Origin of the sequence: Desulfovibrio fairfieldensis (genome assembly GCF_001553605.1) — a bacterium.
GTDB lineage: Bacteria > Desulfobacterota > Desulfovibrionia > Desulfovibrionales > Desulfovibrionaceae > Desulfovibrio > Desulfovibrio fairfieldensis.
Genome location: NZ_CP014229.1, coordinates 334745 through 392415, shown reverse-complemented (window position 1 = coordinate 392415; position 57671 = coordinate 334745). Strand labels below are relative to the sequence as shown.

General features: G+C 60.6%; 48 protein-coding genes (1 of these 48 cut by a window edge). 32 read left to right on the top strand and 16 right to left on the bottom strand.

Annotation, left to right across the window (positions count from 1 at the left end; genetic code table 11):
- Nucleotides 1-318 precede the first annotated feature (318 nt).
- From AXF13_RS17360 to AXF13_RS01660, 3 genes are all read left to right on the top strand, one after another.
- Nucleotides 319-441: a hypothetical protein gene (locus tag AXF13_RS17360; RefSeq protein WP_257721765.1), complete on the top strand. Its 123-nt coding sequence runs from the start codon at nucleotides 319-321 to the stop codon at nucleotides 439-441.
- 159 nt (nucleotides 442-600) lie between these two features.
- Nucleotides 601-2340 carry a methyl-accepting chemotaxis protein gene (locus AXF13_RS01665; RefSeq protein WP_062251403.1) on the top strand — a complete coding sequence of 580 codons (1740 nt, stop codon included), beginning with the start codon at nucleotides 601-603 and terminating at the stop codon, nucleotides 2338-2340.
- A 585-nt stretch (nucleotides 2341-2925) separates the two neighbouring features.
- Entirely contained in the window at nucleotides 2926-4665 is a 1740-nt protein-coding gene (locus tag AXF13_RS01660; protein ID WP_062251402.1) for a methyl-accepting chemotaxis protein, read from the top strand.
- Nucleotides 4666-4896: 231 nt separating this feature from the next.
- On the opposite strand, the gene tnpA is transcribed toward AXF13_RS01660, so the two are convergent.
- The 8 genes from tnpA to AXF13_RS01620 form a co-directional block, all read right to left on the bottom strand.
- Entirely contained in the window at nucleotides 4897-5355 is a 459-nt protein-coding gene (gene tnpA, locus AXF13_RS01655) for an IS200/IS605 family transposase (RefSeq protein WP_062251401.1), read from the bottom strand.
- Nucleotides 5356-5543: 188 nt separating this feature from the next.
- The gene (gene ilvC / locus AXF13_RS01650; RefSeq protein WP_062251400.1) at nucleotides 5544-6545 is read right to left on the bottom strand and encodes a ketol-acid reductoisomerase; all 1002 of its coding nucleotides are present in this window, start codon (nucleotides 6543-6545) and stop codon (nucleotides 5544-5546) included.
- Nucleotides 6546-6716: 171 nt separating this feature from the next.
- Nucleotides 6717-7205 carry an acetolactate synthase small subunit gene (gene ilvN, locus AXF13_RS01645; protein WP_008685309.1) on the bottom strand — a complete coding sequence of 163 codons (489 nt, stop codon included), beginning with the start codon at nucleotides 7203-7205 and terminating at the stop codon, nucleotides 6717-6719.
- Nucleotides 7206-7336: 131 nt separating this feature from the next.
- Complete coding sequence (gene ilvB, locus AXF13_RS01640) at nucleotides 7337-9028, bottom strand: biosynthetic-type acetolactate synthase large subunit (protein ID WP_008685307.1); 1692 nt, start codon at nucleotides 9026-9028, stop codon at nucleotides 7337-7339.
- A gap of 18 nt (nucleotides 9029-9046) precedes the next feature.
- On the bottom strand, nucleotides 9047-9277 hold the full coding sequence (locus AXF13_RS01635; protein WP_008685306.1) for a DUF465 domain-containing protein: 231 nt from the start codon (nucleotides 9275-9277) through the stop codon (nucleotides 9047-9049).
- Nucleotides 9278-9470: 193 nt separating this feature from the next.
- Nucleotides 9471-9773 (bottom strand): YggT family protein, encoded by a 303-nt coding sequence (locus tag AXF13_RS01630; RefSeq protein WP_062251399.1) that lies wholly within the window; start codon nucleotides 9771-9773, stop codon nucleotides 9471-9473.
- Nucleotides 9774-9811: 38 nt separating this feature from the next.
- The gene (locus AXF13_RS01625) at nucleotides 9812-10468 is read right to left on the bottom strand and encodes an HAD family hydrolase (protein WP_062251398.1); all 657 of its coding nucleotides are present in this window, start codon (nucleotides 10466-10468) and stop codon (nucleotides 9812-9814) included.
- A complete protein-coding gene (locus AXF13_RS01620) occupies nucleotides 10465-11364 on the bottom strand; it encodes a hypothetical protein (RefSeq protein WP_062251397.1) in 900 nt (299 codons plus the stop codon). Before AXF13_RS01620 ends, AXF13_RS01625 begins: the two co-directional genes overlap by 4 nt.
- A 243-nt stretch (nucleotides 11365-11607) precedes the next feature.
- Between AXF13_RS01620 and pdxS the strand changes: the two genes are divergently transcribed.
- From pdxS to AXF13_RS01600, 4 genes are all read left to right on the top strand, one after another.
- The gene (pdxS, locus tag AXF13_RS01615) at nucleotides 11608-12489 is read left to right on the top strand and encodes a pyridoxal 5'-phosphate synthase lyase subunit PdxS (protein WP_008685302.1); all 882 of its coding nucleotides are present in this window, start codon (nucleotides 11608-11610) and stop codon (nucleotides 12487-12489) included.
- Nucleotide 12490: 1 nt separating this feature from the next.
- On the top strand, nucleotides 12491-13069 hold the full coding sequence (gene pdxT / locus AXF13_RS01610) for a pyridoxal 5'-phosphate synthase glutaminase subunit PdxT (protein ID WP_062251396.1): 579 nt from the start codon (nucleotides 12491-12493) through the stop codon (nucleotides 13067-13069).
- Between the two features lie 136 nt (nucleotides 13070-13205).
- Nucleotides 13206-13643, top strand: coding sequence for an Rrf2 family transcriptional regulator (locus tag AXF13_RS01605; RefSeq protein WP_062251395.1), 438 nt, complete (start codon nucleotides 13206-13208; stop codon nucleotides 13641-13643).
- 114 nt (nucleotides 13644-13757) lie between these two features.
- Nucleotides 13758-14828 carry an oxidoreductase gene (locus tag AXF13_RS01600; RefSeq protein ID WP_062251394.1) on the top strand — a complete coding sequence of 357 codons (1071 nt, stop codon included), beginning with the start codon at nucleotides 13758-13760 and terminating at the stop codon, nucleotides 14826-14828.
- On the opposite strand, the gene AXF13_RS17415 is transcribed toward AXF13_RS01600, so the two are convergent.
- Both AXF13_RS17415 and AXF13_RS01595 read right to left on the bottom strand, forming a co-directional pair.
- Nucleotides 14812-15333 (bottom strand): transposase, encoded by a 522-nt coding sequence (locus AXF13_RS17415; protein WP_083521914.1) that lies wholly within the window; start codon nucleotides 15331-15333, stop codon nucleotides 14812-14814. The genes AXF13_RS01600 and AXF13_RS17415 overlap by 17 nt on opposite strands.
- Nucleotides 15240-15590, bottom strand: a complete 351-nt coding sequence (locus tag AXF13_RS01595) for a hypothetical protein (protein WP_062251393.1) — start codon at nucleotides 15588-15590, stop codon at nucleotides 15240-15242. The genes AXF13_RS17415 and AXF13_RS01595 overlap by 94 nt, the downstream gene beginning before the upstream one ends.
- A gap of 616 nt (nucleotides 15591-16206) precedes the next feature.
- On the opposite strand from AXF13_RS01595, the gene AXF13_RS01590 reads away from it, so the two are divergent.
- Nucleotides 16207-16596 (top strand): TraR/DksA C4-type zinc finger protein, encoded by a 390-nt coding sequence (locus AXF13_RS01590; protein WP_062251392.1) that lies wholly within the window; start codon nucleotides 16207-16209, stop codon nucleotides 16594-16596.
- A 43-nt stretch (nucleotides 16597-16639) separates the two neighbouring features.
- Nucleotides 16640-18394 carry a lysophospholipid acyltransferase family protein gene (locus AXF13_RS01585; protein WP_062251391.1) on the top strand — a complete coding sequence of 585 codons (1755 nt, stop codon included), beginning with the start codon at nucleotides 16640-16642 and terminating at the stop codon, nucleotides 18392-18394.
- 125 nt (nucleotides 18395-18519) lie between these two features.
- Here the strand turns inward: AXF13_RS01585 and AXF13_RS01580 are convergent, their stop codons facing one another.
- Together AXF13_RS01580 and AXF13_RS01575 are read right to left on the bottom strand one after the other, a co-directional pair.
- Complete coding sequence (locus AXF13_RS01580) at nucleotides 18520-19440, bottom strand: SPL family radical SAM protein (RefSeq protein WP_062251390.1); 921 nt, start codon at nucleotides 19438-19440, stop codon at nucleotides 18520-18522.
- Between the two features lie 258 nt (nucleotides 19441-19698).
- Nucleotides 19699-21375: a bacteriohemerythrin gene (locus tag AXF13_RS01575; protein WP_062251389.1), complete on the bottom strand. Its 1677-nt coding sequence runs from the start codon at nucleotides 21373-21375 to the stop codon at nucleotides 19699-19701.
- 107 nt (nucleotides 21376-21482) lie between these two features.
- On the opposite strand from AXF13_RS01575, the gene yedF reads away from it, so the two are divergent.
- Nucleotides 21483-22091, top strand: coding sequence for a sulfurtransferase-like selenium metabolism protein YedF (yedF, locus tag AXF13_RS01570; RefSeq protein ID WP_223299953.1), 609 nt, complete (start codon nucleotides 21483-21485; stop codon nucleotides 22089-22091).
- Between the two features lie 100 nt (nucleotides 22092-22191).
- On the opposite strand, the gene AXF13_RS01565 is transcribed toward yedF, so the two are convergent.
- From AXF13_RS01565 to hydG (AXF13_RS01555), 3 genes are all read right to left on the bottom strand, one after another.
- Nucleotides 22192-23391, bottom strand: coding sequence for an iron-containing alcohol dehydrogenase (locus AXF13_RS01565; RefSeq protein ID WP_008685294.1), 1200 nt, complete (start codon nucleotides 23389-23391; stop codon nucleotides 22192-22194).
- 316 nt (nucleotides 23392-23707) lie between these two features.
- Entirely contained in the window at nucleotides 23708-26713 is a 3006-nt protein-coding gene (locus AXF13_RS01560; RefSeq protein WP_062251387.1) for a hypothetical protein, read from the bottom strand.
- A gap of 1295 nt (nucleotides 26714-28008) precedes the next feature.
- Entirely contained in the window at nucleotides 28009-29400 is a 1392-nt protein-coding gene (hydG, locus tag AXF13_RS01555) for a [FeFe] hydrogenase H-cluster radical SAM maturase HydG (protein WP_008685292.1), read from the bottom strand.
- A gap of 259 nt (nucleotides 29401-29659) precedes the next feature.
- On the opposite strand from hydG (AXF13_RS01555), the gene AXF13_RS01550 reads away from it, so the two are divergent.
- The 12 genes from AXF13_RS01550 to AXF13_RS16980 all read left to right on the top strand — a co-directional run bounded on the left by AXF13_RS01550 (nucleotide 29660) and on the right by AXF13_RS16980 (nucleotide 44486).
- Nucleotides 29660-30754: a BMP family lipoprotein gene (locus AXF13_RS01550; RefSeq protein WP_062251386.1), complete on the top strand. Its 1095-nt coding sequence runs from the start codon at nucleotides 29660-29662 to the stop codon at nucleotides 30752-30754.
- Nucleotides 30755-31482: 728 nt separating this feature from the next.
- Nucleotides 31483-32859 carry a taurine--pyruvate aminotransferase gene (gene tpa / locus AXF13_RS01545; protein ID WP_008685288.1) on the top strand — a complete coding sequence of 459 codons (1377 nt, stop codon included), beginning with the start codon at nucleotides 31483-31485 and terminating at the stop codon, nucleotides 32857-32859.
- A 289-nt stretch (nucleotides 32860-33148) separates the two neighbouring features.
- Entirely contained in the window at nucleotides 33149-34318 is a 1170-nt protein-coding gene (locus AXF13_RS01540) for an NAD(P) transhydrogenase subunit alpha (RefSeq protein ID WP_062251385.1), read from the top strand.
- A gap of 94 nt (nucleotides 34319-34412) precedes the next feature.
- On the top strand, nucleotides 34413-34688 hold the full coding sequence (locus tag AXF13_RS01535) for an NAD(P) transhydrogenase subunit alpha part 2 (protein WP_020990346.1): 276 nt from the start codon (nucleotides 34413-34415) through the stop codon (nucleotides 34686-34688).
- A 58-nt stretch (nucleotides 34689-34746) separates the two neighbouring features.
- Entirely contained in the window at nucleotides 34747-37833 is a 3087-nt protein-coding gene (locus tag AXF13_RS01530) for an NAD(P)(+) transhydrogenase (Re/Si-specific) subunit beta (RefSeq protein ID WP_062251384.1), read from the top strand.
- Nucleotides 37834-38202: 369 nt separating this feature from the next.
- A complete protein-coding gene (locus AXF13_RS01525) occupies nucleotides 38203-38958 on the top strand; it encodes an ABC transporter ATP-binding protein (RefSeq protein WP_008685278.1) in 756 nt (251 codons plus the stop codon).
- 40 nt (nucleotides 38959-38998) lie between these two features.
- Nucleotides 38999-39793 carry an ABC transporter permease gene (locus AXF13_RS01520; RefSeq protein WP_008685277.1) on the top strand — a complete coding sequence of 265 codons (795 nt, stop codon included), beginning with the start codon at nucleotides 38999-39001 and terminating at the stop codon, nucleotides 39791-39793.
- Between the two features lie 3 nt (nucleotides 39794-39796).
- Nucleotides 39797-40642 (top strand): ABC transporter permease, encoded by an 846-nt coding sequence (locus AXF13_RS01515; protein ID WP_008685276.1) that lies wholly within the window; start codon nucleotides 39797-39799, stop codon nucleotides 40640-40642.
- A 19-nt stretch (nucleotides 40643-40661) separates the two neighbouring features.
- Complete coding sequence (locus tag AXF13_RS01510; protein WP_062251383.1) at nucleotides 40662-41447, top strand: ABC transporter ATP-binding protein; 786 nt, start codon at nucleotides 40662-40664, stop codon at nucleotides 41445-41447.
- A 10-nt stretch (nucleotides 41448-41457) separates the two neighbouring features.
- Nucleotides 41458-41988 (top strand): hypothetical protein, encoded by a 531-nt coding sequence (locus AXF13_RS01505; protein WP_062251382.1) that lies wholly within the window; start codon nucleotides 41458-41460, stop codon nucleotides 41986-41988.
- An 87-nt stretch (nucleotides 41989-42075) separates the two neighbouring features.
- Nucleotides 42076-43155, top strand: coding sequence for an ABC transporter substrate-binding protein (locus AXF13_RS01500; RefSeq protein ID WP_008685273.1), 1080 nt, complete (start codon nucleotides 42076-42078; stop codon nucleotides 43153-43155).
- Between the two features lie 878 nt (nucleotides 43156-44033).
- Entirely contained in the window at nucleotides 44034-44486 is a 453-nt protein-coding gene (locus AXF13_RS16980) for an ATPase (protein ID WP_190276365.1), read from the top strand.
- 87 nt (nucleotides 44487-44573) lie between these two features.
- Here AXF13_RS16980 and AXF13_RS01490 read toward each other — a convergent pair whose 3' ends face one another.
- Entirely contained in the window at nucleotides 44574-45614 is a 1041-nt protein-coding gene (locus AXF13_RS01490) for a bifunctional methionine sulfoxide reductase B/A protein (RefSeq protein WP_223299952.1), read from the bottom strand.
- Nucleotides 45615-45679: 65 nt separating this feature from the next.
- Here AXF13_RS01490 and AXF13_RS16370 point away from each other — a divergent pair, with 65 nt between their 5' ends.
- The 10 genes from AXF13_RS16370 to hydG (AXF13_RS01445) form a co-directional block, all read left to right on the top strand.
- Nucleotides 45680-45919 (top strand): hypothetical protein, encoded by a 240-nt coding sequence (locus tag AXF13_RS16370; RefSeq protein WP_150116049.1) that lies wholly within the window; start codon nucleotides 45680-45682, stop codon nucleotides 45917-45919.
- Nucleotides 45920-46243: 324 nt separating this feature from the next.
- A complete protein-coding gene (locus AXF13_RS01485; protein WP_009303533.1) occupies nucleotides 46244-47359 on the top strand; it encodes a TRAP transporter substrate-binding protein in 1116 nt (371 codons plus the stop codon).
- 124 nt (nucleotides 47360-47483) lie between these two features.
- Complete coding sequence (locus tag AXF13_RS01480) at nucleotides 47484-48068, top strand: TRAP transporter small permease subunit (protein WP_062251381.1); 585 nt, start codon at nucleotides 47484-47486, stop codon at nucleotides 48066-48068.
- A 34-nt stretch (nucleotides 48069-48102) separates the two neighbouring features.
- Nucleotides 48103-49425, top strand: a complete 1323-nt coding sequence (locus tag AXF13_RS01475; RefSeq protein ID WP_009303531.1) for a TRAP transporter large permease — start codon at nucleotides 48103-48105, stop codon at nucleotides 49423-49425.
- A gap of 59 nt (nucleotides 49426-49484) precedes the next feature.
- Nucleotides 49485-50201 (top strand): hypothetical protein, encoded by a 717-nt coding sequence (locus AXF13_RS01470; protein ID WP_062251380.1) that lies wholly within the window; start codon nucleotides 49485-49487, stop codon nucleotides 50199-50201.
- A gap of 264 nt (nucleotides 50202-50465) precedes the next feature.
- Nucleotides 50466-51617: an iron-containing alcohol dehydrogenase gene (locus AXF13_RS01465; RefSeq protein WP_062251379.1), complete on the top strand. Its 1152-nt coding sequence runs from the start codon at nucleotides 50466-50468 to the stop codon at nucleotides 51615-51617.
- 69 nt (nucleotides 51618-51686) lie between these two features.
- On the top strand, nucleotides 51687-53219 hold the full coding sequence (locus AXF13_RS01460; protein ID WP_062251378.1) for an aldehyde dehydrogenase family protein: 1533 nt from the start codon (nucleotides 51687-51689) through the stop codon (nucleotides 53217-53219).
- A 232-nt stretch (nucleotides 53220-53451) separates the two neighbouring features.
- Nucleotides 53452-54153, top strand: coding sequence for a Crp/Fnr family transcriptional regulator (locus AXF13_RS01455; protein ID WP_062251377.1), 702 nt, complete (start codon nucleotides 53452-53454; stop codon nucleotides 54151-54153).
- 512 nt (nucleotides 54154-54665) lie between these two features.
- Nucleotides 54666-56738, top strand: coding sequence for a methyl-accepting chemotaxis protein (locus AXF13_RS01450; RefSeq protein WP_062251376.1), 2073 nt, complete (start codon nucleotides 54666-54668; stop codon nucleotides 56736-56738).
- 508 nt (nucleotides 56739-57246) lie between these two features.
- Nucleotides 57247-57671 carry the beginning of a [FeFe] hydrogenase H-cluster radical SAM maturase HydG gene (gene hydG / locus AXF13_RS01445; protein WP_062251375.1) on the top strand. It continues 985 nt past the right edge of the window, so the window shows 425 of its 1410 coding nt (coding positions 1-425); it begins with the start codon at nucleotides 57247-57249; its stop codon lies beyond the right edge, outside the window.

The window sequence follows — 57671 nt, the reverse complement described above, 5'->3', positions numbered from 1 at the left end:
CTTATTCTAATTTTAATAAAATAAACCTTATTATTTCATGTATCGTATACAACTCGAAATCATGCATAATATAATAACAATATATAGTAATTATTTATCTCCATAAACATTTATGATAAATCATGAATTCCCCCTAAAGACATCTTCTTTTATCACGATACATGTATTATATACATGATTCATTTTCTCCTGCACGCCGGATTCAAATGCCGATAGAGAAGCTGAGAGGATATTTTGTGAACTCTCAACAAACCATGCTTTGGCCTGGGCAACTGAGCGGCGGGACATGCCTTTTTTTCGTATGAAGGAATGTTGTTCATGAGGCACACCAACGGACGCCCCCTGCTCTTGAACTGCTCGGCACTGTTCCATGCAGAGAGAGAGAGAGAGAGAGAGAGAGAGAGAGAGAGAGAGAGAGAGAGAGAGAGACTGAACCGCTGAGCGAAGCGGATCTTTTTTCGTATATTTTTTTAAAGGATTGCATTCCTTCTGAGATGAGGAATGCAACCCTTTTTGTATTTACGGGTACAGGGGCGTCCAATCGGACGTAGCGGATCAGCGGCGGGGCCCGCACATACTTCAACAGAGAGGAGATTCGGCATGAAACTGTCCACGAAAATTGCTTCCAGTATGGGCTTCCTGGCTGTGTTAATAGGGATACTGGGCCTGTACCTGCTTATGCAGATGACAAAAATCAATGATACAGCCACCCTCATAGCCGATGACCGCTTACCGCTTGTGGCGCATCTCGGGGTGATCAGTAACGCCTCATCGGAATTCCGCCTGGCCGAAGTCCTGCATGTTTACGCCGCTTCCGCCGCTGACAAACAGAAATATGAAGAGCGCATGGACAAATGGATAAAATCTGTCGGTGATAACGCGGAGCAGGCGGCAAAACTGATCCGCAACCCTGACACAAAACGGGCCTTCAACACCTATCTGGAAGCCAGAGCGAAATATCGCGCCGAGATGCAGAAAGTTCTCAAACTTTCCCGCGACAACAATGCCGGAGAGGCCGCGGTGCTGCTGATGGGTGAATCGCGTGAGCAATATCAGCATCTGAGCGACGCTCTGGACGTCGCCATTAAGGCGGTTATGCAAGATACCGACAAGGCCAACGCGGAGGCCGACGTGATGTACGGCAATTCACGCGCCACCGGCATAGTCCTTGTGATTCTCGCGGTCGGCGTCGCTGTGCTCCTGACCCTGCTGCTGGTACGCAATGTTCTGCGACAGCTGGGCAAGGACCCCGGCGAACTGAACGCCATCGCCCACCGCGTGGTGGACGGCGACTACGACATCGACGACGGCAGCAAAAAGATGGGGGTGTACGGGGCCACTGTGGAAATGGTCAATGCCCTGAAGCAACATATTGAAAACGCCCGGCGTGAGTCGGAAAACGCCAGAGAGCAGTCCCGCAAAGCCCAGGAGGCCATGGAACAGGCCGAAGCGGCGGGCACGGAAGCGCAAAGCAAGACCGAGGCCATGCTGGCGGCCGCCGACAAGCTGGAACAGGTGGGCAGCGTGGTCTCCTCCGCCTCCACCCAGCTTTCCGCCCAGATCGAGCAGTCCGACCGGGGCGCGGCCGAGTCAGCACAGCGTCTCTCCGAAGCGGCCACGGCCATGAACGAAATGAACGCCACAGTCCAGGAAGTGGCCAAGAATGCGGGTTCCGCTTCGGCCGCCTCCGCTGAAACCAAACAGAAGGCCGAAGCCGGAGCCGAAGTGGTGGCAAAGGCCGTGCAGAGCATTGAGCAGGTCCATCAGATGTCTCTGGAACTCAAGGGGGATATGGTCCAGCTCAACGAGCACGCCCAGGACATCACCCGGATCATGAATGTGATCTCGGACATCGCGGACCAGACCAACCTCCTGGCCCTCAACGCGGCCATTGAGGCCGCCCGCGCGGGCGAGGCCGGACGCGGCTTTGCCGTGGTGGCCGACGAGGTGCGCAAACTGGCCGAAAAGACCATGGCCTCCACCAACGACGTGGGCAACGCCATCAAGTCCATTCAGGAAAGCACGGCAAAGAGCATGACCGGCGTGGATAACGCCGTGGAGCGCATCGGCGAGGCCAATGAACTGGCTAGCCGCTCCGGCGCGGCCCTGGAGGAAATCGTGGCCACCGTGGAGGCCACCGGCGACCAGGTCAACGCCATTGCCACGGCCAGCGAGGAGCAGTCCGCCGCTTCCGAAGAAATCAACCAGTCCATCGTCCAGGTCAACGACATGTCCCGCCAGACCGCCGAAGCCATGGGCGAGGCCGCCAAGGCCGTATCCGACCTGGCCGCACAGGCCCAGACGCTCACGGAGCTGATCCGGGAGCTGAAAGAGGCCTAAGCGTGGGATTGCGGCCGGGGAGGCATGTCCCCGGCGCGCGCGAACTTCTTTGACGGCGATCATATACCAGGCGCGCCCCGTCCTAATGGCGGGGTGCGTTTTTATTTTATTTCGGTGTTTATAACTAATTATAGTAAAAAAATGTATTTTTTATTATATTTAGAAAAATAAATATAATTATTTTGTATATCATATATAATTTTGCAATCAATCATACAATAATAAAATTATATCGTAATTATGTGTCTTGATAAATTTTTATGATAAATTCTTGCATGCTGCATAAAGATATGTTCATTTATCCCGATATATAGATCATACACGAATCAACTCTCTCCTGATGCCCGATTCAGGTATCTATGGAGAACGTGAAAGGCAATTTTGTGTTTTTTCAACCAAACATACTCTGGCCCGGGCAACTGGAGCGGCGGCATACACCGTTTTTCGTGTGAAGGAGGATGTCATGAGTCAAACGCCTGCCGTGGGGAGGGTTCCATGTCCACGAAGCCAATGCCGGAAGTCTCTCCGCCATTGGCTTCGCAAGGAACCGCATCGGCAATTTACAAACGCAAAAGGAGTGAGGAGATGAAGCTGTCCAGTAAAATTTCTTTGGGCATGGGGGTGCTGACGATACTGGCGGGCATCCTGGCCTGTTACCTTCTGGTGCAGATGGACGAGATCAATGAAAACGTCACGGAACTGGCTGACCAAAAGATGCCCATTCTCGACCTGATAGGCAAACTCAACGGCGACGTGCCCCAGCAACGCATTGTGGAAATCCGTCATATTTACAGCACGGACAATGCCGTAATGGCTGCGGAGGAAAAAACCCTCGAAAAATGGCGGGAAACGGTCAACGATGAAATGGAAGAACTCGACAAGGCCATCTATGTGCCAAACGCCCGCGCAATTTTCAACCGCCTGAAAGCCGCGCGTGGAGCCTATCGTGAAGTCTCCGCACGCCTGCTTGACCTTTCGCGTCAAAACCATACCGAACAGGCCGTGGTCCTGCTCAATGACGAGTCACGCCAAAAATTTGATGCCTTCAGCGCGATTCTCAAGGAACTGTCGGACGTCACCCTGGCCAATGCACGGCAGACCAGCAAGGACGGCGACGAGAAGTACGAGAGATCCCGGGCCATCGGCATCATCCTGACCCTGGCCGCCATATTTATCGCCCTTGCGCTGACCTGGCTGATCGTGCGCAACACCGTGCGCCAACTCGGCAAGGACCCCGGCGAGCTGAACGCCATCGCCCACCGCGTGGTGGACGGCGACTACAACGTGGACGACGGCGGCAAAAAGATGGGCGTCTATGGTTCCATTGTGGAAATGGTCAACGCCCTGAAAACCAACATTGAAAACGCCCAACGCGAGTCGGAAAACGCCAAAGAACAGTCCCGCAAAGCCCAGGAGGCCATGCAGCAGGCCGAAGCGGCGAGCAGGGAAGCGCAAAGCAAGACCGAGGCCATGCTGGTGGCCGCCGACAAGCTGGAACAGGTGGGCAGTGTGGTCTCCTCCGCCTCCACCGAACTTTCCGCCCAGATCGAGCAGTCCGACCGGGGCGCGGCCGAGTCCGCCCAGCGCCTCTCCGAGGCGGCCACGGCCATGAATGAAATGAACGCCACGGTCCAGGAAGTGGCCAGGAACGCCGGTTCCGCCTCCACCGCCTCCGCCGAAACCAGGGAAAAGGCCGAAGCCGGGGCCCAGGTGGTGGCAAAGGCTGTGCGCAGCATTGATCAGGTCCACCAGATGTCCCTGGAGCTCAAGGACGACATGACCCAGCTCAACGAGCACGCCCAGGACATCACCCGGATCATGGGCGTGATCTCGGACATCGCGGACCAGACCAACCTCCTGGCCCTCAACGCCGCCATTGAGGCCGCCCGCGCGGGCGAGGCCGGGCGGGGCTTTGCCGTGGTGGCCGACGAGGTGCGCAAACTGGCTGAAAAAACCATGGCCTCCACCAATGACGTGGGCAACGCCATCAAGGCCATCCAGGAAAGCACGGCCAAGAGCATGACCGGCGTGGACAATGCCGTGGAGCGCATCGGCGAAGCCACGGAACTGGCCAACCAGTCCGGTCAGGCTTTGCAGGAAATCGTGGCCACTGTGGAAGCCACCGGCGACCAGGTCAACGCCATCGCCACGGCCAGCGAGGAACAGTCCGCCGCCAGCGAGGAGATCAACCAGTCCATCGTCCAGGTCAACGACATGTCCCGCCAGACCGCCGAGGCCATGGCAGAGGCCGCCAAGGCCGTGTCCGACCTGGCCGCCCAGGCCCAAGGGCTCACCAATCTGATCCAGGAATTGAAAGAAGCGTAACAGCAAGTTGCGGCCGGGGACAGCGCATCTCCTCCCCGGTCGCACGCGGGCGCGTTTTGGACAGTACGCGCCCGTCCGGGGAACCGGGGGCATGCCTCTGGTTCCCCCCTCATTTTGAGCATGAAAAAGGAACCCCCCGGCATAGCCGGGGGTTCTTCATATGCGCCTGTAAGGCTTTCTTACCAGCTGCGCCCTAGCAGGCGCTCTTGCGATCTGACATTTGCATTTCTGTTACTTGCGGCCCGTAAACGGGCTCCTTGGGTAGGGTAGGCTCAACTGATCGCCAAGTTTATCCGACTCCAGCTGATGCTTGATGTAATCCTGAATCTTGGCCTTATTCTTGCCCACTGTATCGACGTAATACCCACGGCACCAAAATTCTCGATTGCGGTATTTGAACTTCAAATCCCCAAATTGTTCATAGATCATGAGACTACTCTTACCCTTTAGATAGCCCATAAAACTCGACACACTCATTTTGGGGGGAATCTCAAGCAGCATGTGGATGTGGTCTGGGCAACATTCTGCCTCCACTATTTTTACATCCTTCCATTCGCACAACTTGCGCAGAATTTCGCCAATGGCGCGCTTCTTTTCACCATAGAACACCTGGCGGCGATATTTAGGCGCAAAAACAATGTGATATTTGCAGTTCCACCTTGTGTGGGCTAAACTTTTGGCGTCACCCATCGTGACCTCCTTTTGATTTGTTGACTCGCAGTTGCCAGACCGCGAGACTTTTTAACAAATCAAAAGGAGTTTTACTGACATGGGCAAAGCTGTAAGCTTTTTAGAACCCCCCGCCTAGCGGGGGGTTTTCTCCATACAAAAAAGGGAGCGCCAGAGGCGCTCCCTGAAAAAAGCCACGGGCCGTCCGCTTAGTCTTTTTTGTCCTTCTTGAGCCAGGACATCATGCCGCGCAGGTTTTTGCCCACCTGCTCGATCTGATGTTCGGACTCGTTGCGGCGGGTGGTCAGGAACATGGGGTACTTGGCACGGGCCTCAAGGATGAAGTCGCGGGCGAATTTGCCGCTCTGGATATCCTTGAGCACGCCCTTCATTTCCTTCTTCACGTTCTCATTGATCAGGCGCGGGCCGGAGACATAGTCGCCGTATTCCGCCGTATTGCTGATGGAATAGCGCATGCGCGAAAGGCCGCCCTCGTACATCAGGTCCACGATCAGCTTCATCTCGTGCATGCATTCGAAATAGGCCATTTCCGGCTGGTACCCGGCTTCCACCAGGGTTTCGAAACCTGCCTTGATCAGCGCGGAAACGCCGCCGCAAAGCACGGCCTGTTCGCCGAAGAGGTCGGTTTCCGTCTCTTCGCGGAAGGTGGTTTCAATGACGCCGGAGCGGGTGCCGCCGATGCCCTTGGCATAGGCCAGGGCCACCTTGAGGGCCTCGCCCGTGGCGTCCTGCTCGATAGCCACCAGGCAGGGCACGCCGCCGCCCTCGGTGAAGGTGCGGCGCACCAGATGGCCGGGGCCCTTGGGCGCGATGAGGAAGACATCCACATCCTTGGGCGGCTGGATCTGGCTGAAGTGGATGTTGAAGCCGTGGGCGAACAGCAGAGCCTTGCCCTTGGTCAAATGGGGCTTGATGTCGTTTTCATAGACCGCCGCCTGCACTTCGTCGGGCAGCAGAATCATGATCAGATCGGCCTGCTCGGCCGCTTCGGCGGCGGACACGGGCGTGAAGCCGTGCTCCTTGGCCAGCTCGTAGTTGGCGCCGCCGGGGCGCTGGCCCACGACCACCTTGACCCCGGAATCCCGCAGGTTCTGGGCATGGGCATGGCCCTGGCTGCCGTAGCCGATGATGGCGACGGTCTTATTTTTCAAAACATTGAGATCGGCATCCTGATCATAATACACTTTCATCTGAACATCCTCTGTAATCGCTCACGGTTAAACAAAATACATCCCTGGCCGCACACGCGGCGGGGAAATGAGGGACAAAGGCAACGGGCCCGCGGACGAAACCGCCTCGGCCCATTCCGCCGGGGAACGGAACCGCTTACCGGCTACCCATGCTCCTTTGCGGGCGGCGCGTCAATCCACCTTCTTGGAGCGGCGCATGGCCACCGAGCCGGTGCGCGCCAGTTCCTTGATGCCGAAACGTTGCAGCAGGCTGATGATGGCCTCCAGCTTGCCATGGTCGCCCGTGGCCTCGATGGTCATCTCATTGGTGCTGACATCCACCACCTTGCAGCGGAAGATCTCCACGGTGCGCAGGATTTCGCCGCGCATGGGGCCTTCGGCCTGAACCTTGACGAACATCATTTCCCGCTCCACAGCGGCGATGTCCGCAAAATCCATCACCTTGATGACGGACACGATTTTGTGCAGCTGTTTCATGATCTGCTCCAAAATCATACTGTCGCCATAGGTCGTGATGGTCATGTGCGAGACGCCTTCCTCAAGGGCAGGAGCCACGTTGAGCGAATCAATGTTGAAGCCGCGCCCGCTGAACAGGCCCACCACGCGGGAAAGCACGCCGGGTTCGTTTTCCACCAGCACGGAAAGCACGTGTCGTTGCATAGCCAACTCTCCATAGAGCAATTAACGCTTCAAACAGCCGCTGTACGGCGGGCAACGCCCGCCCGCGCCTGTTTGGGCGGCAAGGATTTGTCCGCAAATCCTTGCGGGCATTTCATGTCGTATGAAATGCCCTACACCAGCAGCATTTCATCCAGCGCCGCGCCGGCGGGCACAATGGGATAGACGTTTTCCTCGCGCTCCACCACCACGTCGATAAAAGCGGGGTTAGGCGAGGCCAGGGCCTTTTCCAGCTCGGGCAGAAGGTCCTCGGGCTTTTCAATGCGGTAGCCCTCGGCGCCGTAGGCTTCGGCCAGCTTCACAAAGTCGGGTTGGGCCTCCATGTTGGTGGAGCTGTAGTTATGGTTGTAAAAAAGCTCCTGCCACTGGCGAACCATGCCGAGATGGCGGTTGTTCAGAATGACCACCTTGACCGGCAGCTTGTAGGCCACGGCCGTGGCCAGCTCCTGAATATTCATCTGCAGCGAGCCGTCGCCGGCCACGGCGATGACCAGCTTGTCCGGAAAAGCGAACTGCGCGCCGATGGCCGCCGGAAAACCGAAGCCCATGGTGCCCAGGCCGCCGCTGGTCAGCAGGGTGCGCGGCTTGGTGAAAGAATAGAATTGGGCGGCCCACATCTGGTGCTGCCCCACTTCCGTGGCGATGATGGCGTCCCCGCGGGTGAGGTGACGCAGGGCTTCCACCACCTGCTGGGGCTTGATGTTGCCGTTTTGCTGGTAGGAAAGGGGCTTGCTTTCCTTCCACTCGGACACGGCGCGAATCCACTCGGCATGCTCGCCGGCCCAGTCCTTGTCCGCCAGCTTGGCCTCACAGATTTCCATGATGCCGGACAGAGCCTGTCGGCAATCGCCCACCACCGGCACGTCCACTTCCACGTTTTTACGGATGGAGGTGGGGTCGATGTCGATATGCACGATGCGCGCCTTGGAGGCGAAGGCCGTCAGCTTGCCGGTCACGCGGTCGTCGAAGCGCGCGCCCACGCAGACCAGCAGATCCGCGTTGTTGATGGCCAGGTTGGCGGCGTAGGTGCCGTGCATGCCCACCATGCCCAGCGACAGCGGGTCCGTGGCCGGAAAGCCGCCCAGGCCCATGAGCGTGCAGGCCACGGGGATTTGCAGCTTGTGCGCCAGCGCGGTCAGTTCTTCGGCGGCATCGGCCATGATCACGCCGCCGCCCGCCAGGAGCACCGGCCGCCTGGCCTGGGCCAGCTCCTCCACCGTGCGCCGCAACTGGTTGAGATTGGGCTTGTAGGTGGGGTTGTAGCTGCGCATGTAGATGTCTTCCGGCCAGACGAATTCCGCCCTGGCCTGGACCACGTCCTTGGGCAGGTCCACCAGCACCGGGCCGGGGCGGCCCGAGCGGGCCAGATAAAAGGCCTGGCGGATGGTCAGGGCCAGCTTGCTCACATCCTTGACCAGGAAGTTGTGCTTGGTGCACGAGCGGGTAATGCCCACAATATCCACTTCCTGAAAGGCGTCGTTGCCGATCAGCTTGGTGGGCACCTGGCCCGTGATCACCACCAGAGGAATGGAATCGCTGTTGGCTGTGGCTATGCCCGTCACCGTGTTGGTGGCGCCCGGTCCGGAAGTCACCAGGCAGGCGCCCACCTTGCCGGAGGCGCGGGCATAGCCGTCAGCCGCGTGCACAGCTCCCTGCTCATGGCGGACCAGCACATGGCGGATCTCGGGATGTCGCGGCAGTTCGTCATAAATATCGATTACCGCGCCGCCCGGATAGCCGAACAGCACGTCCACGCCTTCACGCTTCAGGGATTCAAGGAGAATCTGCGCACCTGTGCATTCCATGACCGGCACCTCAACCGCTTATTTGCTTTCTTTTTTCAGACGATCCAGGATGTCCATCATTTTGGTCTTGCCCTCCAGCTTCTGCTTCTTGAGCTGCTTGAGGGTCTGCTCTTCGGTAGGCGTACGGAAGGCCTTGCCTTCCAGCTTTCCCACCTGTTTTTCGTAGAGCACGTGGTCTTCCCAAAGGGATTTCAGCTCCGGATCAGTGGGCGCATACTTTTCCAGCAGGTCAATTTCATGCTGATCCATAAGAAATCTCCAGTGTTAGATGTTTCAGCGCGGACAATCCGCGCAAAAAGCCCGTATCGGGGCGTCCCGGCCTTGAAACATGGGAGTTTCAACGCCGCTCGGCCCGTGGGCTGTTTCCGGATTGAAAAATTCCGGCTTTCCGGCAAAAAACGCGTCAAGACGGCCGGAAGCCAAAAGGACCAACAGAAACAGCCTAATGCAGGGCAAGGGCGTACTGGGCCAACGAGGCGATCACAATGCGGTTGATCAGCTCGATAGCCAGCAACACCACCACCGGTGAGAAATCCAGGCCGCTCGTATAGGTGAAGGGCAGCCATTTGCGCACCCGGTAAAAAACCGGCTCGGTGAGGAGCCGCAGGGTCCGCACGATGGGATTGTAAGGATCGGGCCGCACCCAGGTCAGCACGGCGGCGATGACCACAATCCAGAAATAGATGTTCAGGAGCGAACCCAGCACCAGGGCTATGGCGCTCAATGTATTGGCAAGCACAATCATGCGTTCTCCGAGATACCCTTAATAGAAACGTGAATGTATCAACGCGCTGCCAGGGCCGGAGCCAGCGCGTCGCGCAACACGGCGAAATCAGGCGCGGTGATCCGGCCCCGCAGGCCGCCGCCGTTGAAAGCCGCGAATGTCACGCCGGCCGCCTCGGCGGCTTCCTTGTCATGGACGCTGTCGCCCACAAAAAGGGCATTCCGGGGCTCCATTCCCCAGGCCGAACAAATGCGCAATGCGCCTTCGGGCGACGGCTTGGGCGCGGCATTGCTCGCCGTCACCACAGGATCAAAATAGGAGGGCAAGGAGAAAAAGTCCAGAACCCTTTGGACGCCCTGGTCCGTGCGGTTGGTGGCGATGGCCATGCGCACGCCCTTGTCGTGCAGTTCGTCCGCGAACTCGCGGAAACCGGGCATGAGGCGCAACAGGGGCAGGATGTCGCGCTGGTAATTGATCTCGTCCCTGGTCACGCGGTCGATCTCGCCGTGCAGACGCTTCGGCAGGATGTGCCGCAGGGCCTGGCCCGCCGTCGCCATGAAGGAATAGGCTTCCTGCTCCGGCGTCATGGGCGGCAGGCCGAAATAGGCCAGCACACGATTGTAGAATTCGTCATTGGCCGCGCGGGAGTTGATCATCACGCCGTCGCAATCGAAAATCACGCCGCCCAGACCGTGGGAGAAAAGCGCGCCGCTCATGCCCGCCCCCAGGTCAGCCAGAGGCGTTCCTCAACCAGCGGGCCGTCCGCCCTGGCCGGGCGCGAATGCCCCAGCGCGCGCCAGAGCGGCGCGCGGGCTTCCACAATCTCCCCGGCCCGTTCCGCGGGACAGCCCAGCAGCTCCGCCCGCCGGGGCGCGGGGCTGAACTCAAGCCGCTCCAGCAGGTCTTCGCGCATGGGGCCTTCCACGGCCAGGGCCGCGTCCTCGGGCAGAAAATATGCGGCATTGGCCGCCGCCAGCCGCCAGGGCGGCACCAGGGCCGGGTCCAGAGCGATGGGAGCGCCGAGAAAAGGCAGGCCGCGCGGGCCTTCGTCCTCTTCCACGCCCAGAGCGGCGGTCAGGCTGCCCGCATTTGTCGCGTAGCGCCGGGCCAGCTCATCCAGTTCGGCCAGCCGTTCTTCCTGCAGCCAGAGCCAGAGCAGGGTCTTCTGGGCCTGTTCACGCTCCAGCCGCTCCCGGCGGGCGGCTTCCGCCGCCTGAAGGGCCGCCCTCTTCGCGGCATCCGGGCTGTCCGTTCCGGCAAGCCCGCCCAGGCCCTCCACCACGGCCATTTCGGCCATCCAGCGCGCGGCGCGGGCGTTGTCCGCGGCAGCCGCGCCCACAGGCAGGCCGGAAAGGGCAGCCACATCCATCCGGCGCAGATCCGCCAGACAGGCCACGGCCTCGCGCTCATTGAAAGGATAGTTCGCGGGGCGGTACCAGCCAGCGGCCGGGAAACCGGGATCGTCCGGCAGGCCGGGCCAGAGGCGCAGGGCCCCCGGCCAGAGCGGCGCATCGGCAGTATCAATACCGTCCGGACCGGAAGCGCTCCGGTCCAGCCCACGGGGCAGCGGCCCACGCAGAAACGGCAATCTGAGGCACAAGGTCACATTCATACTTTTTTCCTTCGAAGTTTATCAGCATAGCCGTTGCCGGGCCCGAGCGCAAGCGGGAACGCGCTCTCCGGCACGGCCCGCGAAAGCCCGCCAATGCTTGGCGGCCCGGCGCGGCGGCGCTTCCGGCATCTATTGTCAGCTGGAGGAATATCGCATATATACACGCCAGCACCGCCGCGGGCACGCGCGGCGCCAGCCAAATCACCAGCCGGGTCCCACGCCCGGCATAGAAGGAGTACAGCTATGGAACAGGGCACCATCCGCCTCAAGACCGGCCTTGCCGAAATGCTCAAGGGCGGCGTCATCATGGACGTCACCACCCCGGAACAGGCGAAAATCGCCGAGGAAGCGGGCGCCTGCGCCGTCATGGCCCTGGAACGCGTGCCGGCCGACATCCGCGCCGCCGGCGGCGTGGCCCGCATGGCCGACCCCACTATCGTCAAAAAGATCATGGAAGTGGCCAGCATTCCGGTCATGGCCAAGGCGCGCATCGGCCACTTTGTGGAAGCCCGCATTCTGGAAGCCCTGGGCGTGGACTACATTGACGAAAGTGAAGTGCTGACTCCCGCCGACGACCGTTACCATATCGACAAGCGCGACTTTACCGTGCCCTTTGTCTGCGGCTGCCGCAACCTGGGCGAAGCCCTGCGCCGCATCGCCGAAGGCGCGGCCATGATCCGCACCAAGGGCGAGCCCGGCACCGGCAACGTGGTGGAAGCCGTGCGCCACTGCCGCCAGGTCATGGACGAAATCCGCATGCTCTGCGCCCTGCCCGACGCCGAGGTGCCCAACTTCGCCAAGGAATGCGGCGCGCCCCTGGAAATCTGCCTGATCGTGCGCAAGGAAGGCCGCCTGCCCGTGGTCAACTTCGCGGCCGGCGGCATCGCCACCCCGGCCGACGCGGCCCTGATGATGCACCTGGGCTGCGACGGCGTGTTCGTGGGCTCGGGCATCTTCAAGTCCGGCGACCCGGCCAAGCGCGCCAAGGCCATCGTGCAGGCCGTGACCAACTACAAGGATTACGCCGTACTGGCCGAAATCTCCCGCGACCTGGGCGAACCCATGGTGGGCATCGAGATTTCCTCCATTCCGGATGCAGAGCGCATGCAGGAACGGGGCTGGTAAGATGGGCAAACCCTGCGTGGGCGTTCTGGCTCTGCAAGGGGCCTTCCGCGAGCATGCGGCCTCGGTGGCCCGCCTGGGAGCCGAGACGCGCGAAGTGCGCCAGCTCAAGGACATGGACGGCATCGACGCCATGATCATCCCCGGCGGCGAGAGCACCACCATGGGCAAGCTGCTGGTGGAATGGGGCATGCTCGACCCCTTGCGGCAGCGCATTGAAAAGGGCATGCCGGTCTACGGCAGCTGCGCGGGTCTGATCCTGCTCTGCCGCGAGATCGAAAACTCCGACCAGCCCCGCCTGGGCGTGCTTGACGCCGTTGTGCGCCGCAACGCCTTCGGCCGCCAGGTGGACAGCTTTGAAACCGAGCTGGACATTCCGGAGCTGGGGCAATCGCCCATTCCGGCGGTGTTCATCCGCGCCCCCGTGCTGACCGGCGTGGGCCCGCGGGCGCGTGTGCTGGCCCAGGTCAACGGCCAGGCCGTGGCCGTGCGCCAGGACAATGTGCTGGCTACCTCCTTCCATCCCGAGCTGACTCCCGATACGCGGTTGCACCGCTATTTCCTTGAAATGTGCGGAAACTGAACCGCCCTTCCCTGAACTGAAAAGCCCCCGCGCCAATGGCACGGGGGCTTTGTTATGTGACCTCCCATCAAGAAACATCCGGCAATCCTCTTGACTCTTTGAGTCATACCTGCAAAAGTTACATCCAGGTGATTCAATGAACAACGATACCAGACTTGCCGTTGCCGCGCACATCCTTGCTCTCCTTTCCTTTGCCGGAAAGGAATACAGGTCTTCCGTCCTGTTGGCTCGGAGCGTCAATACAAACGCCGTGGTTGTTCGGCGTTTGACCGGCCAGCTAAAAAAAGCCGGAATTGTGGATATCCGGCGCGGGATGGGCGGCACTACGCTGAACCGGAGGCCGGAGGATATTACCTTGCTTGATGTTTACAAGGCGGTGGTTCCGAATCCCAAGGCCACACCGTTTTATTTGCACCAAAATCCTTGCTGTGATTGCTTTATCGGCAGAAATATCCATGACGCCCTGGAGGCCCCTTTCGCCAAGGTGAACGAGGCTATGCGGGAAGGTATGGCAAAGACCACGATTGCCGAGATAGCCGAATTCATCAGGAAGCGGGAATTCAAGGAGGGGTAACATCTGAATTTGTGTATCTTTCAAGCGCCATGCAGCAGGGGTCGGTCTATTGTAGGCCATTTTTTTTGCCAACAGTTACAACAACAAAAGTTACAATAAATCAAGGAGCCAATCATGAAAAAATTGTTTGAACCCGCAATCGTGGGTGGTCTTTCTCTCAGAAATCGCTTTATCAGAAGCGCAACCTTTGAATACGTCTATGACAATGAAAATGAGGTTTTTGCCGACAGGCTCCTGCCCATGTATGAAAAGCTTGCGGGCAACGGCGTTGCGGCCATCATCACCGGCATGGTCGGCGTGGACGAAAATTCCAGGGCCGCTTCCGTCATGGTCAAGGCTTACGGACAATCCTTTGTGCCGGAACTGGCAAGACTGGTCGATGGTGTTCACGCGCTCGGCACGAAGCTGATAGTGCAGATCAATCACTGTGGACAAAAGGCGCGGCAAATTGACGGCGACGGTTCCCCTCTTGGCCCGAGTGACACGGAAAACGCAAAGGGCATGAGCCGTGACCAAATCCGTTCCTTGGTTGCCAGCTTTGCGGATATAGCCGCCCGTTGCAAAGAAGCCGGGGCCGACGCTGTGCAGATACACGCCGCGCACGGCTATCTTTTGAGCGAGTTTCTCAACCCGTATTTCAACAAACGTACCGACGAATACGGTGGGAGCATCGAGGGGCGGGCAAGGATTGTTCTGGAAGTCTACGACGCGGTACGGGAAGCCGTGGGCAAGGACTACCCCGTCTGGATAAAAATCAACTCCAAGGACTTGACCGACCCGTCCATAAGCCCGGAAGAATTCCAGTGGGTGTGCGCCGAGTTGGATAAGCGCGGCATTGCCGCCATTGAGGTCAGCGGCGGCGCTATGATCAGCCCTGAATCAGCCTCGACTCCGCTCATCAAAAAAGAAGCGGACGAGGGGTATTTTGCGCGGGAAGCCTTGAAAGTGGCAGAAAAAGTAACAGCCTCCGTGATAAGCGTTTGCGGCTACCGTACCCCGGACGTGATAGAGCAGTGGCTGAACAAGGGCAAAATTGAAGCCATTTCCTTGTGCCGCCCACTCATATCCGAGCCCGACCTCGTAGGCCGTTGGGAGCGCGGAGACATGCGGAAAGCCCGCTGCATATCTTGCAGCAAGTGTTTCAACCCGGAATTGAAGTGCATCCCGTTCAGTAATGCTTCTTAGCCTGAATTTGCGCCAGTGCCTGAGCGATTGGCTCGGGTACTGGCGATAAATCCCTTTTCTTATTCGCGGCTGTCGCGCAAAGTACCACTCGGTACCAGAAAGAACGCCATTTTTTGTCGCTGCCAAGCAACAAAAAATCCCTCGCGTCTAGATTTCTTAGGCTGGTCTGTAAGCGCGTTTTTCCAAAGCCAAGCGCCAAAGGATAATCGACAGTTTCCTGGCAACGGCGGTTATGGCCTTTTGAACAACTCCGGTATTTCGGAGCATTCTGTTGTAAAAGGCTTGTATACCACTGTCTCGCCGCTTCAACCAACAAGCTTCGTAGACGAATCTGGCCGATTGGACGTATCTTCGCAGCCGGTGTCTTCTCTCCACTGTGCCGCACGAAAGGCGCAAGCCCAAGGTAGGCCGTTACTTCTCCCCCTCGTTCAAATCGTTCAGGGCGAAAACGTTCCGTAAGAAATGAACAGGCACTATCCGGCCAACCCCCGGCATACTCCGCAATGCCGCGAGCCTTTCCTGATGAACGCTTGGGGTGTGCGCGGCCATTTTCTTCTCAAGAACGGAGAGGTTGACTCGTAAGTGGCGTAATTCCCCGAGGCAGTCGTCCAGCACGTCGCGGAGAATGAGATTTATCTCGCAGGTTGTCAGCGCATCAACGGCTGATAATGTCCACCGTTCCAGGCCGACCGGCTCTTCCAAACCGTGGAAAAGAAGGAATGCCTTTATCCTCTGCTTGACCTTACGGAGACTGTCGCCCACCTGATGGCGTCCGCGTTCAAGAGCACGGAGAGCCTCTTCCTGTCAGGTTGGGATGGTGATGGAGCGGATCATGTCTCTTGACGCTAGAACCGCCAGCTTACGGTAATCCAGGCTGTCCGTCGGCAGCCGGTGATACGGGTCGAATGATGCACTTGGTGCTGCCACCATGAACGGTATTCCGGCTTGCCGGCAACACCAAGCCCAACCGAATCCGGCCGGTCCTGACTCATAGACCAGAGCTTGAATCCTCATCCGCTGATAAGCGCATTGATACATCAAGGAGTCGTTGTCTGATCCGATTCGCCAAGATGCCGTTTGGCCGTCCTCTTGACACACGGCCACGGAATAGTTGCGCTTGTGGACATCCCCCCAACCCACACCTTTCTTCCTGAACACTCGGATAAAACTGACTCAAACTGGATATCTTCTTCTTTCCTATGTCGGCCTCTTTATACTTATGAACCAAGTTACAGCCGAAGAGATCCTTCTAGCAATCTAGTCCCTGGCCAACATGATATTTCATGTCCGCGCGAATTCACCTGACCGTCACCGTTCCGCCAAACAGCTCGGGTAGATGTGGATCATCCATAAACCACATGCGCGACGGAGGCGGATCATGGAGCACACCCTCAAAGATGTCCAAACAAAACTGGCCGAGGAACAGCAGCGCCTGGCGCATCTGCGCGAAGCCTTTCAGGTCCAGTATTGCGCCGACGAACTGGACGCAGCCGGGCTTCTGGCCACGGCGCATCTGGCCCAAAGCCGGGCAGCCCACAGCGCGGAGCGCATTCGCGGCCTGCAAAGCCTGCTGGACTTTCTGCGCCACGGCGGTCGCCCGCTCTGCGAGGACTGCGGGGAGGAAATCCCCCTGGTTCGCCTGCTGGCCGCTCCCGGCGCCACGCGCTGCCGCGAATGCCAGCAGATGCTGGAGGACGGGGAAGGCGGTCCGGCAACGGGGCTTGTGGCTGAAACCAGCTCCATGCACGGCCTCGCCGGGAATTACTGACATCCCCGCCGGGCCTTTTTCTTTTCATTCGCGGGAGAATAGTATGACAAGCAATGCCGCCGCGCTGCCCCTGCCGGGGTGGCGCAACCCTCTGGACAAGATTCTGAAACGCCTGGCCGACGGCCTGGGGCGGCGGGCCTCGGGCCTGACCCGCCTGGAAAAAATAGCTCGCCGCGTCCCCTGTCGTCCAACGTCCACGGCCTACGCCGCAGCCTGCCTGGAAGTCCTGGAAACACGCGTGGACTGCCCGCCGGAGCATTTGGCGCGCATCCCGCCGCACGGGCCGCTGCTGCTTTACGCCAACCACCCTTCGGGCGCACTGGAAGGCCTGATCATGGCCGCCCTGTGCGGCGACGTCCGGCCCGACCTGAAAATTCTCGCCAACGACGCCCTGTTGGCTTTGCCCCAACTTGCGCCCATGCTTCTGCCCCTGGACCTCACCGGCCGAGACAAAAACCGGAACGCGACCGTGCTGCGCCAGGCCGTGCTGCATCTGCGCCGGGGTGGAGCCCTGGGCCTGTTTCCGGCGGGACGGGTGGCCCGCTGGCGGCCGGGACGCGGGCTGACTGAAGAGCCCTGGCGGCCGCTGCTGGGACGCCTGAGCCGTTGCGCCGGGTCACACGCGCCGGACGGCTTGCGTCTTTTGCCGCTGAGCTTCAAGGTCCGCGTCAGCCCGCTGTTCCTGGCGACGGCCCACTGCAACGATGCGCTGGCCGGCGCGCTGCTGCCCCGCGTGCTTTGCGGTCAGCGCCGCAGCCGGGCCGGTATGCGTGTGGGCCTGCCGATCAGCGCCTCCGGTCTGGCCGGTCTGGACAACGCCCAGCGCAGTCAATGCCTGCGTCTTTGCCAGGCAGCTCTGGCGGATGCGGGCCGTCCGGCGCGGGCCGCCCGATGCAGGCCCCTGGCTCCGGCCCAGGGCCCGGCGGCGTTCATGGCCGCATTGGCCGCCCTGCCCTCCAACCGCCGATTGGCGGACGACGGTCGCTACGGCGTATATCTTTTGCAGGGACACGAATCGCCGCCGCTCCTGGACGTTCTGACCCGGCGGCGCGAGGAAGCCTTCCGCGCTCTGGGCGAAGGCTGCGGCCGGGAGCGGGATCAGGACCGCTACGATGCTCAATACGAGCATCTTCTGCTGGTGGACGAGAAGAGGCAGGCTCTGGCCGGAGCTTACCGCACGCGCCTGGTGCGGCCGGAGCAGGCGCGGACCTGCACGCAAGACACGCTCTACACGGCCTCGCTTTTCCGCTTCAAAGCGGAATTTTTCCGCCAGTGCGGCACTGCCCTGGAATTGGGCCGGGCCTTTGTGAGCAATGAATATCAGCGCGACTACGCGCCCCTGCTTCTGCTCTGGAAAGGCATCGGACAGCTGGTCCTGCGCTACGGCGTGCGGACGCTCTTCGGGCCGTCCAGCATAGGCCTCAACTACCGGCCCCAATCCGTGGACCTGCTCTGGCGGCATCTGCGCCTGCGCCACTGGCACGCCCCACTGGCGGATCTGGTGGAGGGACGGCGGCCCCGCGCCCTGCGTGAAGAGCTGCCCTTCGCGCGCGGTCTGGACTACGCCGCGGTGAACAACCTGGTGCGCCAGATGGAGGGCGGACGCGCCCTGCCCATTCTCTTCAAACACTATCTTCAACTCGGCGGGCGCATCGCGGCCTTCCATGAAGACCGGCGCTTCGGCACTCTGGACGCCCTGTTGGTGGTGGACCTGCTCAACGCCCCGGACAAACTGCTGCGCCGCTACGTGGGCGATGAGGGCCTGCAACGCCTGCGTGACCGCATGTGGTACGCATAAGCATTGATTCTCCGGCAGACCGCCGTATGCCCCGGCGGTCTGCCGGGCCGCGCGAAAAAATCGCCTTGCCGAAAATGCGAGCCTGCCTGCGGCCGGATTGGGAGAGCCGCCCGTGCAGGAGGTTTTTATTTCCCTCCGATAGGCAAGGCCGTACCCGGGGAAGCCGCGTTCAGCATACTGTACAGGCTTAGTTGCGCATTGCCTTGTTTTTCCTCAAACGCATTCAGATATTCAAATATCTTCTTGTTATCATGCACAATGCCGTTTTTTTCGCAAATCTGATGAAATAATTGCATCAGAATTTTATTATCGGGGCTGGCAAGTACATATCGCGTGCCGTACTCCTGTATATATTTTTCTTTCATACACGGAAACAGCCGGTCCAATTGACTGTAAAAATATTCCCGGCTTCCCTCACGGAGCGTCATCCCCATACCAAAACAAATAATGCCGTAAACCTTTGCCTCGATACAATACTCTAAAATACCTGTTATATTTTCTTCAGTGTCGTTGATGAAGGGAAGAACAGGACAAAGCCATACAACCGTCGGGATACCAGCATTGCGTAGCCGCTTTAGCACTTCAAAGCGTTCACGCGTCGTACTGACGTTTGGTTCAAGTTTTTTGCACAAGCCCTCATCATAGGTAGTTAAGGTCATCTGAACAACGCATTTTGTTCTTTCATTTATACCTGTCAGCAGGTCTAAGTCTCTCAAAACGCGATTTGATTTTGTTATCAGTGTGAATCCGAAACCGTATTGATAGGCCAATGACAAGGCTTCTCTGACATTCCCGAGTTCATTTTCAAGCGGAATATAGGGGTCTGTCATGGAGCCGGTAGCCAGCATGCATTTTGAACGTTTCCGTTTAAGAGAATTTTCTAATAATTCAAGGGCATTTGACTTGACTTCAATATCTGCAAAATCATGTTCCAGATGGTAGCATTTGCTCCTTGAGTCGCAGTATATGCAGCCATGAGAGCAACCACGATACAGATTCATCCCGTTTTTTGCCGACAGAATCCCCTTGGCAGCAACAAAATGCATTGCGTATCCCCAGCTGATGAATATTCCGCCAAATAACGCGACCGTGCTTTAAACCTGACTTTTCCATTTGACCGGCAGTATTCAGCTCTGCCTGTCTGTGACAATTTCCGATATGTTTCAGACCCGGCTACCGGCAACCAGCCCCTTTTCTTACAAGAAGCAGGCTCATTCTCAACCGCTCCTGATAAAACGCCCAAGCGCCCGAATCCATATCCGAGCGCTTGGGCGTTACTGAAAAATTCCGAGAGGTGCGGCCGCCTACCTATCCTTTTCGACCATATCCTGAATATAGGGCAGATAGGTGGGGTCCGTGCCCGCGATGTGGTTGATGAGCCAGTCCTTGAGGAAACTCAGCAGATCCATGCTCACCGTGGCGGTGCCGTTCTTGAGCTGGGCCTCGAACTCGTCCAGCTTTGCCACGAACTTCCGGTGGATGGCCTTGTGTTCCTTGGTGCCGGGGTACTGCGAAGGCACGAAAATCTTTTCCTCGTCGCTGAAATGCGAAGCCGTGTAGTCCCGCAATTTCTTTACAATGGCCTGAAGCTCCACGCCGGTGCGGTTGTTCTTCATGGCCCGGTACAAATCATTGATGTAGTCGCAGAGGCGGCGGTGCTGGCGGTCGATGGCCGGTACGCGCAGATCCAGCTTGGGCGTCCACTGGACGAATTTGTCCGAGGCGGCGGCCTGGGCGTAATCGCCCGTTACCAGGGCATTGACGATCATATCCAGCTCTTCCATGCCGCTCTTGAAAGAAAGCAGGGCCGCCGTGAATGTTTCCATGTTGGCCGCTGTGCGTTCGGCCACGTGGCGGATCTCTTCCAGGGCCTCGTTAGTCTGGGTGCTGCTTTCGGACTGTTCAGCCGCGCCCTGGGCGATGATTTTCAGATGTCCGGCGGTCTCTTCCATGCCGCCCACGATCTCGCGCATGAAATCCCCGGCGCGGGAGGCCCGCTCCGCGCTCTCTACGGTCAGCCGGGCGGCCTCGTCCACGGTTTCCACATTGAGGCGGGTTTCTTCCTGAATGGCGTGGACCGCCTCTTCCACTTCCTTGGTGGCACCCATGGTCTTTTCGGCCAGCTTGCGCACCTCGTCGGCCACCACGGCAAAGCCGCGCCCGGCCTCGCCCGCGCGGGCCGCCTCAATGGCCGCGTTGAGCGCCAGAAGGTTGGTCTGGTCCGCCACTTCGTTGATGACGTTCATGACCTGGCCGATGTCACGGGCCTTTTCGCCCAGTCCGGCCATGGCCTCCTTGAGATGCAGAATGGTGCTCTTGACCGTTTCGATGGCATCCACGGCGCCGTGCACTTCCTTTTCACCGGTGACGGCCTGACCGCGCGAGGTCTCGGCATTGTCGGAGACTTCACGCACGCGGCTGGAGGATTCCCGCGCGGCTTCGGCCACGCGCTCCATGGCGCCGCCGGTTTCGCCCAAACGCACGCGTTGCACTTCCACACCCTTGTCCACATCGGAAACCAGTTGCGAAAGATGCCCCACATCCGTGGACAATTTGGCGCAGACGCTGTGGGCCTTGTCCAGCACAGGAGCGCTCTGGGCCAGCTGGTCGGCCAGTTCGCGCTCATGCCCGCGCGCGGCGTCCAGCTCGGCCCGCAGGGCCTCCGCTGCCTCGCCCAAGGTCCGGGCCTCGCTTGCCGCGGCTTCCCGCTCCTTGTGGCGGGCCTCGTTCATCGCCTCCAAGGCCCGGTGCACGCGTTCCAGGCCGCTCCCTTGCGGCGCCGGGCTTCCCTCGTCGCGCAGGCTGTCGACAAACGCGGACAAAGCGGCCTGCTTTCGCCCGGCGGCCAGCCAGAGCCCCAGGTCCGCCGCGGCGCATGCGGCCAGAATCGCCAGCAATATCCAGAACAACGCGCCTTCCGGCCGCGCAGCGGCCAGCCCCCCCGCCAGCAGAAGAATCACGGCTTGCAGCAGAATCCCCATACGCCCACCATCCTCTCCAAGTTTACCTTGCTTATCGACTGCTTTGAAAATAGGCTTAGCCTTATTTTTCTTAAATGGCAATAATTCTCAACAATATGGAGACCGCTATGAAATTGCTGAATTGCCGGGGCATGGCCTGCCCGCAGCCGGTCATCCGCAGCCGGGAGCTTGTGGATGCCGGGACAGCGGAACTGGAAGTTCTGGTGGACAACGAACCGGCCGCGGAAAACGTGGAACGTTTTCTGCGTGGCCGGGGTTATGCCGTGGACCGGGCGAAAGAAGGCGACGGCCTCTGGCGGCTTACGGCCCGCGCCGGAGAGGGAGCCGCTGTGGGAGCGAATCCCGTAAGGGCGGAAACGGCTTCCGGCCTGGGGCGCGAGGCCGGAACTCTGATACTGATAACCACGGAAAGCCTGGGGCGGGGCGACGAGGGCCTGGGGGAAAAATTGATGACCAATTTCCTCGCCACCCTGCCGGAACTGGGATCGCGCCTCTGGCGTCTGGTCCTGCTCAACGGCGGCGTAAAGCTGGCGGCGCGGCCGGGCCCGGCCCTGGAGGCGCTGCAAAGCCTGGCCCAAAGCGGCGTTTCGGTGCTGGTCTGCGGTACCTGCCTGGCCCACTACGGCCTGCTGGAGGCCAAGGCCGTGGGCGAAACCTCCAATATGCTGGATATCGTCACCAGCCTGGACCTGGCGGACAAGATCATCCGGCCCTGAGCGCTCCTTTTGCGGCGCGGGACGCGGGTGCGAAAAAACGGCATAGCTCACAGAGCTATGCCGTTTTGTTATTCAAGGTCAGGCGTTACCGCCGGAAACGCTACAGGGCGGCCTTGTAAATGGCGGCCACAGCCTCGTCAGTCATGATGCGCGGGTTGGTCAGGGTGCAGGCGTCCTTCTGCGCGTTGCCGGTCATGATCGGGATATCTTCCTCACGCACGTCCTTGCCGTATTTCTTGCCCAAAGCCACGAGGCCTTCGGGAATGCCCACGTCCTTGGACAGGATGTTGATGGCGGTGATGGCTTTCTGCGAAGCGTCCGTGGAACTGAGGCCGTCGGTGCGCTCGCCCAGCAGGCGCGCCACACGCGCGAAACGGCGGCGGCTGGAGATCAGGTTGTACTGGCAGACATGGGGCAGCAGAATGGCGTTGCATTCGCCGTGCGGCAGGTCGTAGAAACCGCCCAGCTGGTGGGCCATGGCATGCACATGGCCGAGACTGGCGTTGTTGAAGGCCATACCGGCCAGATACTGGGCATAACACATGCCTTCGCGGGCTTCCTTGTCTCTGCCGTTGGCCACGGCGCGGCGCAGATAGCGGTTGATGTATTCAATGGCTTTTTCAGCGCAGGCGTCGGTCATGGGCGTGGCGGCGGTGGAGACGTAGGCTTCCACGGCGTGGGTCAGCGCGTCCATGCCGGTGGAGGCGGTCAGGGCCGGGGGCATGCCCATCATCAGCAGCGGGTCGTCAATGGCGACGCTGGGGGTGCAGCGCCAGTCGACGATGCACATTTTCACCTTGCGGGAGGTATCGGTAATGATGCAGAAGCGCGTCATTTCCGAAGCCGTTCCGGCGGTGGTGTTCACGGCCACATAGGGGGGGAAGGGCTTGGTGGATTTGTCCACGCCTTCATAGTCATGGATTCTGCCGCCGTTGCCGGCCAGGAAGCCCACGCCCTTGCCGCAGTCGTGCGAGCTGCCGCCGCCCAAGGTGATCAGGCTGTCGCACTTTTCCTTTTTATACACTTCAAAGGCCGCATCCACGTTTTTATCCTGCGGATTCGGCACGGTCTGGTCGAAAACGGCGTAGGGCATCTTCGCATTGTCAAGAATATCCGTGATCTGCTTCAGAATACCGGCTTTAACGATGCCCTGGTCAGTGACGATCAGCGGTTTGGTACCGCCGATGCTTTTCAGGCGCGCGGGAATTTCCTTGGAACAGCCCTCGCCCACCAAGGTGACGTTAGGGATGAAGAAGGAGGTAATCTGCCCCATGTGCATGCTTTTGACATCGGTGCTCATCTACGACTCCTTAATGTTGCACGGTTCTCCCACACTGGGAAAACCTGTAATAATAAGAAAGATATCTTGTAAGAAGAATACCTCATGCAAAACAACGTGGCAAGGCGTCTCTTGCGAAAAAGTCGTGTTCTTTTTGGTACAAGCATGGAATGTTCAAACAAACAATAAATTGTTTCAACAAAGCTGACGTGTTGGCGTAACGGGGAGAAAGAATTTTTTTTCACGTAAAGGCTGGAGACCGGGACAAAGCGTCCCGGTCTCCGGCCGAGTAACGCCCGCGCGCCGTTGCGGCGCCGCGCGATTCAGGCGGATGTAATCAATGGAAGCAGCCGGGCTCGCGCATCCTGCCCGGACGGCAGAGCCTGGTCAGGCTGCGCAGATACTGCTTGCGCTTGTCCAGAAAAAAGGCCAAAGGCCGCGAAAAATTGCGTCCCAACAGGCCGTCCACCAGCATCTGGCTGATCTCGCGCTCACGGGTGAGCACCAGTTGGGCGCGGGCCAGCACATTGCGGTCGGCTTCGGGCATATTGCGCACCATCAGGCGGAAGGCGTCCTGCGCGCGCGGCTGGTAAAACCAGAAATACATGAAATCCAGGGCATTGATGATGAAAGCCCTCTCCAGCTCCCGGCCTCTCGCCCCGCCGCGCCCTTCAAGGCCGCCGGGCCGGGCCAGCTTGATCAGGGCCTCTTCCTGGGGAAAGAGCAGCTCCAGCCGGGTATAGCAGGCAAAGACATTGCTCACCTTGCTCTTGTAGTCCCAGCGGCGCATGCGCAGGTTGACCTGACTGTCGGCATAGCCTTCGATCAGAGCCGCCACCGTATCCGAAGCCATCTTGGAAATCACGGCCGCGCTGGGCACCAGATAGAGTTCGGGATTTTCCACCCCGATGCCCAGCATGCCTTCATACATCAGAAAGTCGTAAAGCGAGGAAACCGGAATGGCCAGAGCGCTGCGGAACAGATTGCCGATGGCTGCTTCCTTGGGGAAGCCCCGGAACACATTATGGGCAAAGATATAAAAGCCGTTGACGATGTTCAGCACGGTGAAGACCAGGGTGGGATTGCCGTCCACGGTCACGCCCAGACCGTCCTCCAGCAGCCAGACGCGCACCATCACTTCCAGCAGCAGCACGGAAATGCCGGTATACATCAGCGAATCACACAAGCGGCTGATGCTGACCTGCTCCTTCCAGTGGATGAGCGTGCCGCGCGTGGCCCCCTTGGCCGCCAGGACCATCTGGACCACATTGCGCACGCCGGTGATGCCGAACCAGATGAAGGTGCCGAACCAGGCCAGAAACCACCAGTCCTGGGTATAGAGAAAGGAAAAAAACGCCGGAATGAAGCCCAGCAGCACCTTGAGCCAATTGCTGACCGCGCTGTTCAGATAGGCGAATCCGGGCCGGGCCGTATCGCAGGCTCCGTTTTTACCCAGCAGGTTGTTGCCCGTGACCAGGTTCAGGCCGCCCAGATTGGCAACATTGCCGTTGGCGCAGACCCGGCAGTCCTCGCTGGCGGTCTTCCACTCACGGCGCCGTTCCATGCCCAGGTGGCGGCAGCCCGGCAGACGGCGCAGGCGCGCTCCCAGGCGCTGCCAGAACGTGGGGTTCTCCGGCGCGCGGAAGGTCAGGCGCTCCTCCACCGGCGAACAGATGGGGATGGGCCGCGTGTGCCGCTGTTTGCGTTTCAGTTCGGCCAGCGAGCGCCGGGGCAGGGTTTCCTTGAGCACCAGGCCCATGCCGAAGGAGCGGCGGCTGGCCGAGCTGGTGCCCAGGCGCGACTTGAGCGGGTTATGGCGGTAGTGCTCCCACAGCTTGGGCAGATTGCGCAGAATCTCCCGGAGTTTCACGGCGCGGGCGTCGTCGCCCCGCTGCTCCGTATGCCGGATCATCTGGCGCACCATCTGCTTTACACGCGGCCCCAGACCCAGATTAAGGGCCCGCTGCAATTCGCCGATGGCCCCGATGTCGGTCATCTTGCCTTCCATCCAGCCCTTCATATTGAAGATTTCCAGATGGGTGACGGCACCCCGGCAATCCCAGAGCAGTTCGGCCACATCCTCGACGTTCAGACCGGCGGTGCCGAGCACCAGGCGGTAGCCGGGATTGAGCTCCTGAAGTTCGCGCGTCAGCTCATAGGGCGAAAGACGCAGCAGCGCGGGCATCTCCTCCGTCGGCGCGGGCCGGTTCAGGTCCGGCAGCTCCGGATGCTTGGCGGGCGAGAGCCAGTTGTCGGTAATCGCGTCCGGGCCCAGGTTTTCCAGAGTCTCCAGTTCGGCGCGGACGGCTTCGCCCTCCTGCCCGGCCAGCTTGGCGGCGCGCTCTCTGGCCGAGGGCAGCACATGCCGGTGCAGGCATTCGGCCAGATGCAGGGCGGACGGCTGGCCCCGGCCCACAAAACGCAGGAAATCCTCCACCGTGAGTTCCGGCACGGGCACGCCCCAGGCCTCGGCCAGTTGGGGACGCTGGAGCTCGTTCCAGGCGGCCAGCACCCGCAGCACGCGCTCCCGCCGCCAGCGCAGCACTTCCCGCCCCTGCGCCATCATGGCGGCCACCTTGGGACTGTGCAGGAATTCCAGAAAATCCTCATTGGAACTGAAGCCGCGCGGAATCCAGAACAGGCTGGCGAAGCGGTCGTAAAACGGCACCTGGAATTCCAGGCCGATACGCACGGCAATGCCGGTGATTTCCGCCGCACGCAGGATTTCCCTGGCCGCCTCCGGGTCCACCCAGTACTCATAGGCCACGGTGAGGGTCCGCAGGCCCTTGATCCAGGCGTCCATGATCAGGTGGGTAGGGGTTTTGCGGCCCTTGGTGTTGGCGTCGTAAACGTGGTCGTCAAAAGCCAGCTGGTTCCAGGTTTCAGGCATTTCCGGCAAATGGTAGCGGGCCAGCATGCGCCGCACCACCCGGGGCGTGCCCTGGACCACGCGGCGGAAATCATGCGCCAGCTTGAGCTGGGCCAGCCGCTGGCCGTGAGCGCGCACCATGCTTTTCATGATCTGCATGAGCACGCGGGCCGTATTGCGGCGCAGGGCCGAATGCGCGCTGTTGAGCACCTCGTCGTAGAGGGTCTGCAAGGCCAGCAGACGATCCCTGGCCTGGGTGCCCCCGGCCTCCAGGTTGCGCAGCAGGTTGATGACCGCGTAGGCCATGCGCGACACCGGCGTGGCGACCATTTCCTTGATGCCGTGCGGATGCAGATTGGGATCAAACAGGCAATCTTCGGAAGCTCCGCAATGGGATTCCAGAATCCGGTTGACCAGAGCCAGGATATCCCTGTCCTGTTTGTCGAAATATATGTCGCTCCATCGTTCCGCCACGCTTTGCTCCCTTCAGGCTGGTGTCGCTTGACGCGACACATGTCGCAAATCCGCAAGGGGTTGCGCGCCGCCGCAGGCGGCGTAAGCACAGCAAAAACCACGTTTTTTGCTGTGTTATCTTCACGCTGAACCGACAGGTGAGGCGTGATATCTCACTAGGGGCTGTTTCTAAATTGTCCTTTCACCCTCTGCCTGTGTCAGGCTCGCCCCGTGCGAATGTCGAACATGTTGAATATACTCCCTCCGCCCAGGACTCGCCTTGCTTTAGTCGTTGCGACGAAGGAGCTTTAGCCGTAGGCAAACCTTGTGAGCCGTACGGATAAAGACAGCAATTGGTTACGCAAAATGTGATCCAGGGAAATTGCTGTCTCTATCCGTAGCGATGCTGTCTTGATCCGTATAACACGGCTTCGCCGTGAACGGCTCAAGCAAGCCGCCGACGCGCCAACGGCCAGCGCCCTTGGCAGAGAATGAAAATTCTAATTTAGAAACAGCCCCCAGGGCATTTCCACTGAAATGCTCGTTTACGGCGGGCAAAGCCCGCCTGCCCGCATTTCGCGGCAAGGATTTGTCTGCAAACTCTTGCAGAGCGGTTGACGCATTTCATGCGTGAACCGCTCCAGGTCAATGCTGTGACCCCACATCCGCAACGCTGACGCTCGGCGGGCCCGCCCCGGCCGGAGACGCGGAAGCGGCACTCCACTGTTGCACGGCACCGCTCCAAACCCTCTCGGCCTAAGATCTTCCCCCGCGCGGGTCATTTTTCTGGGAGTTACCCCGCGCGCGGCCCGGCGTCAAATCCCCCGGCGTCCTCTCCCGGAAATCCGAATACCGCCGTTTCTCCGAACGTCGCCGCCGCCGCGGCTCCGGACGGATTTTCCGTGGAGGCAGCGGCGGCGGTTGTCGAAAGCAGTGTGAAAAGCTCCAGGGAAGCGCTGAGCAATACGTTTTTTGTCGTTGCCGAGGGCGTCGACCGATGCCGCGCCTACGGCTGACGCCCCTTCGTGAACCGCCCCAGAGCAGATTACGTTTGAAGCGCTACCCGTTTCAAAGGGGTCATTCCGGTAAAAAACGCGGTTCTCGCTGCTGTCGACCCCCGTATGGCTCCGTTGCCGCCAACGGGGACAGCCCTCCGGGCTCCCTTTGGTCGCTTTGCCGGAATCCACGCCGCGTTGCTCTCGATGCCTGTACGCCCTTTAGGCTACAGGCACGGCCCTACGGGCCGCCCGTCGGGTCGGTCTTCGCGGCGCGCCGCACCGTGTGCGGCGTTAGAGCAATTTCACTTTGAAATTACTCTAAATAAACTCGTCCATGCGCCCGGACCTGACCTTCTGCAACAGGCGTTCCGCAGCGCCGCGCTCATGCTCCGGCAGGCCGTCCAGCTTTTCGGAAATCAGCTTTTCCCCCATCCGGCGGGTATAGGGCGTGGCGTAATTGAGCAGGAACTCCATGAACGAGGCCATGGAATTGGGCCCGCACTGGCTCTTCATGCCGCATTCCTGCACCATGGAGAGGAATTCATGGCCGCTGCGGCCCAGACGCGGACAGGCCGTACAGAAAGAAGGCAGGTGCCGGGCCTCTTCCAGCAGGAAGCGCACCACCTCGTCCACATGGCAATCCTCGCCGATGGGAAAGGGCGTTTTTTCGCCCGGCGCTTCAACCCAGCTCTCATACGGGTTGGCCACGCTGCCGGTGAGCAGTTGCGAGCAGCCCGCGTTGCAGCCGTCGCGCCAGAGCCCGGCGGGCTCCTTGGTAGTCAGCACGATGCCGGTATACGGCACGGCCAGACGGGTGATGGCCACGCAACGCAGATATTCCCCGTCGCTGAGCGGATAGGGCGTCTTGAACCGGCCGCCGGGCGTGGGGCGCAGGCGGTGCATGCTCACGGTGCGGCTGCCCGCGTCATAGACCCGCGTGAGATGCGCGGCGTGCAGCATGACGGCCAGCAGGTCGTACCGCCAGGGCCCCAGGCCCAGCAACAGTCCCAGGCCGACATCCCCTACCCCGGCCTGAAAAGCCGTGTCCGGGGCGTGCAGGCGGGCCAGGTAATCGCTCTTGGGGCCGCTCACATGCGCGGCGCGATAACTCGCCTCATGGTAGGTGTCCTGATAAATCAGCACCGTGCCCACGTCCGCGGCCTGCAGGAGGGCATACTCCTCAGCCTTCAGCGGGCCCACATTGATGTTGACCCGGCGGATCTCGCCCACGCCGTCAAAGGCGGTGTACAGCACGCTGACGGCTTCCTCAAGATATTCAACGTCCGCATTGGGCAGCTGGCCGCTGACCAGAAAAACCCGCTTGTGTCCCTGGCGGATCAGCTTGCGTCCGGCCTCGCGCATTTCCGGCGGGGTCATATATTTGCGCTCCACCGCCGTATTGCCGCGGCGGTTGGCGCAATAGAGACACTCGCTGCCGCAGTAGTTGGAAATGTGCAGCGGCGCGGAAAGCACAATGCGGTCGCCGTAGACTTTCTGTTTGACCTGATCCGCCGTGTGCAGCAGCAGCGCCAGATGTTCGGCGTCGCTGACCCGCATCAGGGCGACGGCTTCCTGGATGCCCAGGGACTCCAGGGCCAGCGATTTATCCAGGATATCCCGCAGCTCGGCGCTGTCCGGCGCGCTTTCTCGGCTCAGGGCTTTTTCAATCGCTTGTGTGTCCAACCAGGGGGGCAACGTATCCGTGGGCATGCTGACCATCCTTACAGGCAGAAATAACAACAGGCGGCGCGGCCTTTATGGCCGGCCTTCCTCGCGTGCGACGATATCTAGCATGGGGCGGGAAAAAATACTAGTTATTTATTTCACAGCCCATGCCCTCTCCATCTGGTGGCTTGCCGGACGCGCCGCGCGGTCCTACACTGCATCCGTTGCCATAGGGCGCGCCGGGCGGCACGTCCGGCACGATGCCGCCGTGCCCGCCATTTCCGGCCGCCGAGGAGAATAGACTATGCCGCTTTTTTACCAGCAAAGGGCCGTTGCCCGCCTGTTCGGGCTGTTGCTTGCCGTCCTTGTTTTTGCCGCCGGAACGGCCCTGGCCGGGCCGCCCGCGCAATCTGCGCAGTCCGGCGAGAACGCGTCCGCGGCCTCTCCCCTGCGCGTGACCCTGCTGCTGGAACACGACGGCGGCCAACCCTGGACGGATTTGCTGCGCGCCGGTCTGGCCAAAGCGGAGCGTGATTTCCCTCTCCAGACCAAGGTGCTTGTCGCCCCGCCGGAAAGCGACCAGCAGGAAACCTTCCGCCAGGCCGCGCGGGAGTCGGATCTGGTCCTAGTGGCGTCCGACCGGCTGCACGAAATTCTGCGCAACAATGCCGCCAACTTCCGCAAGACCATGTTCGGCTGCATTGACGCGGGCATACGCGCGCCCAACATCATGTCCGTCACCTTTGCCGACGAGCAGGCAGCCTATCTGGCAGGGGCCGCGGCGGCCATGCTGACCGGCCGGACCGGCCTGCCCGGCATCAATCGGGACAAGACCGTGGGCTGGCTTTCCGGCGAGGACACGCCCGCGCTGCGCTCCCTGTTCAGCGGCTTCAGCGGGGGCGCGCAACTCATTGATCCGGAAATCCGGGTCATCAACGCCGTGGCCGGTTCCTTCACCGATGCCCGGGCCGCCCGGGGGGAGGCGCGCCGCCTGCTGGACCAGGGCGCGGACGTGCTGGCGCTGGCCGCCGGCGCGGGCAACGAGGGGGCGCTGGCGGAAGCGCGGGAGCGCGGCATATATATTGTTGGCCTGGATACGGACCAGGCCCAAGTTCTGCCCGGCCATGTGCTGACCTCCATCCTGAAACGGGCGGATAGGGCCGTGTACGAAATCGTGGCCGACGCGTCCCGTGGCAACTTTCAGGGCAAAAAAATCATCACCTACGACCTGAGCAACGATGGCGTGGGAATTACGGACCCGCGCGCCTTCACGGCTGCGGCGGGCCAGAACGCGCCGCCGGACCTGGAACGCCGCCTCAAGGAATTGCGCGCGGAGCTGCTGAGCGGCTCCATCCGCCTCAAATCCCTGCGGGCCCGCACCCTCTGCGACTGCCTCTGAAAATACGGGGCGGCGCTTTGGGAAAAAAGCCACACACGCCGGGCACAGGTCCGCCCATCGCGAGAAGAGGAGCGGACAGAGCCGTAACGCCAGGCCATATCACGACCGACGTATTTCCAAAGCCGCTATGGGGACACACGGACAAAGAAAAAAACGTCTGGTGCGGCTTTCTGGGGGCGTTTATAGGCATCCCTCCCCAGGCCGCCCCCGGCAACAAGTCATTTATGCATCATAAGTCGATATGGACTTACATGAAAACGGGAGGTTGAACGGACACAAGTCGCAATCGACTTACTCTTGACTGAAGAACTTTGCGCGCCGCGCGGGCCCGGCGGAATAACCCGCTGCTATTGCACGGCATCCGGTTCACGTTCGATTTGGCACAAGGATTGCTTATATAGAAATGCAAGTGGCCGCCGTCAGACCCTCATTGCCAGTTCCGGCAGCATTCCGGGAGGTCGCCATGAGTTCCGGCCCTGCCAAAGAAAACGAAAACACCGAATGCCGCGCGAGGCGCATGCCCGCCGGCTTCAGGGTTCTTCCCGGCCGCGGGAGCACGAAGACCGGCGCAAGCGGTTTCGGCCCCGGCGGCACAGCCGCGCGGATATTCCCGCAAGCGGCGTCCCCGGCCGCATGGCCGCCGGGGTGTTGAGCTGACCGTCGCCCTTCTTCGCCGCGTCGCGGAGGGGAAGGCAACCATTCCGGAAACCTTTTCTTTGGAGGAAATCATGGCCCAGTCCTTTAATGCCGCTGAACTGATCGCCGACGACAAGAAATACGTCTGGCATCACCTCACCCAGCACAAAGTCTTTGAAAAATCCGATCCCACTGTTTTTGTCGAAGGCAAGGGCATGCGGATCAAGGACATCTACGGCAAAGAGTATCTGGATGCCGTTTCCGGCGGCGTCTGGACGGTCAACCTCGGTTACGGCAACGAAACCCTGGTCAAGGCCGTGAGCGACCAGCTCATGCAGCTCTGCTACTTTGCCAACGGCTTCGGCAACATCCCCACCATCCAGTTCTCCAAAAAACTGATTGAGAAGATGCCCGGCATGAGCCGCGTGTATCTTTCCAACTCCGGTTCCGAAGCCAATGAAAAGGCCTTCAAGATCGTCCGCCAGATTTCCCAGCTCAAGCACGGCGGCAAGAAATACAAGATCGTCTACCGCAACCGCGACTACCACGGCACCACCATCACCACGCTGAGCGCCTGCGGCCAGGAAGAACGCAAGAACCAGTACGGCCCCTTCACCCCCGGCTTCGTGGAATTCCCGGCCTGCTCCGAATACCGTTCGCCCTACCCCGCCGGCACCACCAACCTGGGCGAAAAATTCGCCCGCGAGCTTGAAGCCGTGGTGCAGAAGGAAGATCCGGACACCGTGGGCGCCGTGATCATCGAGCCCATCACCGCTGGCGGCGGCGTCATCGTGCCGCCCGAAGGCTACTACGAAACCCTGACCGAAATCTGCAAGAAGTACGGCCTGCTGCTGATCATCGACGAAGTGGTCTGCGGCCTCGGCAGAACCGGCAAATGGTTCGGCTACCAGCACTTCAACGTCCAGCCCGACATCGTGACCATGGCCAAGGGCGTGGCCGCCGGTTACGCGCCCATTTCCTGCACCGTGACCACCGAGCAGGTCTTCCAGGACTTCCTGGCCGATCCCTCTGACCGCGACAGCTACTTCCGCGACATCAGCACCTTCGGCGGCTGCACCGCCGGTCCCGCCGCCGGTTACGCCAACATCAACTACATGGAAGAGCACAAGGTTCTCGAAAACGTCGTCAAGATGGGCGATTACCTCATGGACGGCCTGAAGGCTCTGGAAAAGAAGTACGAAATCATCGGCGACGTGCGCGGCAAGGGCCTGTTCTGCGGGCTCGAACTGGTCAAGAGCCGCACCACCAAGGAGCCCGTGTCCGAAGCCACGGCCGGAGCCGTGGTGGGCGAATGCATGAAGCAGGGCGTGATCATCGGCAAGACCAGCCGCTGCTTCCGCGAACTGAACAACACCCTTTGCCTGGCCCCGGCGCTGATCGCCGGCACGGCCGAGATCGACGAAATCCTGAAGGCTCTGGACAAGGCCTTCCAGGTGGTGAAGGCCTAACACGGATTATCGCATGTCCGCCGCGTTCCTCACGGAGCGCGGAGCAGCGTAGAAGGCCGTTCCCGCCGCCAGGCGCGGAACCGTCCTGAAACGGGGGACATGCCCGGGAGTTCATCCCCGCCCGGCATGTCCCCTTTTTTGCAACATCGGCAACAAGCCGGCGATTCGCCCGGTTGTCTTGCGGCAGCCTCCACAGGTTCAGGCGGAAGTGTGCCCCGCCCTGGCCCGAGGCGGCCTGTAGGGAAGCTCCATACCATCAGCACTTCCAACGTATTAAGGAGTAGCATCCATGAAATTTTCAGGTATGACCATCGGTGTTCCCAAAGAAATCATGCCCGGCGAAGGCCGCGTTTCCTCCACCCCCGAGACTGTGAAAAAGATGGTCGCCGAAGGCGCCACCGTGCTCGTGCAGAAAACGGCCGGCGACGGCTCGTTCTTCTCCGATGACGAATATGTGGCCGCCGGCGCGACCATGGTTGACGGCGCGGAAGAAGTCTTCGCCAAAGCCGACGTCATCCTCAAGGTGAAGGAGCCCCTGTTCAACAAGGACGTGAACAAGCACGAAAGCGACATGCTGCGCGACGGGCAGTACCTGATCACCTTCCTGCATCCCGCCGCCCCGGTGAACCGCGAACCCATGAAAAAGCTTCGCGACACCGGCTGCATCAGCCTGACCCTCGACGGCATTCCGCGTATTTCCCGCGCCCAGAGCATGGACGCCCTGACCTCCATGAGCACCGTGGCCGGATATAAGAGCGTGCTCATGGCCGCCAACTACATGAGCAAGTTCATGCCCATGGTCGGCACCGCCGTGGGCGTGATCAAGCCCGCCAACGTCGTGGTCATCGGCACCGGCGTGGCCGGCCTGCAGGCCGTGGCCACCGCCAAACGCCTGGGCGCCGTGGTCACCGCCATCGACATCCGTCCCGACGCCGCCGAACAGGCCAAGTCGCTGGGCGCCAAGGCTTTCGACACCGGCGTGCCCGCCAACGTGGCCGTCGGCGAGGGCGGCTACGCCCAGCGCCTGCCCGACGAATGGCTGGCCAAGGAAATCGAGGCCATCAAGCCGGTCATCAAGGACGCCGACATGGTGATCCTCACCGCGCTGATCCCCGGCAAGCTGGCCCCGGTGCTGATCACCGAGGAAATGGTCAAATCCATGGCCCCCGGTTCCGTCATCGTGGACGTGGCCATCGACCAGGGCGGCAACTGCGCCCTGACCAAGGCCGGCGAGGAAATCACGGCCTACGGCGTGACCATCAGCGGCATCAAGAACATCCCCGGCATGATGCCCACCAGCTCCACCTGGATGTTCGCCCACAACATCTACAACCTGCTTGCCTTCCTGGCCAAGGACGGCAAGATCGTGCTGGATCGCAACGATCCCATCGTGGCTTCCTCGCTGACCACGATCAACAAGGAAATCGTCCACGCCGGCGCCAAAGAAGCCGGTCTGTAGGCATTGCGGAGGAGCGCGCGGCCCCTTGGCCGCGCGCTCCCCTGATCCGCGTTTACGGTGAGATTTTTAACTTGCGGAGGCAGCCCTCTTGAGCATGTTCATTCTTTTACTGGTCTTTGTTGCCGCGCTGGTCATCGGCTACAAGGTACTCAGCCATATTCCCAGCCTTTTGCATACGCCGTTGATGTCCAGCATGAATGCGCTCGACGGGGTCATCATTCTGGGCGCCCTGACGGCCACCCATCTTGCCACCACCCCCCTGGGCGCGTTCCTGGGCGGCTGCGGCATCGCGCTGGCCGTCACCAACGTTTTTGGCGGCTTCGACATCACCCACAAGATGTTGAAGATGATCGCGGGGAAAAAGCGCTAGCGGACTCTTTTCGCCGCCGTCCCGAATGACCCCTGAAAAATAGAGAGTTGTCTGCGAAATGAGCACCTTACTTTACAACGTCATTGCCGCCGTACTTGCTCTGGCCATCCTGTACGGCCTGAACCTGATGAGCAACGTCAAGACGGCCGTGCGCGGCAATATCCTCAGCGCCGCGGCCATGGCCTGCGCCATTCTCATCACCATGTACAAGGACAATTCGCTCGGCTCTCCGACCCTCTGGGTGGCGATAGCATTGGGCACGGCCTTCGGCCTGTTCCTGTCCAACAAGGTCAAGATGATCCAGATGCCCCAGCTGGTGGCCTTCCTGCACGGCTTCGGCGGCGGCGCCGCGGCCCTGGTGGGCCTGATCATGCTGACGGATGTGGGCACGCCCTCCGCATTCCATCGCATTGACGCCTGTCTCGCTCTCTGCTCGGGCATGACGACCATCGCGGGCTCCTTTGTGGCGGCGGGCAAACTGCACCAGCTGCTGCCGCAGCGGCCCATCGTGCTCTCCAACCACAGCCGGATCATCAACATCCTGCTGGGCATCATGCTCGTTGCCCTGTGCATTTACAACATTGCGCCGACGTTCCTTCCCTGGTTCTTCATCTTTGTGATGTTCGCCACCGGCGCGCTGTTCGGCATCGTCTTCACCATCCGGGTAGGCGGCGCGGACATGCCCATCACCATTTCCCTGCTCAACTCCATGGGCGGCATTTCCTGCGCCATCGCCGGTTTCGCCGTGTCCGACCCGCTGCTCATCGCCGTGGGCGGCATTGTGGGTTCCGCCGGTCTGATGCTCACCCGCGTCATGTGCAAGGCCATGAACCGCAAGCTGATGCCCATCCTGCTGGGCCAATCCTCCGTGGCCGGCAAATCCGGCGTCCGGGCGGCAGCCGCCGCCAAAGCGCCCGCGTCCCAGACCCCCAAGGCCGCGCAGCCCGCTCAGGCCGCCGCGCAGAAGGACGCTGAAATCGCCAAGCTGCTGACCACGGCCAAGAACGTGATCATCGTACCCGGCTACGGCATGGCCCTGGCCCAGGCCCAGCACAAGGTCAAACAGCTGGCCGACGCCCTGGAAGCCAGAGGCGCCAAGGTCAATTACGCCATTCATCCCGTGGCGGGCCGCATGCCCGGCCACATGAACGTGCTTCTGGCCGAAGCCAATGTGGATTACGAGCACCTGCTGGAAATGGACACGGTCAATCCCATGTTCGCGGACGCGGATCTGGTGGTCATCGTGGGCGCAAACGACGTGGTCAACCCGGCGGCCAACACCGCCGAAGGCACCCCCATTTACGGCATGCCCATTCTGGAAGCGGACAAGGCCAAGGCCGTGATCATCTGCAACTATGATGAAAAGCCCGGCTACGCCGGGGTGCCCAACCCGCTTTACACCAAGCCCGGCGTGTACATGCTGCTGGGCGACGCGGCCAAGACCGTGGGCGCGCTGGCCGGTTACGCTGCCGGACAGGCTCCCGCTTCCGCAGCCGCCGCTCCGGCCGAAACGGGCGCTGCGGATACCGCCGCCGAGGCCGCCCGACTGCTGACCACGGCCAAGAACGTGATCATTGTGCCCGGCTACGGCATGGCCCTGGCCCAGGCCCAGCACAAGGTCAAGCAACTGGCCGACGCCCTGGAGGCCAGAGGCGCCAAGGTCAATTACGCCATCCATCCCGTGGCGGGCCGCATGCCCGGCCATATGAACGTGCTCCTGGCCGAAGCCAATGTGGATTACGAGCACCTGCTGGAAATGGACACGGTCAATCCCATGTTCCCGGATGCCGATCTGGCCATCATCATCGGCGCCAACGACGTGGTCAACCCGGCGGCCAACACCGCCGAAGGCACCCCCATTTACGGCATGCCCATTCTGGAAGTGGACAAGGCCAAGGCCGTGATCGTCTGCAACTACGATGAAAAGCCCGGTTACGCCGGTGTGGACAACCCGCTTTACACCAAGCCCGGCGTAATCATGATGCTGGGCGACGCCGCCCAGACCGTGGGCGCGCTGGCCGGTTACGCCGCCGGACAGGTTCCCGCTTCCGCTGCCGCCGCCCAGGCCGAGCCCGCCAAAGACGCCGACTCGGAGGCCGCCCGCCTGCTGACCACGGCCAAGAAGGTGATCATCGTGCCCGGCTACGGCATGGCCCTGGCCCAGGCCCAGCACAAGGTCAAGCAACTGGCCGACGCGCTGGAAGAACGCGGCGCCGAAGTCGACTACGCCATCCATCCCGTGGCGGGCCGCATGCCCGGCCACATGAACGTGCTCCTGGCCGAGGCCAACGTGGATTACGAGCATCTGCTGGAAATGGACACGGTCAATCCCATGTTCGCGGACGCGGATCTGGTGGTCATCGTGGGCGCAAACGACGTGGTCAACCCGGCGGCCAACACCGCCGAAGGCACCCCTATTTACGGCATGCCCATTCTGGAAGCGGACAGGGCCAAGGCCGTGATCATCTGCAACTATGATGAAAAGCCCGGTTACGCGGGCGTGGACAACCCGCTTTACACCAAGCCCGGCGTAATCATGATGCTGGGCGACGCCGCCCAGACCGTGGGCAACCTGGTCAAGCTCGCATCGGGCGCGGCGCCCGCCGCGTCTGCCGAGGCGGCGTCGGAAAAGGCGGAAGCCCAGGACGCCACACAGGCGCTCAAGACCGCCAAGAACGTGATCATCGTGCCCGGCTACGGCATGGCCCTGGCCCAGGCCCAGCACAAGGTCAAGCAACTGGCCGATGTGCTGGAGGAACGCGGCGCCACGGTCAATTACGCCATCCATCCCGTGGCGGGCCGCATGCCCGGCCATATGAACGTGCTTCTGGCCGAAGCCAATGTGGATTACGAGCATCTGCTGGAAATGGACACGGTCAATCCCATGTTCGCGGACGCGGATCTGGTGATCATTGTGGGCGCCAACGACGTGGTCAACCCGGCGGCCAACACCGCCGAAGGCACCCCCATTTACGGCATGCCCATTCTGGAAGCGGACAGGGCCAAGGCCGTGATCATCTGCAACTATGACGAAAAGCCCGGTTACGCGGGCGTGGACAACCCCCTCTATACCAAGCCCGGCGTCACCTTGCTGCTGGGCGACGCCGGAGCCAGCCTGGACAAGCTGCTGGCCATGGCGCGCTGACACAAACAGGATCAATGGCGGAGCGGCAGATGCCGCTCCGCCCTCGCGGCTGGCACGGCCGCAATGGCGTCATAAAACATGTGCCATCTTTCACAAATTTTTCTGCAAAAACCCAAAGAGAGGTGACAATGCTCAAATAAACCCGTATGTTGTTCCCATCTGACAAGGGAAATAAAGGCATCGCCGCGTTGCAACGGGCACTTCCGCGCCCGTCGCGCCCCCTATGCCGGGGATATGGACGCGGTAGAAGTACGTATAGTGAAATTTTACTCTTTCTTAGTTTACAGCTTACCGGTTTGAGGCAAAACCCCAACCGGGGTTCACAAAGGAGTCCCACGGAGTCCCTCACGTCAACGCAAGGAGCTGCCAGTGCCCTGTCAGGAAGAAGCTGACGTCAAAATCCGGGTGAATAATCTCACCAAACGTTTTGGCGCTCTCACCGTTCTTGATGGCATCAACTTCACCATCAAAAAAGGGGAGTTACTGGCCATCGTCGGTCCCACCGGTTGCGGTAAGACCACATTTCTGAACTGCCTGTCCAAGCTGATGCCCGCCACGGAGGGCGATATCCTCATCGACGGGCAGGAAGCCAATCCCAAAAAACACAACATCGCCTACGTCTTTCAGGAACCCACCTGCCTGCCCTGGCGCACCGTGCGCGAAAATGTGGCTTACGGCATGGAAGTCAAAGGGGTTCCCAAAGCTGAGCGCGAACAGCGCGCCTCGGACATCATGGATCTTGTCGGCCTTTCCTCCTGCGCCGACCTCTATCCCAACCAGGTTTCAGCCAGCATGATGCAGCGCATCGCGGTGTCGCGCGCTTTCGCCGTGAACCCCGATCTGCTGCTCATGGACGAGCCATACGGACAGTTGGACGTGAAGCTGCGTTTCTACCTTGAAGACGAGCTGGTCAATCTCTGGCAAAAGCTGAACAGCACCATCCTCTTCGTCACGCACAATATCGAGGAGGCCGTGTACGTGGCCGAACGCATTCTGGTGCTGACCAACAAGCCCACCAAGGTCAAGGCGGAAATCCAGGTGGACCTGCCCCGCCCCCGCAAACTTATTGATCCCAGATTTGTGGAGCTGCGCAGGCAGGTCACGGAACTTATCCGCTGGTGGTGAGGCGCGCGCCTGACCATACCAACGCAGCCCGGAGGATGTTATGGCTTATCAGACTGTCGTTGTAAAAGAACCGCCTCTGCTTCGAGCGCTCCCCTATATCAGCATTATCGCCTTTTTCCTTATCTGGGAAACCGCGGTGCGCTCGGGCATGATTCCCCAGACTCTGCTGGCCGCTCCCAGCCAGGTTTTCGACGCCTTCATAGACAAACTGACCAACCCCAACCCCGACGGCGCCGTGATGGCGACCCACTTCAAGACCAGCTTGCAGGAAGCCGCCATCGGCTACGTGCTGGCGCTGCTGGTGGGCCTGCCCCTGGGCCTGGCCATGGGCTGGTTCAAAGTGGCCGAAGGCCTGTTCCGCCCCATTTTCGAACTCATCCGGCCCATCCCGCCCATCGCGTGGATTCCCCTCACCGTGTTCTGGTTCGGCATCGGTCTGACCGGCAAGGTGTTCATCATCTGGATCGCGGGCATTGTGCCCTGCGTGATCAACGCCTACGTGGGCGTGCGCATGACCAGCCCGGTGCTGATCCAGATGGCCAGAACCTACGGGGCCAATGACTGGCAGATTTTCACCCAGTTGTGCATCCCGTCCTCGCTGCCCATGGTTTTCGGCGCGCTCCAGCTTGCTCTGGCCTACTGCTGGACCAACCTGGTGGGCGCGGAACTGCTGGCCGCCGACTCCGGCCTGGGCTTCCTCATCACCATGGGCGGACGCGTGGCCCGGCCTGACCTGATCGTGCTCGGCATGATCTGCGTGGGCGTTTCCGGCGCCATCATCGGGATCATCATCGACTATATCGAAAAGAGGCTGCTGGCCGGCATCAGGAGGTAATTCATGGCGTCTTCATCCATTGCCAACGAAACCGTCGACCATGCGGCTGAACGCGGACGGTTTACGCTCTATAAACTGATTACTAACACGTACTTCCTGTATTGCGTGTCCATTGTGGCCTTTTTCTCGCTCTGGCACTGGACCGCGGCTGAAAAAATCTTCCGCGACTCCCTGGCCACGCCCGCCCAGGTGCTGGATCAGATGATCCGCCTGACCGGCATGAAATTCGCGGGCACCAACCTCTGGGGCCACATCTGGGCCAGCTTCCAGCGCGTCATCATCGGCTTTATCCTGGCCAGCGTCGTGGCCGTGCCCTTGGGCCTGTTCATGGCTTTGAACAAAACAGTCCACGGCATCGTCAAGCCGCTCTTCGACCTGTTCAAGCCCATGCCGCCCATCGCCTGGGTGTCCATCGCCATTTTGTGGTTCGGCATCGGCGAATTCTCCAAGGTCTTCATCATCATCATCGGCACCTTCGTGCCCTGCCTGCTGAACGCTTACAACGGCGTGCGCCTGGTGGACCCGGACCTGTACGACGTCATCCGCGTGCTCGGCGGCAAGCGCCGGGACGAAATCTTCCACGTCTGCTTCCCGGCCTCCTTTCCGGCGGTTTTCGCGGGCCTGCAGATCTCGCTCAGCGCGGCCTGGACCTGCGTGCTGGCCGCCGAACTGATGAACTCCCGCGACGGTCTGGGCTTCCTGATCAAGCGCGGCATGGACACGCACAATCCCTCCCTGGTCCTCAGCGGCATGCTGCTCATCGCGGCGGCGGCCTGGATCAGCTCTCTGGGCGTCTCCCTTCTCGAGCGCAAGCTCTGCCCCTGGAAGCGCAGCATCGACAACGTCTAAGCGACAGAAGGATAGACACATGAGCCAACAGAACGCCAAATGTCCTCCGGTTCTGAAAATCCACTGCGAGGACATCAGCAAGACCTTCATCCAGAAGGGCAACCAGGAAGTGCCGGTCATCAAGGACATTACCCTGGACGTCTATGAAAACGAGTTCCTGGTGGTGCTCGGCCCCGGCCAGAGCGGCAAGTCCACCCTGCTGAAGATCATCGCGGGCCTGGAAATCCCGGACAAGGGCTACGTCACCCTGGACGGCGAGCCGATCACCGGCCCCGGGCCGGACCGCGGCATCGTCTTCCAGAGCTACATGCTCTTCGCCTGGAAAACCGTGCGCGACAACGTGGAGCTGGGCCTCAAGCTGCGCAATGTGCCCGCGGCCGAGCGTCACAACATCGCGAACCATTACATCAAGATGGTGGGCCTGGAAGGTTTTGAAAACCACTACCCCCACCAGTTGTCGGGCGGCATGAAGCAGCGCGTGGGCATCGCACGGGCCTATGCCAACTCGCCCAAGGTCATGCTTCTGGACGAACCCTTCGGCCAGCTCGACGCCCAGACCCGCATGTACATGCAGGTGGAAACCGCCCGCATCTGGGAACAGGACAAACGCACGGTGCTCTTCGTCACCAACAACATCGACGAAGCGCTCTTCCTGGGCGACCGCATCGTGCTGATGGAAGGCAAGCTGCCCGGCACCATCAAGACGGAGTACACCATCAATCTGCCCCGTCCGCGCGAGCACACTTCCATGGAACTGCTGGAACTGCGCGAAGAGATCATCGCCAACACCGAACTGATTCTCTGAGGAAACAGGCATGAGCACAGCCACCCTGATGTTCAATCTGCTGGCGGGCACTGTGGGCGCCGTTGCCGTCTGGCTGGCGGTGCGCGCGCTCTGCGGGCGGCTCGCCGGACGCGGCGAACCGCCAGCCTCGGGCCCGGCCCGGACGGGCGGGCGGATGGACAAGCAGATGGACGGGCAGACGGATGCACAGGCGGACAGCCCCGAAGCCGTCGCAAGCATCTACCGCCGCGTGCTTGCGCGGCGGCTGGGCGGCCTGCTGCTCTGCCTGGCGGCTTTCGGCGCGTGGCTGGCCGGAACCCACTGGATTGTGAGCCTGCTTCTGGCCGGAGCCGGCTGCCTGCTGCAATATCTTGCCTACCGCCTGCGCACCTGCTATGCTTTAGCCATAACCAGACAGAGGCAGGTCGCCGCGGAACAGGCTCTGGGGCATGTCCCGGCGGACGGCGAAAGCGAAAACGCGCCCCGGCCCGACCAGAAAACAGCACGCCTTACGGACGGAAGCTCTTCGGAGCTGCTACATAACATGGGTAAAGGGTTATAGCCGTAGCCGTAGACGGCCCGCGTCCGGACTGTACGGAACGCGCGCAAGCGCGACCACCCGGATTAACCGTTATTCTGGAGGACGAGTATGTTGAAAAAATGGATTGCCCTGGCAATGGCCGCCGTGTTTGTTCTGAGCATCTCCGGCGCCGCCATGGCCGCCGGGAAACTGGTGAAAGTGCCCACCGCGTGGATGGACGAGCACGAAACCTTCCTGATGTGGTATGCCAAGGAAAAAGGCTGGGATAAAGAAGCCGGTCTGGACGTTGAAATCAAATACTTCAACTCCGGCGCCGACATTCTGAACGCTCTGCCCTCCGGCGAATGGGTCTTCGCGGGCATGGGCGCCGTGCCCGCCATGCTGGGCAACCTGCGTTACGACACCATCATCATTGCCAACGGCAACGATGAATCCATGACCAACGGCGTGGTTGTCCGCAAGGACAGCCCCATCTCCAAAGTCAAGGGCTGGAACAAAGACTACCCCGACGTGCTGGGCAGCCCCGAGACCGTGAAGGGCAAGACCTTCCTGGTCACCACCGTGAGCTCCGCCCACTACGCCCTTTCCTCCTGGCTGAACGTGCTGGGCCTCAAGGACAGCGACGTGGTCATCAAGAACATGGACCAGGCCCAGGCCGTGGGCGCGTTTGAAAACAACATCGGCGACGGCGTGGCCCTGTGGGCGCCGCACCTCTTCCTGGCCATGGACAAGGGCGGCGTGCTGGCCGCCGACCTCAAGATGTGCAAAAAGGGCAACCCCATCGTGCTGATCGCCGATGCCAAGTATGCCAATGCCCATCCTGAGATCACCGCCAAATTCCTGGGCATTTACCTGCGCGCCGTGAACATGCTCCAGAAGGAAAGCGCCGAGAGCCTGGTGCCCGAATACCGTCGTTTCTTCCTGGAATGGGCCGGCAAGGACTATGCCAAGGAGCTGGCCCTGAAGGACATCCAGAAGCACCCCGTGTACAACCTGGAAGAACAGCTGGTCATGTTTGACGACTCCAAGGGCCAGAGCCCGGCTCAGAAGTGGCAGGGCGAAATCGCCGAATTCTTCACCACCGTGGGCCGCATCACCCCCGAGGAAGCCAAGAAGGTTCACGACGGCAAGTACGCCACCAACAAGTTCCTGAAGATGGTTCAGACCCCCATCCCTTCCTACAAGTAAACGAAACGCCGTAATCCGCTGTTGCGGATGATCAAAGAGGCCTTCTTCCCCGGAAGAAGGCCTCGCTTTTTTATTTCCAACAGTGGGCTTGTCGCCCTGATGGGTTTAGCGCGCCCTGCGGGCATGAGGGCTTCTCGCTTCGCTCCGGCTTGGGCCGCCTCCGGCGCGGGCGGGGGGCGGGTTACGCAAGCCGTTGCCGCGTCAGCGGCTTGCTTGAGCCGTTCACGGCGAAGCCGTGTTACGGATCAAGCTCCTGCGTCGCAACGGCTGGAGCATGAGGCTGCGCGGCATTTGCTGCGGGAGCTTCCTTCGCAACGCTCAGGCGATCTCCCTCCGCGCCGCGCAATACCATCTACTGACGGTCGTTGAGAAGGAGATGTTCAGCCGTTGGATATTGGCACGCGGCGATTTCGGGGCGCAGCGAGCCACGCGAGCAAGACCCGTGGGACTCCGCGTCAGCGTGTTACGGCAATCACGCGGGGGCAGGGGTTGCAAGGGGCCTGGGGGGGCCGCCCCCGGCCCCTGCCACGCCGGAGGCGGCCCTAACGCCGGGAGGCGTAACGTCTCCGTGCCCGGAGGGCAAAATAAAACAACGGATGGAGAACAGAATGCCCTTGGGGGGCTATGCACTTGACGGCTATTTTTTCTATGTCTAAGCTGGGTTCAAGGTGTGTCGTAACACCTCTCACGACGGTTACCATCCCGACAGTATGGCTTTTTTGCGCCCTTTGGTTGGCGCTACTGGCTATCTATTGCCGGGTGTTGTGGTCATGTCCAGGCCGAAAGGCTAAAAACCACAAGCCGCTCGTGGGCGGTTACGACCACCCGGCGTTGCTCATCGTAAGGCAACGCCAACGTGAAACCCCACGAGCTGCCTTATGCCCCATCATTTCTCGAGCGCTGCTCCGCAGCCGCAGTCGCCAACGCCCCCTTCTCAGAGCCATTCCGAACTGGCGGAACGGATCGCAAGATTCCAGACCGCCGCCCAGGACCTGTTTGCCATGTATGAACCGGCAGTACAGGGCAGCGGGCTCACCCCGCGTCCCGGCCCGGATTCGGACGGCGAAACCCGCTGCTACTACCTTTCAGCGGGAGCGGTGCAGCACGAGCGTAACCTTTTGAAACAATACAGCGCGAAAGATTTTCGCGACCTGCTGGCGGAAACCTATATGCTCCTGGTGGGCGTGGTCAAAATAATGAAAAGCACGCACCATGACGTGCGCGTAAAAGGCTATGTCATTGCCAGCCTGGGCTGCCTCCTTGAGCAGGCGTCCAATCTGGTGTTGCGAATGCGGAATGTCTACGACAGGATGGAAAGGGTCAGCCGGTAATCAGCTCCCGATCTCTTTTGGTGCCACTATATCTTCATGTCAAAAAAGCCCTCGCGATGACGGATCGCGAGGGCTTCAATGTTTCAGCTATTCCACCGGACTGCCGTCGGCACGGCGCTCGAAACGCGGCACCGCCAGATGGCAGGCTCCTCGGCCGGTGCGCTCCGCGAAGCGCTGGTGGTAGGCTTCAGCCTCATAAAAAGCCCCGGCCGGGCGTAATTGCGTCACCACCTTGTAGCCCAGCTCCCTGAGCCGGGCCATGAGCTTTTCGGCCACGGCCTTCTGTTCCTCATCCAGATAAAAAACGGCCGAGCGGTATTGCTCGCCCACATCCGGACCCTGGCGGTTGAGCTGGGTGGGATCGTGGATCTCGAAAAAACGGCGCAGAACCTGCTCATAGGTGACTTTCGACGGGTCGAAGGTCACCCGCACGGCCTCGGCGTGCCCGGTGTCGCCCCGGCTGACGTCCTCATAGCCGGGCGCCGGGACATGTCCGCCCGTATAGCCGGAAACCGCCTCACAGACGCCGGGCAGTTTGTGGAAGGCATCCTCCACCCCCCAGAAGCACCCCCCGGCCACAATGGCCGTGCCCGTGCAGGCCGCAACGGCCTTGGCGCGGGCAAAGGCCGCCTTTTCCTCCTCGCTGCCCGCGGGCGCGAAACTCATGGACAGGGAATTGACGCAATGGCGGGTATTCTTGTCCGTGAAGCCTTCGCCTTCAAAAACATGCCCCAGATGCCCGCCGCAATGCGCGCAGAGAATTTCCACCCGCTGCCCGTCGGCATCGGGCACGCGGCGCACCGCGCCGGGCACGGCGTCGTCAAAACTGGGCCAGCCGCAGCCGGATTCAAATTTGTCCTCGGAGTGGTAGAGCGGCATGCCGCACTGGCGGCAGATATAGGTGCCCGCCGCGTGATTGTTGAGATAACGGCCCGTATAGGGGGCCTCTGTGGCCTTGCGCAACAAAACGTCAGCCTCCCGCTCGCTGAGCGGGGGCATGGGATGTCCGGTATTCATGGCTGCCTCGTCGGACGCGGCCGCTGCGGCCGCCATAGCCGGAACAACCAGCCAGAGCAGCAGAAAAAGCGTGGGCGCGCGCCGGGATATGCTGAAGATGAGATAGGGCATGTGTTTTCCTTGCGGCTTTGGCAGTCTGCCAGGCCGCGCATAGAAGGTCTCGTCCGGACGGCGCAATGCGCCGTCCATGTATCACAGAATATATCCGCTCCGGCAGCGAGGCAATGCCCCTGGCTTCACCCCCAAGGCAATCGAATGAATATCCGATGATTGAGGCATTCATTCAATTGCCTGTCTTCAACCCCAATAAACACTATACCATGCGGGGATTATTTGTCGGCAGCGACGCGGATGCGACCCGCGCCATAGCCCGTGAAACAGCAAACCACATTCCGCAATCAATGAAAGCGCTCTAGAAATACATATCTATATATGATCAATTATAATATATAGTTATTGCTTGAAAATTCATAGGTCTACACGTCCTCCATCTAAAAAAAATCCTGCAATGTCGCATTTGCGATATCGCGCGCACTCGGGAAAAGCTATTTTACCGTTAAAGATTCCCTTGTCTCGTTTGTACCGCACCTAATGGGCGCATATCATAACAGTCCACGGAGGGACGCTGTTCTTCTTCAACAACAATGCAAAAGGCCGGATTCCACGCGGTAAGCCCCGCGAAAGGAGGAACAAAGCAGACTGTATAATTTAGCCCATCAACCCATAAACGAGGAGTTGTCATGAAGAAGCTGTATTTAGTATTGTTAGCCATGGCTCTGGTGGTTTCCTGCGGGTTTTCCACGGCATCGGCCAAGACCTACGAGTTGAAAATCCAGACCTCTCTGGCGACCTCAAGTATGTACTTCAAGACGCTGGAACGTCTGAAGAAAAACATTGAGGAACTCTCTCAGGGCCAGATCAAGGTCGAACTGTATGCCGACGGCGCAATCGTCAAAAACTTCGAAATATTCGACGCCGTGAGCGAAGGCCTGGTCAACGGCGGCATGTGCTGGACGCACTGGGCCTCGGGCAAGCATCCCGCGGGCACGCTCTTTTCAGCCCCCATCGGCGGTCTGGGCTACGGCCTTGACCAGATGGCGCAGCTTTCCTGGATGTTCGAAGGCGACGGCATCAAGCTGCTCAACGAATATTATCAGGACATCCTGAAGCTGGACATGATGTCCTGGCCCGTATTGCCCATGGGCCCCGAATGTTTCGGCTGGTTCCATGAAAAATACACGTCCCACACCCAGATCAACAAGCTGACCTTCCGCGCCCCTCCAGGCGTGCCCGCGGAAGCTTTTAAGGAAATGGGCATGCCCGTCGTGTCCATGGCCGGCGGCGACATCATTCCCGCCGCCCAGCGCGGCGCCATTGACGCGGCCGAATGGATCGCTCCCGGCGAAGATATTGTGATGGGCTTCCCCGAAATCTGGAAGCACTATTATCTGCAGGGCCTGCACCAGGCCATTTCCATCGGCGACGTATATATCAACAAGACATGGTTCGAAGCGCTGCCCAAACACCTCCAGATGGTGGTCAACGTGGCCATGAAGGCCTGCGTCACCGATCAGCTGCTCAACGGCATCAAGGTCAACTCCGAGGCCCTGGAAAAGATGGTACGCGAAAACGGCGTGGTCATCGAGGAAACTCCGGCCGACTACTATCCCGCTTTCATGAAGGCGGCCCGCACAGTCATAGCCAAGTACACCAAGGATCCTTTCTTCAAAAAGGTGCACGACTCCCAGATCGCCTGGGCAAAGCTCACCGTGCCCTTCCAGGTGCGCTCCAACGGCCTGTATTACATGATGGGCAAAACCGCCATGGATGAAGGTATCATCACCGACTACAAGTAAACCGCATGCCCGGCGCGCGGGAGCCCATGCCCCCGCGCGCGCCCGACGGCACGCGTCGTCAGCTCTTCAGCCCGACCCGACGCCGCGCGAAAAAGCGCATGCCGGACTGTTTCAGGAGGACGCAATGTCTCAATCGCTTGAACTGGCCATGGCGCGGGTAGCGCCGGGCCCCAAAAGAATCGTCGCCGCCGTGGACAGGTTCAACACCGGCGTGGGTAAGCTGACCTCATGGCTGGCCATCCCCATGATGCTTTCCGTGATGTACGAAGTGATCATGCGCAACGTCTTCACCGCGCCGTCCATCTGGGCCATGGACATGGCCATGATACTCTACGCCATCCACTTCATGCTCGGCTCCCCCTACTGCCTGCTGACCGGCAACCACATCCGCACGGATTTTTTCTACCATTCCTGGTCGGTCAGAACCAAAGCCGCCGTGGACCTGGCCAACTACATCATTTTCTTCTTCCCCGCGCATTTGGTCTTTTTGTATATCGCCACCGCGTATGCCTGGAAGTCTTTCATCCAGAACGAGGTTTCCGTCACCAGTCCGTGGATGCCCGTCATCTGGCCCGCCAAAATGGCTATTCCGGTATGTGTGGCGCTGACCCTGCTGCAGGGCATCTCTGAGGCGATCAAATGTTATTACCGCTGGAAAACCGGCCAAAACCTCTGGAACAGCGAACAACTCGGCGAGGCCAAGGACTAGCCGCCGGTCAGGGCATCTGAAGGAGATCACCCTCATGGATATATCAAATGAAATGCTGGCGGTCCTGTCCATCATCTCCATGTTCGGCCTGTTCTGCACGGGCTTCCCCATTTCCTACACCATGATTTTCAGCGGACTGCTGTTCGGTTTTCTCGGCTTCGGCAAATTGGTCTTCCATTTGCTGACCATCCAGTTCTGGCAGGTCATGAGCGACCCGGTCATGGGTGCGATCCCCTTCTTTCTGCTCATGGGTTATCTCCTGGAAGGCGCGGGGCTCATGGACAGACTGTTCCGATCATTCCAACTGTTGCTGGCCCGCCTGCCCGGCTCCCTATATGGAGCCATCAGCCTGACGGGCACTATTTTTGCCGCGGCCACGGGTATTGTGGGCTCTTCGGTCAACCTGCTCTGCATCATGGCCGAACCCTCCATGCGCCGCAGCGGCTACGACATCCGCATGGGCGCGGGCTGCATAGCCGCCGCCGGAACACTGGGCATCCTCATTCCGCCCAGCATCATGCTGGTGGTGCTCGGTCCCATCATGGGCCTGCCCATCACGGACCTTTTTGCCGCCGCCATCCTGCCCGGCCTTCTGCTGGCCGGTATCTACGTCGCCTATTCGCTGATCAAGTGCGCCATCTGGCCCCAGTACGGGCCGCCCCTGCCCAAAGAAGAACGCGCCGCCAGCATGGCCCTCGTACTCAAGGAGCTGCTCATCGGCGCGGTGCCCCTGGCCATCCTCATTTTCTCCACCCTGGGCAGCATCCTCTGCGGCATCGCCACGCCCACCGAGGCTTCGGCCTGCGGCGCATTCGGCGCGTTGGCTCTGGTCATCGTCTACCGCAAGTTCACCTGGAAAGGGCTGGCCAAGGCCCTGCACAGCACCATCCTGCTTTCGTCCATGATCCTGATCATGATCGCCTCCTGCAACTTCTTCGGTTCCGTCTTTTCCCGTCTGGGCGGTGCCGTGGCCCTTTCCAACGCCCTGCTGGGCATGGACATCGCCCCCATGTTCATGCTGTTTCTGATCATGGCCATCATCTTCTTCATGGGCTGGGCCATGGAGTGGGTGCCTATCGTGCTTATTCTGGTGCCGCTGCTTATCCCTGTGGTGGAAGCCATGCAGTTCGACAAGCTCTGGTTCTGCCTGGTGGTGGCCGTGACCCTGCAGACATCCTGGCTCTCGCCGCCTGTGGCCCTTTCCTGTTACTTCATCAAGGGCAGCCTGCCGCACTGGCCGCTGAATGACATCTATAAGGGCATGTTCCAGTATATCGGCTGCCAGTTGGTGGGGCTTATCCTGATCATTCTGTTCCCGGCCATCGTGACCTGGCTGCCCAATTATCTAAAACAATAAGCAGATACCGTGCGCGGTGGAAAATTTCCGCCGTGCACGCCGCAACGCACGGAGTGCCCATGCGCGTTACCACCATTCTGCCGATTCTCTGCTGCCTGCTTCTGGCCGGAATGCTCTTCCGGCCAGCGGGCGCCCATGCCGCGCCAAGCGCCGCCCGGACCTGCGCCACGGCATCGGAATGCGCCGCCCCGCAGCAGACCGCGCCCAAGCTTTTCGCTTCCTACACCTTCGGCCTGCCACGGGCGCAGGCCATGAAACTGCCGGGAGCAGCGCCGGGCAAGGGCGACTTCGCCGGGGACGTCCTGCTGCCTGAGGCCGACTTTGCCGGACTGCCCTGGAGCGTGCGCCTGGAATTCCGCCGGGATGCTCTGGTGCGCGTAAGCCTCGTGGAAGCCTATACCGGCAAACGACTGGAGGCGGTCAACAACAGTTTGCGGGATATGGGATTTGAAATGCTGGCCATGCTGGCGGACGGCGTCCGTCTTGACTTCGTGGCCGCCCTCAAGGTTGATGGTCCCCAAGGCCTGCAAGGCCGCATCGAAAAACTGCATAAAAAGGAAAATCCGAATCGAATGAGTTACGCCTGGTTCGACACCCGAAAGATAAGCCGCGAAACAAAAGTCACGGCGCGTAATCTCTCCGAACTCCTGCAGGTGGTGGCGGCTGAAACGCGTGAAGCGGAAGTGACCCTGCTGGGCGACGGCAAGGGCGGTGTTGCCAATATACTGGTGGATTTCAGCCTGCCGGTGCTGGAGCTGCAGACCTATAACCATTAGAGCGGAGTCATTTTCCAAGGTAAACCGCTCCAAGCAGACCCGTTTTTATAGTGGCTGAGAGGCCCGCCCGGCAACTGACCGGGCGGGCCTCTTTCTTTTTGAAATTATTCTAATGGCCAGTTTCCGACCTTTTCTCCGAAAAAAAGACGCGTGTCGCATTTGCGATAGAAAAACGGACCCAAAAAGCAAAAACATGATGGAAACCGCCGGAAGGTGGAAAGCCTGCCGCCGGGATCACTTCAGTATCAGGAGGAGAGCAAGACTATGTTTTCGAGTTTCCAAACTGTTGAGCGGGTGGTGTACGGCCGGGGCGTCGCGGCGAAACTGGGTGACGAGGTTCTGCGCCTCGGCTGCCGCACGGTGGCCGTGATCACGGACAAAGGCTTGGTGGACGCGGGCATCCATACGCCTCTGATGGCTTCCCTCAAGGGCGCGGGCGTGGAAGCCCTGCTCTATGACCAGGCCGAGCTGGACCCCACCCCGGCGTCCATTGAAAAGGCCGCCGCCTGGGTCAGGCAGAACAAGGTGGAACTGCTGGTGGGCCTGGGCGGGGGCAGCGCCCTGGACAGCACCAAGGCCACGGCCCTGCTGGCCGTGCACGAAGGCCCCATGAGCCGCTATTTCGGCCTGCACAAGGTGCCCTCGGCCTGCATGCCCACCATCCTGATTCCCACCACGGCGGGCACGGGCAGCGAAATGACCTCCAACGCGGTGCTCAATGACCCGATCACCGATTCCAAGCAAGGCACGGTCAGCGACTATCTCTACGCCAAGGTGGTTCTGCTGGACCCCGAGCTGACCGCGGGCCTGCCGCCCTTTTACACGGCCATCACCGGCCTGGACGCCCTGGTGCACTGCATCGAGTCCTACGTGAGCCTGCACGCCACGCCCTTCACGGACGCCCTGAACCTCCAGGCCATGCGCATGATCTCCGACAATATCCGCAAAGTCTACGCCAACGGCGGCAATATGGAAGCGCGCGAGCAGATGCTCTACGGCGCGGCCATCAGCGGCATGGGATTTTCCAACACCCAGAACGGCATCATCCACGCCCTGGGCATGTCCGTGCCCTCGGAGCACCACATCCCCCACGGCCTGATGATGGCGGTGTGCGCGCCCATGGGCATGAGCTTCAACGCCCTGGCCGCTCCCGAAAAATTCGCGGTCATCGCCGAAATCCTGGGCAGCGCCCCGGCCGGGGCCTCGGTGCGCGAAAAAGCCAAAAGCGCCGCCGCGGGCTTCGTAAGCCTCATGGACGACCTGGGCATCAAGCAGGGCCTGTCCAACTACGGCATCCACCGGGAAGAACTGCGCGGCGTGGCCGAACTGGGCGCGGCCTACAAACGGCTGATGGACAGCAATCCGCGCAAGGGCACCGCCGACGTGCTGGAGAAGCTGCTGGAGCAATTTTACTGAGAACACCCGACGCGGCACACCCTCTCCGCGCGCAACACGCAACCGCCCTCAGGGGCACAGGAGCAGACCATGTCCGACTTTCCCTACGTCAAGATCAAAAACTTCATCAACGGCCAGTGGCGTGAAGAAGCAGGCACGCCGGTCAAGCCTTTGTACAACCCCTCCACCGGCGAACAGATCGGCGAAGTGCCCATGTCCGGGGCGGATGCCTGCGAAGCGGCCATCGCCACGGCCTGGGAGGCCTACCAGACCTGGCGCGAAGTCCCGGTGGCCAAGCGCGTGGCCTATATCTTCAAGCTGCGCGAGGCCATGATCCGCAATCACGAAAAACTGGCCCAGGGCATTGCCTGGGACCAGGCCAAGCACATCTCCGAAGCGCGCGGCGAAGTGCAGCGCGTCATCGAGATTCTGGAATCCGCCTGCGGCACGCCTTCCCTGATCCAGGGCGACATTCTGGACCAGATCTCAAGCAGCATTTCCGTCAAGGTCGTGCGGCAGTCCCTGGGCGTGTTCGGCGGCGTGGCCCCCTTCAACTTCCCGGCCCTGGTCTTCGGCTGGTTCATCCCCTACGCCATCGCGGCGGGCAATACCTTCATCTTCAAGCCTTCCACCCAGTCGCCCTACTTTATGCAGCTCATCTGCGAGCTCTTCCAGGAAATCGGCCTGCCCGCGGGCGTGGTCAACGTGATCCACGGCGACCGCTCCATTCCCGGCACCTGGTATGAAGACCCGCGCATGGCCGGAGTCTGCCTAGTGGGTTCCACGCCCACGGCCAAAAAAATGGCCGAGGGCTGCGCCAGAGGGGCCAAGCGTTCCATGCTCCTGGGCGGGGCCAAGAACATGCTTCTGGTCATGGAAGACGCCAATCTGGACATCTTTGTGAACAACTTCCTCAACTCCTGCTACGGCTCGGCCGGGCAGCGCTGCCTGGCCGGGTCCATCGTGGCCGCCGTGCCCGAAATCTACGACACGGTCATGGAGCGCATTCTGGAAGCCTCCAAAACCGTCAAGGTGGGCGACGCCTTTGATCCCGACGTCTACATGGGACCGCTGATCTCCCGCGCAGCCGCCGACAATGTCGCCAAGTACGTGGACATCGCCCTTGCCCACGGCAATTGCGAACTTATTCTTGATGGGCGCAATCCCGTCCTGCCCGAAAAGAACAAAAACGGCTTCTTCGTGGGGCCCACCATCATCAGGGACGTGACCCCCTGCAACCCCCTGTTCACCACCGAAGTCTTCGGGCCGCTGGTAGCCACCATCAAGGTGGCGGACATGGACGACGCCCTCAACCTGATCCGGGCTTCGGAATTCGGCAACGGCGCGTGCATCTTCACCCAGAACGCCTATTACATCGAGCGCTTCAGCCGTCTGGCCGACGTGGGCATGGTGGGCGTGAACGTGGGCATCTGCGCGCCGCATCCCTATGTGCCCTTCGGCGGCATCAAGGGCTCGCTGCTGGGCACGGACAAGGTTCAGGGCAAGGACGGCCTGAACTTCTTCACCCAGAACAAAGTCACCACCGTGCGCACACATCATCCCAAGGGGCAGGCGCCCAAGCCCGCCGCCAATACATCAATACGATCCTGCGTGGCATCGTAACAGCGCATCGCGCTTACACCTGTCGCCTGACGGCGCGGCACACCGCCGGCCGTCAGCCGCCGGTCTTCCCGGCAACCGGAAGTTGACGGCAATGCACCCCGCGACAGGTTCACGGCGCGGATTCGATGGGGAATCCGCGCGGAGCGACGGGACATTCCCAGAACCCGAACGCTTCAGGCCGCGCCATACGCGGCGGGAGGGGTTTTCCCCTCCCGCCGTTCCGGAGCAGTCTATGACAATCCCCGCTCAGACCCCGCCCGTCGACTCGACCGATGGGGAAATGGCCCGCATCGGGCATGTGGCCGACCTCAACAAGCCCTGGGAGGACGTGCTGCGCTACGCCGTCAGATCCGTCTATCCCAAGGACGCCGTTATTCCACACCAGAAGACCAGGGGCATGTACTACCTGTCCCGTGGCTCGGTGGGCATTTTCTACACCTCTTCCTGCGGCCGCGAACGGCTCACCCTGTGCATCGAACCGGGCTGCCTGTTCAATGAAGCGCGCACCCTGGCCGGATACAATCCCGAGGGACGCTTTGTCTGCACCTCGGAGTCCGAAATCTGGCGCTTTCCGGAAAATCTGCTGGAGGACGCCGCCTTTATCCGCGAGCACCCGGTCCAGATCGCCAACCTGCTGCGCTCCATGGGCATCAAGATGCTCATCCACTATACCTTTCTGGCGGACATGGGCACCGGCCGCCACGAAATCCACCTCTGCCGCTTCATCCTCAGCCTGGCCCGCAAAAACAACAGCCAAAGCGCCTTTCCCTGCCACATGACCCAGCAGGAAGTGGCCGATCTGCTGGGCATCCACCGGGCCACCCTGGCCCGCGCCCTGCAACGCCTCAAACAGCACGGCGTGATCTCCTCCTTTACCGCCCGCAAAGTCCAGATCAGCGACTGGAATCTGCTGCTCTCCCTGGCAAGCCGCTGAGACGGGTCGCCTCCGCGCGGCCCGCTTCACCCGCAGGGGCGTGGATCAGGGCGGCGGCTGCGCATTTCCGTAGATAAATCTATACATATATGCGCAGTATTGTCAGGATACCAGCACAAAGAATACTACACATAAAATGTGCGATATATTGAAAGCCAGAAAAATGAACTCAAGATTATCTTTCAGCGATATAGAAAATTACGTATACCATATGCAGCGCGATTGATATATTTACAGATAACGATTGATACATTTTTCAGATTCATCTTGCAACAACACATATTTTCTTATACGTTTCATAAACGTACATAATGTACATATACCTATGCTGCGGGACACCCCCCCGGCACGGGCCCGCGCAATGCGCGGCGCGCCTGAGCCGCCGGGAGGCGCCCGGTTCCCGCATTTTTTTCATCCCGACATCAGAAGCCGGAACAAGTCCGTGCCAGCCCCCGCGCGCCGGGCCGACGTCATTACGACGCCCCGGCGACAGCGCCTTACAGGAGCAGACAGTGACCATACGCGCCAAACTCATCAGCCTTATGGCTTCCTTCATCGCGGCCATCGTGCTCGTGGTGTCCTTCATGGCCTACTACGCCTATAAGGACAGTTACCAGATCGCGGTAAGCGGCTCAAAAACGACCGTCCAGAGCGTCACAAACTATGTTTCGCTCTTCTTCAACACCGCCGAGGACAACAGCGCCTTTCTGGCCGGGCTGCCGCAGACGGCCGAAGCGGCCGGGTACCTTCCCTCCCATGTCGGACTGGGCGCGTCCAAGACCCACACGCGCCGGGAAATGAGCCCTCAGGCCCTGGAGCTGGACAAGATACTGGAACAGCTTGCCGAATCCAGCGCTTCCTACCTGGCCGTGGGCCTGGGCTCCACGGACGGGGGTTTTCTGGAGTACCCTCCCATTGCCTATCCCGCCGGTTTCGATCCGCGCAAACGTCCCTGGTACCAGTCCGCCGAGGACAGCGGCACGGGCGCGGCCCATTCCGTTTATCTGAACGCGGCGGGCACGCCCGTGTGTTCCTTTGTGCATACGGTCAAGGACGGGGGCAGGACGGCGGGCGTCTCCTACATCGAGGTAAGCCTCGCCACGCTTTCAAAAAGCATTTCCGCCATGGAGATCGGCCGCACCGGCCGCCTGACCCTTATTGATCCCAGCGGCATCATCGTGGCGACCCGCAACGCCGAAGCTCTGTTCAGCAAGGTGGCGGACAAAAAAATGCCCGGCCTCGACACGATCTACGCCATGCCCAACGGCGTGCACATGGCCAAGGTCAACGGCCGGGACGTACTGGTCAACATCTTCAGCGACCAGCGCGGCTGGAAATACGTCTACGCCATCGACGCGGACGAGGTTTTTGCAGGCACCTACGCCATGCTGCGGATCAGCGTGATCTTCTCCCTGGTCATGGCCGTGGCGGTCTTCATTCTGGGCGCGCTCATCCTGCGCAGCATCAACCGCCCCCTGGGACTGCTCAGCAGCACTTCCGAAACCATTGCCGACGGCGACATACAGGCCGCGCTGCCCGACAGGGTGCTGTTTTCCGGCGAACTGCTGAGTCTGTACGAAAGTTTTGCGAAAATGCTCGCCCATATCAACGAGACTCTGCGCCGTTCCCAGGAAAGCGAACAAAAAGCCCACCGTGAGGAAGAAAAGGCCCGCGCCTCCATGTTGCGGGCGGAAGAGGCGGGCGCGGCGGCCCAGGCCAAGACCACAGCCATGCTGGGCGTGGCCGAAAGCCTGGATAAGGCCATCCGGGTCATTTCCGACGCTTCCGGCGCGCTTTCGGTCCAGATCGAGCAATCCGACCGGATCGCCTCCGAATCGGCCCGAAGCCTGACCGAAGCCGCCACGGCCATCAATGAGATGAACGCCACAGTGCAGGAAGTGGCCCGCAATGTCTCCACCACGTCCCGGTTCTCCGGCGAGACCAGGGCCAAGGCCGAAAGCGGCGCGCAGGTCGTGCATCAGTCGCTGCAAAGCATTGAGCGGGTGCATGCGGTTTCGCTGGAATTGCGCACGGACATGGAACGACTCAACGAGCATGCCGGGGCCATCAGCCGGATCATGACCGTGATTTCCGACATTGCGGACCAGACCAACCTGCTGGCCCTGAATGCGGCCATTGAGGCCGCCCGCGCGGGCGACGCCGGGCGCGGCTTTGCCGTGGTGGCTGACGAGGTGCGCAAACTGGCCGAAAAAACCATGGCTTCCACCCACGACGTGAGCAGCGCCATCCAGGCCATTCAGGAAAGCACCAACAAAAGCATGGCCTCGGTGGAAAACGCCGTGCTCCAGATTGACAAGGCCACGGGCTTTGCCAATGACTCCGGCCACGCCCTGACCGACATCGTAAGCACCGCAGAGGCCACGGCCGACCAGATTCAGGCCATTGCCGCGGCCAGCGAGCAGCAGTCCGCCGCCTCGGAGGAGATCAACGCCAATATCGAACGGGTCAACAACATGGTCGGCCAGACCGCCGAAAGCATGGCGGAAGCCGCCGGGGCCGTGGCCGGGCTCGCGGCCCAGACCGAGGGCTTGCGGGCTCTGGTGGCCCGGATGCAACAGCAGTAGCCATCCCCCTGTTCCCTGACACCCTCCGGCCCGGAGCAGGCATGAGCCTGCGCATGCCCGCTCCGGGCAATACTTCCCCATAATTTCCCCGGCCCATATCGTAATCGGACGTGGGAAGCATAAAATTTGTAACACGTAATTGACAAAAGTAACACGAGATGGCATATCCGCAAGGGAGCGACCGTATACATGCCCCGCCGCCCGGAGGCGGCCTGCCCGCAGAGAATTTTTTTAAACTGGTGGTGTTACTTTTTTAAAAAAGATAACACAATAGTGTAAGGGCCCCTGTCGCCTGTCCGGTATTTGACGGCAGGTTCCGCACAGCATCTTTCCGGGTATTGCGAGACGTCGCTTTCGCGGGGGGCGTGAGCGTAACGGCGGCTGCTCGCATATCGTAACACGAAATTTAAAAATGTAATACAAAAAAACAAACAGCCTGAACGTCAGGCCGCTTGTCCTGAAACCCACTAATCGGCGGTTCAGCGACCGCTGCCAGCAAGGGGATGCCATGACGGGGAATATTGCGGATACCAGGGCCACATGGTTGGACGACGCTACAATAGAACGCGTGCTTGCCTCCTCCTGTAGCCGCGAGGACCCGGCGCGGGCGCGCGAGGTCCTTGCCAAGGCCAGGGAACTGAAGGGGCTCTCGCTTACGGACGTGGCCGTGCTGATGGGCCTTTCCTCTCCGGAATTGACGGCGGAGCTGTACCACACCGCCAAGGCGGTCAAGGAAGAAATTTACGGCAACCGCATCGTGCTGTTCGCTCCGCTGTATATCTCCAATCTCTGCTCCAACGAGTGCCTGTACTGCGCCTTCCGGAAATCCAATACCGAAGTGATCCGCCGCGCCCTGAGCCGGGACGAGATACTTGAGGAAACCAGGATCATCCTGCGCCAGGGGCACAAGCGGGTTCTGATGGTGGCGGGCGA

What these genes read in the sequence shown, in the direction of transcription:
- AXF13_RS16980 (WP_190276365.1), top strand. Translation starts at nt 44,034, where the DNA reads ATGCCCCATCATTTCTCGAGCGCTGCTCCGCAGCCGCAGTCGCCAACG.
- AXF13_RS16370 (WP_150116049.1), top strand. Translation starts at nt 45,680, where the DNA reads ATGCGCCGTCCATGTATCACAGAATATATCCGCTCCGGCAGCGAGGCA.
- AXF13_RS01585 (WP_062251391.1), top strand. Translation starts at nt 16,640, where the DNA reads ATGACAAGCAATGCCGCCGCGCTGCCCCTGCCGGGGTGGCGCAACCCT.
- AXF13_RS01530 (WP_062251384.1), top strand. Translation starts at nt 34,747, where the DNA reads ATGAGCACCTTACTTTACAACGTCATTGCCGCCGTACTTGCTCTGGCC.
- pdxS (WP_008685302.1), top strand. Translation starts at nt 11,608, where the DNA reads ATGGAACAGGGCACCATCCGCCTCAAGACCGGCCTTGCCGAAATGCTC.
- AXF13_RS01480 (WP_062251381.1), top strand. Translation starts at nt 47,484, where the DNA reads ATGTCTCAATCGCTTGAACTGGCCATGGCGCGGGTAGCGCCGGGCCCC.
- AXF13_RS01470 (WP_062251380.1), top strand. Translation starts at nt 49,485, where the DNA reads ATGCGCGTTACCACCATTCTGCCGATTCTCTGCTGCCTGCTTCTGGCC.
- AXF13_RS01575 (WP_062251389.1), bottom strand. Translation starts at nt 21,375, where the DNA reads ATGGGGATTCTGCTGCAAGCCGTGATTCTTCTGCTGGCGGGGGGGCTG.
- AXF13_RS01625 (WP_062251398.1), bottom strand. Translation starts at nt 10,468, where the DNA reads ATGAGCGGCGCGCTTTTCTCCCACGGTCTGGGCGGCGTGATTTTCGAT.
- ilvB (WP_008685307.1), bottom strand. Translation starts at nt 9,028, where the DNA reads ATGGAATGCACAGGTGCGCAGATTCTCCTTGAATCCCTGAAGCGTGAA.
- AXF13_RS01660 (WP_062251402.1), top strand. Translation starts at nt 2,926, where the DNA reads ATGAAGCTGTCCAGTAAAATTTCTTTGGGCATGGGGGTGCTGACGATA.
- AXF13_RS01600 (WP_062251394.1), top strand. Translation starts at nt 13,758, where the DNA reads ATGAAAAAATTGTTTGAACCCGCAATCGTGGGTGGTCTTTCTCTCAGA.
- AXF13_RS01620 (WP_062251397.1), bottom strand. Translation starts at nt 11,364, where the DNA reads ATGAATGTGACCTTGTGCCTCAGATTGCCGTTTCTGCGTGGGCCGCTG.
- ilvC (WP_062251400.1), bottom strand. Translation starts at nt 6,545, where the DNA reads ATGAAAGTGTATTATGATCAGGATGCCGATCTCAATGTTTTGAAAAAT.
- AXF13_RS01580 (WP_062251390.1), bottom strand. Translation starts at nt 19,440, where the DNA reads ATGCATTTTGTTGCTGCCAAGGGGATTCTGTCGGCAAAAAACGGGATG.
- AXF13_RS01490 (WP_223299952.1), bottom strand. Translation starts at nt 45,614, where the DNA reads ATGCCCTATCTCATCTTCAGCATATCCCGGCGCGCGCCCACGCTTTTT.
- AXF13_RS01460 (WP_062251378.1), top strand. Translation starts at nt 51,687, where the DNA reads ATGTCCGACTTTCCCTACGTCAAGATCAAAAACTTCATCAACGGCCAG.
- AXF13_RS01475 (WP_009303531.1), top strand. Translation starts at nt 48,103, where the DNA reads ATGGATATATCAAATGAAATGCTGGCGGTCCTGTCCATCATCTCCATG.
- AXF13_RS01535 (WP_020990346.1), top strand. Translation starts at nt 34,413, where the DNA reads ATGTTCATTCTTTTACTGGTCTTTGTTGCCGCGCTGGTCATCGGCTAC.
- AXF13_RS01505 (WP_062251382.1), top strand. Translation starts at nt 41,458, where the DNA reads ATGAGCACAGCCACCCTGATGTTCAATCTGCTGGCGGGCACTGTGGGC.
- hydG (WP_008685292.1), bottom strand. Translation starts at nt 29,400, where the DNA reads ATGCCCACGGATACGTTGCCCCCCTGGTTGGACACACAAGCGATTGAA.
- AXF13_RS01500 (WP_008685273.1), top strand. Translation starts at nt 42,076, where the DNA reads ATGTTGAAAAAATGGATTGCCCTGGCAATGGCCGCCGTGTTTGTTCTG.
- AXF13_RS01485 (WP_009303533.1), top strand. Translation starts at nt 46,244, where the DNA reads ATGAAGAAGCTGTATTTAGTATTGTTAGCCATGGCTCTGGTGGTTTCC.
- AXF13_RS01605 (WP_062251395.1), top strand. Translation starts at nt 13,206, where the DNA reads ATGAACAACGATACCAGACTTGCCGTTGCCGCGCACATCCTTGCTCTC.
- AXF13_RS01510 (WP_062251383.1), top strand. Translation starts at nt 40,662, where the DNA reads ATGAGCCAACAGAACGCCAAATGTCCTCCGGTTCTGAAAATCCACTGC.
- AXF13_RS01515 (WP_008685276.1), top strand. Translation starts at nt 39,797, where the DNA reads ATGGCGTCTTCATCCATTGCCAACGAAACCGTCGACCATGCGGCTGAA.
- AXF13_RS01630 (WP_062251399.1), bottom strand. Translation starts at nt 9,773, where the DNA reads ATGATTGTGCTTGCCAATACATTGAGCGCCATAGCCCTGGTGCTGGGT.
- AXF13_RS01590 (WP_062251392.1), top strand. Translation starts at nt 16,207, where the DNA reads ATGGAGCACACCCTCAAAGATGTCCAAACAAAACTGGCCGAGGAACAG.
- tnpA (WP_062251401.1), bottom strand. Translation starts at nt 5,355, where the DNA reads ATGGGTGACGCCAAAAGTTTAGCCCACACAAGGTGGAACTGCAAATAT.
- AXF13_RS01665 (WP_062251403.1), top strand. Translation starts at nt 601, where the DNA reads ATGAAACTGTCCACGAAAATTGCTTCCAGTATGGGCTTCCTGGCTGTG.
- AXF13_RS01465 (WP_062251379.1), top strand. Translation starts at nt 50,466, where the DNA reads ATGTTTTCGAGTTTCCAAACTGTTGAGCGGGTGGTGTACGGCCGGGGC.
- AXF13_RS01550 (WP_062251386.1), top strand. Translation starts at nt 29,660, where the DNA reads ATGCCGCTTTTTTACCAGCAAAGGGCCGTTGCCCGCCTGTTCGGGCTG.
- pdxT (WP_062251396.1), top strand. Translation starts at nt 12,491, where the DNA reads ATGGGCAAACCCTGCGTGGGCGTTCTGGCTCTGCAAGGGGCCTTCCGC.
- AXF13_RS01565 (WP_008685294.1), bottom strand. Translation starts at nt 23,391, where the DNA reads ATGAGCACCGATGTCAAAAGCATGCACATGGGGCAGATTACCTCCTTC.
- AXF13_RS01540 (WP_062251385.1), top strand. Translation starts at nt 33,149, where the DNA reads ATGAAATTTTCAGGTATGACCATCGGTGTTCCCAAAGAAATCATGCCC.
- ilvN (WP_008685309.1), bottom strand. Translation starts at nt 7,205, where the DNA reads ATGCAACGACACGTGCTTTCCGTGCTGGTGGAAAACGAACCCGGCGTG.
- AXF13_RS01635 (WP_008685306.1), bottom strand. Translation starts at nt 9,277, where the DNA reads ATGGATCAGCATGAAATTGACCTGCTGGAAAAGTATGCGCCCACTGAT.
- AXF13_RS01520 (WP_008685277.1), top strand. Translation starts at nt 38,999, where the DNA reads ATGGCTTATCAGACTGTCGTTGTAAAAGAACCGCCTCTGCTTCGAGCG.
- yedF (WP_223299953.1), top strand. Translation starts at nt 21,483, where the DNA reads ATGAAATTGCTGAATTGCCGGGGCATGGCCTGCCCGCAGCCGGTCATC.
- AXF13_RS17360 (WP_257721765.1), top strand. Translation starts at nt 319, where the DNA reads ATGAGGCACACCAACGGACGCCCCCTGCTCTTGAACTGCTCGGCACTG.
- AXF13_RS01455 (WP_062251377.1), top strand. Translation starts at nt 53,452, where the DNA reads ATGACAATCCCCGCTCAGACCCCGCCCGTCGACTCGACCGATGGGGAA.
- tpa (WP_008685288.1), top strand. Translation starts at nt 31,483, where the DNA reads ATGGCCCAGTCCTTTAATGCCGCTGAACTGATCGCCGACGACAAGAAA.